54 protein-coding genes, 1 tRNA gene and 1 pseudogene (2 of these 56 cut by a window edge) are annotated in these 57,296 nt (G+C 56.9%); 23 read left to right on the top strand and 33 right to left on the bottom strand.

From position 1 onward, the window contains the following. Positions 1-71 carry the final stretch of a S1 family peptidase gene (locus D4A39_RS12935; RefSeq protein WP_158586940.1) on the top strand. Its footprint begins 1,588 nt before the window's first position, so the window shows 71 of its 1,659 coding nt (coding positions 1,589-1,659); its start codon lies beyond the left edge, outside the window; it ends in the stop codon at positions 69-71. Between the two features lie 42 nt (positions 72-113). Next, entirely contained in the window at positions 114-2,069 is a 1,956-nt protein-coding gene (locus D4A39_RS12940) for an acyltransferase family protein (protein ID WP_022984043.1), read from the top strand. A 78-nt stretch (positions 2,070-2,147) separates the two neighbouring features. Here D4A39_RS12940 and D4A39_RS12945 read toward each other — a convergent pair whose 3' ends face one another. The 6 genes from D4A39_RS12945 to D4A39_RS12960 all read right to left on the bottom strand — a co-directional run bounded on the left by D4A39_RS12945 (position 2,148) and on the right by D4A39_RS12960 (position 5,881). Then, a complete protein-coding gene (locus tag D4A39_RS12945; protein ID WP_233552482.1) occupies positions 2,148-3,158 on the bottom strand; it encodes an LLM class flavin-dependent oxidoreductase in 1,011 nt (336 codons plus the stop codon). A gap of 316 nt (positions 3,159-3,474) precedes the next feature. Beyond that, positions 3,475-3,654 (bottom strand): hypothetical protein, encoded by a 180-nt coding sequence (locus D4A39_RS17660; RefSeq protein WP_147393919.1) that lies wholly within the window; start codon positions 3,652-3,654, stop codon positions 3,475-3,477. A gap of 50 nt (positions 3,655-3,704) precedes the next feature. Next, positions 3,705-4,010 (bottom strand): hypothetical protein, encoded by a 306-nt coding sequence (locus D4A39_RS12950; protein ID WP_022984045.1) that lies wholly within the window; start codon positions 4,008-4,010, stop codon positions 3,705-3,707. 18 nt (positions 4,011-4,028) lie between these two features. Next, positions 4,029-4,502: a hypothetical protein gene (locus D4A39_RS17665; RefSeq protein ID WP_147393920.1), complete on the bottom strand. Its 474-nt coding sequence runs from the start codon at positions 4,500-4,502 to the stop codon at positions 4,029-4,031. A gap of 372 nt (positions 4,503-4,874) precedes the next feature. After that, a complete protein-coding gene (locus D4A39_RS12955; RefSeq protein WP_031225852.1) occupies positions 4,875-5,192 on the bottom strand; it encodes a hypothetical protein in 318 nt (105 codons plus the stop codon). Positions 5,193-5,278: 86 nt separating this feature from the next. After that, positions 5,279-5,881, bottom strand: coding sequence for a hypothetical protein (locus tag D4A39_RS12960; protein ID WP_233552483.1), 603 nt, complete (start codon positions 5,879-5,881; stop codon positions 5,279-5,281). A 422-nt stretch (positions 5,882-6,303) separates the two neighbouring features. Between D4A39_RS12960 and D4A39_RS12965 the strand changes: the two are divergent. Continuing rightward, a pseudogene (locus D4A39_RS12965) lies at positions 6,304-6,420 on the top strand (IS3 family transposase); the annotation flags it as partial. Positions 6,421-6,466: 46 nt separating this feature from the next. Here D4A39_RS12965 and D4A39_RS17670 read toward each other — a convergent pair. From D4A39_RS17670 to D4A39_RS12985, 5 genes are all read right to left on the bottom strand, one after another. After that, positions 6,467-6,751 (bottom strand): hypothetical protein, encoded by a 285-nt coding sequence (locus D4A39_RS17670; protein ID WP_147393921.1) that lies wholly within the window; start codon positions 6,749-6,751, stop codon positions 6,467-6,469. A 117-nt stretch (positions 6,752-6,868) separates the two neighbouring features. Next, on the bottom strand, positions 6,869-7,708 hold the full coding sequence (locus tag D4A39_RS12970) for a transposase (RefSeq protein WP_119918300.1): 840 nt from the start codon (positions 7,706-7,708) through the stop codon (positions 6,869-6,871). 142 nt (positions 7,709-7,850) lie between these two features. Next, the gene (locus D4A39_RS12975) at positions 7,851-8,330 is read right to left on the bottom strand and encodes a hypothetical protein (protein ID WP_119918302.1); all 480 of its coding nucleotides are present in this window, start codon (positions 8,328-8,330) and stop codon (positions 7,851-7,853) included. Then, entirely contained in the window at positions 8,323-15,177 is a 6,855-nt protein-coding gene (locus D4A39_RS12980) for a two-partner secretion domain-containing protein (protein ID WP_158586941.1), read from the bottom strand. The genes D4A39_RS12975 and D4A39_RS12980 overlap by 8 nt, the downstream gene beginning before the upstream one ends. Beyond that, entirely contained in the window at positions 15,164-16,855 is a 1,692-nt protein-coding gene (locus tag D4A39_RS12985; protein ID WP_119918306.1) for a ShlB/FhaC/HecB family hemolysin secretion/activation protein, read from the bottom strand. The genes D4A39_RS12980 and D4A39_RS12985 overlap by 14 nt, the downstream gene beginning before the upstream one ends. A 220-nt stretch (positions 16,856-17,075) precedes the next feature. Here D4A39_RS12985 and D4A39_RS12990 point away from each other — a divergent pair, with 220 nt between their 5' ends. Both D4A39_RS12990 and D4A39_RS12995 read left to right on the top strand, forming a co-directional pair. Beyond that, positions 17,076-18,128, top strand: coding sequence for a tetratricopeptide repeat protein (locus D4A39_RS12990; protein WP_119918309.1), 1,053 nt, complete (start codon positions 17,076-17,078; stop codon positions 18,126-18,128). 2 nt (positions 18,129-18,130) lie between these two features. Then, positions 18,131-18,940 carry a putative RNA methyltransferase gene (locus tag D4A39_RS12995; protein WP_022984136.1) on the top strand — a complete coding sequence of 270 codons (810 nt, stop codon included), beginning with the start codon at positions 18,131-18,133 and terminating at the stop codon, positions 18,938-18,940. 175 nt (positions 18,941-19,115) lie between these two features. On the opposite strand, the gene D4A39_RS13000 is transcribed toward D4A39_RS12995, so the two are convergent. Next, positions 19,116-20,735 carry an FAD-dependent monooxygenase gene (locus D4A39_RS13000; RefSeq protein ID WP_119918312.1) on the bottom strand — a complete coding sequence of 540 codons (1,620 nt, stop codon included), beginning with the start codon at positions 20,733-20,735 and terminating at the stop codon, positions 19,116-19,118. 94 nt (positions 20,736-20,829) lie between these two features. On the opposite strand from D4A39_RS13000, the gene dinB reads away from it, so the two are divergent. Further along, on the top strand, positions 20,830-21,933 hold the full coding sequence (dinB, locus tag D4A39_RS13005; protein WP_022986295.1) for a DNA polymerase IV: 1,104 nt from the start codon (positions 20,830-20,832) through the stop codon (positions 21,931-21,933). A 145-nt stretch (positions 21,934-22,078) separates the two neighbouring features. On the opposite strand, the gene D4A39_RS13010 is transcribed toward dinB, so the two are convergent. Next, complete coding sequence (locus D4A39_RS13010) at positions 22,079-22,294, bottom strand: hypothetical protein (protein ID WP_022986294.1); 216 nt, start codon at positions 22,292-22,294, stop codon at positions 22,079-22,081. 307 nt (positions 22,295-22,601) lie between these two features. Here D4A39_RS13010 and ppnN point away from each other — a divergent pair, with 307 nt between their 5' ends. After that, on the top strand, positions 22,602-23,969 hold the full coding sequence (ppnN, locus tag D4A39_RS13015) for a nucleotide 5'-monophosphate nucleosidase PpnN (RefSeq protein WP_119918314.1): 1,368 nt from the start codon (positions 22,602-22,604) through the stop codon (positions 23,967-23,969). Positions 23,970-24,182: 213 nt separating this feature from the next. Here ppnN and D4A39_RS13020 read toward each other — a convergent pair whose 3' ends face one another. Next, on the bottom strand, positions 24,183-24,953 hold the full coding sequence (locus D4A39_RS13020; protein ID WP_022986292.1) for a 3-hydroxyacyl-CoA dehydrogenase: 771 nt from the start codon (positions 24,951-24,953) through the stop codon (positions 24,183-24,185). 269 nt (positions 24,954-25,222) lie between these two features. On the opposite strand from D4A39_RS13020, the gene egtB reads away from it, so the two are divergent. From egtB to D4A39_RS13035, 3 genes are all read left to right on the top strand, one after another. Beyond that, positions 25,223-26,467: an ergothioneine biosynthesis protein EgtB gene (gene egtB / locus D4A39_RS13025; protein WP_233552484.1), complete on the top strand. Its 1,245-nt coding sequence runs from the start codon at positions 25,223-25,225 to the stop codon at positions 26,465-26,467. Next, positions 26,464-27,483 (top strand): L-histidine N(alpha)-methyltransferase, encoded by a 1,020-nt coding sequence (egtD, locus tag D4A39_RS13030; RefSeq protein ID WP_022986290.1) that lies wholly within the window; start codon positions 26,464-26,466, stop codon positions 27,481-27,483. The genes egtB and egtD overlap by 4 nt, the downstream gene beginning before the upstream one ends. Positions 27,484-27,635: 152 nt before the next feature. Next, complete coding sequence (locus D4A39_RS13035) at positions 27,636-28,160, top strand: acyl-CoA thioesterase (protein ID WP_022986289.1); 525 nt, start codon at positions 27,636-27,638, stop codon at positions 28,158-28,160. Between the two features lie 106 nt (positions 28,161-28,266). Here the strand turns inward: D4A39_RS13035 and D4A39_RS13040 are convergent, their stop codons facing one another. Next, positions 28,267-28,860, bottom strand: a complete 594-nt coding sequence (locus tag D4A39_RS13040; RefSeq protein WP_022986288.1) for a DUF2846 domain-containing protein — start codon at positions 28,858-28,860, stop codon at positions 28,267-28,269. A 202-nt stretch (positions 28,861-29,062) separates the two neighbouring features. Here D4A39_RS13040 and D4A39_RS13045 point away from each other — a divergent pair, with 202 nt between their 5' ends. The 5 genes from D4A39_RS13045 to D4A39_RS13065 all read left to right on the top strand — a co-directional run bounded on the left by D4A39_RS13045 (position 29,063) and on the right by D4A39_RS13065 (position 33,656). Further along, complete coding sequence (locus D4A39_RS13045) at positions 29,063-29,563, top strand: DUF1289 domain-containing protein (RefSeq protein ID WP_022986287.1); 501 nt, start codon at positions 29,063-29,065, stop codon at positions 29,561-29,563. 247 nt (positions 29,564-29,810) lie between these two features. Beyond that, positions 29,811-30,452 (top strand): TetR/AcrR family transcriptional regulator, encoded by a 642-nt coding sequence (locus tag D4A39_RS13050; protein WP_022986286.1) that lies wholly within the window; start codon positions 29,811-29,813, stop codon positions 30,450-30,452. Then, on the top strand, positions 30,449-31,222 hold the full coding sequence (locus tag D4A39_RS13055; RefSeq protein WP_119918318.1) for an SDR family NAD(P)-dependent oxidoreductase: 774 nt from the start codon (positions 30,449-30,451) through the stop codon (positions 31,220-31,222). Before D4A39_RS13050 ends, D4A39_RS13055 begins: the two co-directional genes overlap by 4 nt. Before the next feature lie 11 nt (positions 31,223-31,233). After that, the gene (locus D4A39_RS13060; protein ID WP_022986284.1) at positions 31,234-32,718 is read left to right on the top strand and encodes a flavin-containing monooxygenase; all 1,485 of its coding nucleotides are present in this window, start codon (positions 31,234-31,236) and stop codon (positions 32,716-32,718) included. A 2-nt stretch (positions 32,719-32,720) separates the two neighbouring features. Further along, the gene (locus D4A39_RS13065) at positions 32,721-33,656 is read left to right on the top strand and encodes a patatin-like phospholipase family protein (RefSeq protein ID WP_102792131.1); all 936 of its coding nucleotides are present in this window, start codon (positions 32,721-32,723) and stop codon (positions 33,654-33,656) included. A gap of 9 nt (positions 33,657-33,665) precedes the next feature. Here the strand turns inward: D4A39_RS13065 and D4A39_RS13070 are convergent, their stop codons facing one another. From D4A39_RS13070 to D4A39_RS13095, 6 genes are all read right to left on the bottom strand, one after another. Next, positions 33,666-33,866: a hypothetical protein gene (locus tag D4A39_RS13070; RefSeq protein WP_022986282.1), complete on the bottom strand. Its 201-nt coding sequence runs from the start codon at positions 33,864-33,866 to the stop codon at positions 33,666-33,668. 155 nt (positions 33,867-34,021) lie between these two features. Further along, positions 34,022-34,106: transfer RNA gene (locus tag D4A39_RS13075), tRNA-Leu, on the bottom strand. Positions 34,107-34,175: 69 nt separating this feature from the next. Next, positions 34,176-34,850 (bottom strand): hypothetical protein, encoded by a 675-nt coding sequence (locus tag D4A39_RS13080; protein ID WP_147393924.1) that lies wholly within the window; start codon positions 34,848-34,850, stop codon positions 34,176-34,178. Positions 34,851-34,928: 78 nt separating this feature from the next. Then, positions 34,929-35,798: a hypothetical protein gene (locus D4A39_RS13085; protein ID WP_022986280.1), complete on the bottom strand. Its 870-nt coding sequence runs from the start codon at positions 35,796-35,798 to the stop codon at positions 34,929-34,931. Between the two features lie 103 nt (positions 35,799-35,901). After that, positions 35,902-36,429 carry a hypothetical protein gene (locus D4A39_RS13090; protein ID WP_119918320.1) on the bottom strand — a complete coding sequence of 176 codons (528 nt, stop codon included), beginning with the start codon at positions 36,427-36,429 and terminating at the stop codon, positions 35,902-35,904. A gap of 215 nt (positions 36,430-36,644) precedes the next feature. Further along, positions 36,645-37,232 (bottom strand): superoxide dismutase, encoded by a 588-nt coding sequence (locus D4A39_RS13095; protein WP_022986278.1) that lies wholly within the window; start codon positions 37,230-37,232, stop codon positions 36,645-36,647. 341 nt (positions 37,233-37,573) lie between these two features. Between D4A39_RS13095 and D4A39_RS13100 the strand changes: the two genes are divergently transcribed. From D4A39_RS13100 to D4A39_RS13115, 4 genes are all read left to right on the top strand, one after another. Then, positions 37,574-38,755, top strand: coding sequence for an acetyl-CoA C-acyltransferase (locus tag D4A39_RS13100; protein WP_022986277.1), 1,182 nt, complete (start codon positions 37,574-37,576; stop codon positions 38,753-38,755). Positions 38,756-38,980: 225 nt separating this feature from the next. Beyond that, positions 38,981-40,789: a beta-ketoacyl synthase gene (locus D4A39_RS13105; RefSeq protein WP_119918322.1), complete on the top strand. Its 1,809-nt coding sequence runs from the start codon at positions 38,981-38,983 to the stop codon at positions 40,787-40,789. A 164-nt stretch (positions 40,790-40,953) separates the two neighbouring features. Then, a complete protein-coding gene (locus tag D4A39_RS13110; protein WP_119918325.1) occupies positions 40,954-42,372 on the top strand; it encodes a phospholipase D family protein in 1,419 nt (472 codons plus the stop codon). A gap of 81 nt (positions 42,373-42,453) precedes the next feature. Next, positions 42,454-43,629, top strand: a complete 1,176-nt coding sequence (locus tag D4A39_RS13115; RefSeq protein WP_022986274.1) for a magnesium transporter — start codon at positions 42,454-42,456, stop codon at positions 43,627-43,629. 8 nt (positions 43,630-43,637) lie between these two features. Here D4A39_RS13115 and D4A39_RS13120 read toward each other — a convergent pair whose 3' ends face one another. From D4A39_RS13120 to D4A39_RS13135, 4 genes are all read right to left on the bottom strand, one after another. Then, positions 43,638-43,943 (bottom strand): hypothetical protein, encoded by a 306-nt coding sequence (locus tag D4A39_RS13120; RefSeq protein ID WP_022986273.1) that lies wholly within the window; start codon positions 43,941-43,943, stop codon positions 43,638-43,640. After that, positions 43,940-44,341: an MmcQ/YjbR family DNA-binding protein gene (locus D4A39_RS13125; protein WP_031226859.1), complete on the bottom strand. Its 402-nt coding sequence runs from the start codon at positions 44,339-44,341 to the stop codon at positions 43,940-43,942. The genes D4A39_RS13120 and D4A39_RS13125 overlap by 4 nt, the downstream gene beginning before the upstream one ends. A gap of 112 nt (positions 44,342-44,453) precedes the next feature. Next, positions 44,454-46,034, bottom strand: a complete 1,581-nt coding sequence (gene prfC, locus D4A39_RS13130) for a peptide chain release factor 3 (RefSeq protein WP_102792121.1) — start codon at positions 46,032-46,034, stop codon at positions 44,454-44,456. Positions 46,035-46,103: 69 nt separating this feature from the next. After that, positions 46,104-46,439 carry a DUF2834 domain-containing protein gene (locus tag D4A39_RS13135; protein ID WP_022986270.1) on the bottom strand — a complete coding sequence of 112 codons (336 nt, stop codon included), beginning with the start codon at positions 46,437-46,439 and terminating at the stop codon, positions 46,104-46,106. 154 nt (positions 46,440-46,593) lie between these two features. Between D4A39_RS13135 and D4A39_RS13140 the strand changes: the two genes are divergently transcribed. Further along, positions 46,594-47,010, top strand: coding sequence for a hypothetical protein (locus D4A39_RS13140; protein WP_022986269.1), 417 nt, complete (start codon positions 46,594-46,596; stop codon positions 47,008-47,010). An 82-nt stretch (positions 47,011-47,092) separates the two neighbouring features. On the opposite strand, the gene rimI is transcribed toward D4A39_RS13140, so the two are convergent. The 8 genes from rimI to D4A39_RS13180 all read right to left on the bottom strand — a co-directional run bounded on the left by rimI (position 47,093) and on the right by D4A39_RS13180 (position 55,457). Then, entirely contained in the window at positions 47,093-47,578 is a 486-nt protein-coding gene (gene rimI / locus D4A39_RS13145) for a ribosomal protein S18-alanine N-acetyltransferase (RefSeq protein WP_022986268.1), read from the bottom strand. Further along, entirely contained in the window at positions 47,565-48,311 is a 747-nt protein-coding gene (locus tag D4A39_RS13150; RefSeq protein WP_119918327.1) for a hypothetical protein, read from the bottom strand. Before D4A39_RS13150 ends, rimI begins: the two co-directional genes overlap by 14 nt. A 58-nt stretch (positions 48,312-48,369) precedes the next feature. After that, positions 48,370-49,920, bottom strand: a complete 1,551-nt coding sequence (locus tag D4A39_RS13155) for a 2-isopropylmalate synthase (protein ID WP_022986266.1) — start codon at positions 49,918-49,920, stop codon at positions 48,370-48,372. Positions 49,921-50,017: 97 nt separating this feature from the next. Next, the gene (locus D4A39_RS13160) at positions 50,018-51,766 is read right to left on the bottom strand and encodes a DUF3592 domain-containing protein (protein WP_233552485.1); all 1,749 of its coding nucleotides are present in this window, start codon (positions 51,764-51,766) and stop codon (positions 50,018-50,020) included. Continuing rightward, positions 51,732-52,337, bottom strand: coding sequence for a rhombosortase (gene rrtA, locus D4A39_RS13165; protein WP_035482493.1), 606 nt, complete (start codon positions 52,335-52,337; stop codon positions 51,732-51,734). The genes D4A39_RS13160 and rrtA overlap by 35 nt, the downstream gene beginning before the upstream one ends. Positions 52,338-52,538: 201 nt before the next feature. Continuing rightward, positions 52,539-54,185, bottom strand: a complete 1,647-nt coding sequence (gene groL, locus D4A39_RS13170; protein WP_119918329.1) for a chaperonin GroEL — start codon at positions 54,183-54,185, stop codon at positions 52,539-52,541. Between the two features lie 92 nt (positions 54,186-54,277). After that, positions 54,278-54,568 (bottom strand): co-chaperone GroES, encoded by a 291-nt coding sequence (locus D4A39_RS13175; RefSeq protein ID WP_022986261.1) that lies wholly within the window; start codon positions 54,566-54,568, stop codon positions 54,278-54,280. A 187-nt stretch (positions 54,569-54,755) separates the two neighbouring features. Then, positions 54,756-55,457, bottom strand: coding sequence for a HugZ family pyridoxamine 5'-phosphate oxidase (locus D4A39_RS13180; RefSeq protein WP_022986260.1), 702 nt, complete (start codon positions 55,455-55,457; stop codon positions 54,756-54,758). A gap of 184 nt (positions 55,458-55,641) precedes the next feature. On the opposite strand from D4A39_RS13180, the gene D4A39_RS13185 reads away from it, so the two are divergent. From D4A39_RS13185 to D4A39_RS13195, 3 genes are all read left to right on the top strand, one after another. Further along, complete coding sequence (locus D4A39_RS13185; protein ID WP_022986259.1) at positions 55,642-56,403, top strand: SDR family oxidoreductase; 762 nt, start codon at positions 55,642-55,644, stop codon at positions 56,401-56,403. A gap of 314 nt (positions 56,404-56,717) precedes the next feature. Then, complete coding sequence (locus D4A39_RS13190; protein ID WP_022986258.1) at positions 56,718-57,026, top strand: MGMT family protein; 309 nt, start codon at positions 56,718-56,720, stop codon at positions 57,024-57,026. Positions 57,027-57,099: 73 nt separating this feature from the next. Continuing rightward, positions 57,100-57,296, top strand: partial view of an AmpG family muropeptide MFS transporter gene (locus D4A39_RS13195; protein ID WP_022986257.1) — the start only. The gene runs 1,348 nt beyond the window's last position; 197 of the gene's 1,545 nt are visible here — the first part of the coding sequence; its start codon is at positions 57,100-57,102; the stop codon falls past the right edge of the window.

A 57,296-nucleotide genomic window follows, 5' to 3' on the forward strand; every position in this document is an offset into this window, starting at 1 on the left:
GCCTTCCCGCCACGATCCTGCTGGCGAGCCTGTTGTTGGCAATCCGGCGCCAGTCTTGTCCCACCTGCTAAGCCCCTATATTCTCCCCGCTTTATCTGTCTGTCGGGGACATCATGGTTAACAGCAAACCGGGCTACCGCGCCGACATTGAGGGCTTGCGCGCGCTGGCCGTGATTCTGGTCATTCTCTATCACTTCGAAGTGCCAGGTATCACGGGCGGCTTTATCGGTGTCGACGTCTTCTTTGTCATCTCCGGGTTTGTGATTACCCAGCTGCTGGAACGTGCTTTTGCCAAGGGAACCTTCCGCTTTGCAGACTTTTATGCACGCCGTATTCGCCGGCTCGTTCCCGTCTTTCTGCTGGTCTCCACCGTCACCTTTCTGATGATTTCACCGTTTTACATCGGTGACGCCTATTACATTTTTGCCAAGAGCTGGCTGTCATCACTGATCGGCATCAGCAACCTCTACTATTTCACCGAGCTGACGCAGTATTTCGCCCCAGAAACCCGCTCATTGTCGCTGCTGCATACCTGGTCACTGGCGGTGGAAGAACAGTTCTATCTGATCTGGCCATTAACGCTCTACCTGGCCTACCGTTTTGGCAAAGGCCGCTCGGGTCACTGGCCGTTCCGAATAACCCTGCTGCTAACTTTTGCCCTGTCGGTCTACCTGGCCAGCCGCTGGCCAGCCGCGGCCTACTACCTGCTGCCTGCGCGGCTATTCGAATTCATGCTCGGCACCGGCGTTGCCCTGTTTGCCAACCGGCTACCCCGCTTATCCCGCACGGCAGCGGAGAGCCTGTCCCTGGCAGGACTGGCCATGATCATTGCCACCGCCCTGTTGCTCACCAAACATGATCACTTCCCCGGTTATAATGCCCTGTGGCCTACACTGGGCACCGCCCTTGTGATCTACGCGGGCCTTCATCAACCGGGCACGGTGGCCGGACGACTGCTGAGCCTGCCAGTGATGGTCTTTCTCGGCGGCATTTCGTACTCTCTTTACCTGTGGCACTGGCCGCCAGTCGCACTCATGCATTACCAGTTGGTGGAGCTGACCGCCTGGAATCGCATCGCACTTTTGGCAGGCGTGGTCGTGGTCTCGTGGCTGAGCTACCGCTACGTGGAGAATCGCTATCGACACCGGCCCTGGAGCCTGAAGAAGTCCTTTATGGTGTTTGTGCTTGGCCCGCTTATTGCCATCTGGGCGATTCAGTCCACCATCCGCATTGCCGACGACCTGAGCTTCCGGATCCCTGAAGAACGCCGCGAACTCTATACCATCATCGCCAACAACAACCCCGCAGACCTGTACAAGCGCTGCTTCAAAGGGGACCCGGTGGAGTTCAACACCGGCAACGCCTGCCTTTTCGGGGCTCCCGCAAAGGACGGCAAGCCCAACAGCATGCTGATCGGGGACTCCCACGGTATTGCCCAAATCGGTTTTGTCGAACAACTGATCGAAGGCAAGGGGTATTCCCTGTTGATGGTAACCCGCGCATCCACCCCCTTCCTGCCAACCCCCATCGCCGAAAAGGTACAAGCACGCGACCCCACCCAAGTGGCCCGCAATCACGCGCTGACAGAGTATCTGGAGCAACACCCGCCCATGACGGTGTTTCTTGGCGCATGGTGGAACTCCTATTTGAGAAATGAGGCGTATCAGCAACACTTCCTGCGCACCCTGAACTGGCTAATCGACCAAGGCCATACCGTGGTGATCTTGGAAGATGTCCCCGAACTGCCCTCTTCGTCCTATGCGGAGTGCCTGCTCAAGAACATGGATGACTGCACGATTGATGCGACAGAAGTCGAGCAAAACCTGATCAATTTCTATCGCTTTAAAGAAGCTGCCAGGGCACAGCATCCAGAGATTCTCTGGACCAATCCCCGCAAAGTTCTGTGTGACGAGCAACGCTGCCAGACTGTCCTCAACGGCATTCCACTCTATCGTGACGAAAGCCACCTGAACAACGTAGGCGCAGTTGAGATTGGCAAGGAATACCTGAAACGTTTCGACAATCCGCTACCTGGGATACACGAAACCGAGCCGCAAACGCAACACTGAAGGCGGTCCAGACTGATGCTGTTTGTATTTAACAGGAAGCGACACGGGCACCCTGAAAGTGGACCGGAAAGCCATCCCCTAGCTTCCGCCACTGGCCTGAAACTGCGGCAGTGATGCCAGAATATCCAGCGCATGGCGACGCTTGGCCGGGTCGTAAAGGTCCACCGTGACCATCAGCTCATCCACTTCTACCGTGGCCAGCAGCTGTGCCAACTGCTCCTCAATGGCCGGCGCATCGCCCAGCAGCTGCAGCCCCAGAAAACCTTTCACACCCGCTTCTTCCTGCGGGTGCCAGAGTCCCTCCATTGATGCCACCGGAGCTTTCATCCACAGCGGCTGGCCACGGAACAAGGCGAGAATACGCTGATAACTGGTGGTACTGAGATAACGCGCTTCGGCAGCCGAATCCGCCGGTACTGCCGGCACAGCCAACATGGAATAAGGCTCGGCCAACTGGGCTGACGGCTGAAACTGGTCGCGGTAAATTCTCAAGGCCTCCTGGTACAGGCGCGGCGCAAAGTGGCCGGCAAAGGCATAAGGCAGTCCTTGCTGCGCTGCCAGCTGTGCGCTGAAAAGGCTTGAGCCCAGCAACCAGATCGGCACATTGGTACCCGCTCCAGGAATGGCATTCACCCCCCGAGAGGAATCCAGCGGTCCCAATAAACGCTGCAGCTCGGCAACATCCTGTGGAAACTGCTCCGCCCCCAACCCTTCTCGCCGCAGCGCTCGACTGGTCATGGGGTCCGTCCCCGGCGCCCTGCCCAGCCCCAAATCAATACGCCCAGGATACAAGTGTTCCAGCGTCCCGAATTGCTCAGCGATTACCAGCGGTGGGTGGTTTGGCAACATGACACCACCCGAGCCAATCCGGATCGACGCCGTTTTACCAGCAACATGCCCAATCAGCACCGACGTCGCCGCACTGCTGATCCCTTGCATATTATGGTGTTCGGCGAGCCAGAACCGACGAAAGCCAAGAGACTCCGCATGGCGGGCATACGCCACACTGTTGTCAATGGTCTGACTAACGCTATCGCCTTCACGAACTGACGCCAGCTCTAGCAATGAAAAAGGAATCGTTTTCGACACAGGGCTCCTCCCATTAAGCCAGCATTGGATTGGGTTCGAATCAGAAATTTCAAGGTGGCACCCATTGACGAGTAATCTACAAATGGGCGGAATCATGGCCTCTTATCCCAGCGAGCATGTCGACTTGCATGATCCACCGCAACCGTCCTGTAAAACCTCGCGGAAATGGGACACCTGACCCTCAAGATTCCGAACGCGACAAGAGCTGAAGCCCGATAAAACTCAGGCGGCACGCATAAATTTACGATCAGTGAAAAATCAGAGAATCACTAAGGGTTGCGCAGGTGACGTTCAAATTATTGGGCACCTCCGATTATTAACGATATCGCCGATAATTATTCATTATGATTTTTAAATGCCATCCCCATGCAAAAAACAGGAAAGCCACTACAACCCCTCCCCAAGCAACATCATCAGCAACCAAGGCCTCCCCATTCTTTATATCTACAAACGGCACACCTATGAGAGAAAGAAAAGCCGCAATAAAAAAAACCATGCTTTGACCTATAAAAAGAACAGACCTATCTGAAAACCCTGTAAAACTTTTTATATATGGATCAAAAAAACCGTCAAAATCTCAAGAAAAATAAACACCGAAATAAAAAACATAACATCACCAAAGACCGAGGGTGTCGGGCCTCCCATTTCCCTTTTCGACCTGCGAAGCCACTCTGTCATTATCAGAAAACGCACAACAATAATAAGGAGGCCATGGCAAATTAATGGCTTGACGGACACTACACCATTACCGCGATCGGCGAACACTTTGGCTGCGGACGATCCACCGTCAACCGCGCCGTCAAAGCCTTTCTTTGGAAACGAGAGACCTGGCACCAGCTCACCAATTTTCACCCCCGGTTTTCCGATTCGTTATTTTTGGGAGTTAAACTTTCGCTGCCGAGAACCTAGAACAACAAGAAACGGAAATAAAATTAAGCAGCCACTTATCAAAATAGCCAGCACAACTCTCCCATATGTAACCCCACCCCCATAACTATCAAGCCCCTCAAAATCAAGCCTAAAGGGTTCATTACTGGAAGAACCTCGAAAATATGCTGTCACACTCCTACCGACATAATCATGATTCTCTTTTGGAGTCCTGCAGCTTCCTCTCCTGGCCCCCAGGGTATATTTTCGACCTGAAGCACCAAACAGATCAAAAACATCTGATTTCCCAGTGCTGTAACAACGATAAGATGTAATTACATCGTCGATCACAACAACGCCCTCATCTTCAGAAGAAGGCACATCAAGAAGAATCGCAATAACAATTGCAGAGCAAAAACACACACACGCAAAAGCCTCCCAAGGCTTTGCGTAATAGAAAAGGTTTGTTTTATTCATTACCATCAATCGACAAATTAAAAACCGAGGGTGCCAGGTCTCACATTTCCTTTTTCGACTTTCGAAGACACTTTCTGATTATCAGAAAACGTACAATAACAATAATTGGGTCATCTAAAATTCATGGCTTGACGGACCCTACACTATTACCGCGATCGGCGAACATTTTGGCTGCGGACGATCACCGTAAACAGCGTCGCAAAATCTTTCATAAGAAATGGGGGACCTGACCCTCAAGATTCCGAACGCGACAAGAGCTGAAGCCCGACAAAACTCAGGCGGCACGCATAAATTTTCGATCAGTGAGACATCATAGACAGGCTAAAAAGTGTGCAGGAGATATTCCAATTTTTGGACAGCCCAATTATTTCGTTATTTCTTCGACCTTTTTTTATTTTTTAACCTTTCCTTCCTTTGATGTAAAGCCGCCCCCCAAAAACAGATAACAAATAGAGATACAGAAAAATATAAATACCACAAAGGGTCAACAACCTCACCTTTCCTATTAACCATATCCCCGTCTGTCAAAAAAGGAATCAGGTTCAAAAAAAGCATACCCCCTCCAAATGATATCCATTCTCGAGCTGCCTTTTCTATTAACGGCCTCCGTTTATAAACAAAATAATTAATAAAAGTCATAGCAACAATACATACTATAAATGATATAAAAACAGAAAAAGCGTAAATCATTCTTCACTCTCATGATTTCTTTCTAAACTATCTAACACAACCTGTGCGCACCGAAGTTCTCAGGGGGCACGCATAAATTCAAACAATCATAACCAACGCTTGCATCCCACCAAGCGCTGCCCCCAAACCCATTTTCGCCCCATCGTTTCCGCAAACGCTTTCATTTTATCAAGCGCCCCAACAGCAACAGGCTGGTGGGATATCGCTCCTCGCTTTTCATCCCGTACCGCCCGACCCATGCTATCCACTAATTCCAGATAATCCATCAATCTGAATCGGCATACACTTTCTTCTTCATCTGCTTCAATCGTGTGGGCACCAACCAGCGGCATAAGAGACGGTTTCTTTCTAGCCCCAGCTGCGTGATGGAGCGCCTGCGAGCGCTGCTGGATGGAGGTGTAGTCCGACTCTTCCGGGTTGGCCGCCATCTCGGCCTGGACGGGGTTTAAGTCCACATAGGCCATGCACTGAAGTAGCGCTTTTTCATCCAGCAGGGCCTGACACTTGTAACGGCTTTCCCAAAATCGGCCTTTGCAACAATCTTCTTCGTTGGCGCGGCGTGCAAGGTATTCATTCAGGCACTTCATGAACCAGCCCAGGTCATAGAGGCGCTCTCGCCATTGAGCAACAATTTCGCGTGCTTTCAGCGCTTCTGCTTCATCCAGCTTCCCTGCCAACCACCGTTTCACGATCAGCGGTCCGCTGAAAGCTGCATCCAGCGCGCTGCCACCTCTTCCTCTGTCCACGAAAGCGCCCTCTTTTGGCTGATGCGAAGCACAAGGTGGTAGTGATTCGACATCACCGCATAAGCACACAGATCAATGGCAAAGACCTCCACAAGAACTGACAGCCGATCCACCACCCACTGACGGCGGTGTTCATAATCCTGTCCGGAGTAGAGGTCCTTGCCACACAGAAAGGCGCGACGTACACAGCGGCAGATGCAGTGATAGCACGAAGTAGAATCCAGGGATACCTAGGCGTAGCGTGCTCGGGTCATGGGTTGCCTCCTTGCTTATCCATGACCCAACAATACTGACCAAAAGAAAAGATAAATATCAGCTATCGGCCGCGCACCTTGTAGGAGATCTACCAATTTGAGGGTGTCCCCGACTTTTTTGATTATATCGAAATGTTCTATAACAACCGGCGACGCCATGACTTTAATGAAAAGCTGTCACCGCTAGAGTATGAAACGCGTCACCAAGGACGGCTGATACGTGTCTAGTGAACTGGTGGCGATTCAGATAGGCCATCAAGTTTTTTTGTCATTATTATCTCTTTTCAAAATAGACAGAAACCCATAGAAATACAATAAAAACAAGACCCGTGACAAACAATGAATCACTTAATTCTATTGGCTGACCAGACCGTGTGGAAACTCCCCCTCCATCAATAATAAAAGGAAAAAAATTAAACACCATCACACCACACCCCAAAGATAGAAATGTAGCTCCTTTTTCACCATAGCCTTTTTTTTCTTTAAAAAAACCATACAAACAACCAAATACTATTACGAACACGAGCGCTGTCGCCCCAAAAGCAGCTGTTTGTTTCATTGCCCACAAACCTCTGATTATAAAAATAGAACAAATCGTTCAACATTGCCCCAGCAGCCTGCCCAGCCTGAATAAAGGAGTCGGGGCCAAGTCTATATTTTATACCACCCCACTTTCCTATCCAGTCTTGGCCTGCCGGACTATCTTCGCCACTGTTGTAAAGTGAAGACCATAATAGCTGCCAATATCCTGGTAGCTATAGCCTCCACTTGCATACGCGGCAATAATCGCAGCGTTTCGGTCTGGGTGACTCCGAACAATCGCTTCAAGCGAGGGCGGCGGCGGCCTGCGTTGTGCACGCGGCACATTGACGTCTTCTGTTCCATCAGCATGCGAAAGGCTTTTTGCAACAAAATCCTCATCACCCAGAAAAACCTGCGATTTGAGGTTAATCCAGATCGACTCTCCCCCTATTCCCTGAAACACAAATTCGCGGTATCGCCTTATCGCCACAGCACGCTTCCGGCCAAAAGCAGCAAGCAGGCCATCCGTTTCCAGCCAGGGAGGGCTGGGCTGTTTGCCAACCATTGCCAAATAGCTGCTCCAGGGCCACTCTCCTGGCTCTTTCACCATCCCCGCCCGCACCGGGTTTAATACAACGTACCGGCCCAGCTCCAGCAGATAACTATCACCATCGACAAGAATCGCTTTATAACGCCCCTGAAAGAGATGCCCCACCCGTCCATGACGCCGGTTACTATACTGCGTGTAAACACCATTCAGTTGCCGCATTCCTTTGGAAAGGTTGCCATCCGGTGTTTCGATTACAAGGTGGTAATGATTTCCCATCAAACACCAGGCGTGACAAACCCAGTTAAAATCCGACGCAACATCGCCAAGCAACGCCAGAAAACGCTCCCTGTCTTCCTCATCCTCATAGATCGCCTCGCGCCGATCCCCACGGGACGTCACATGATAAAGCGCTCCTGAAAATTCAATACGGATTGGTCTAGACATCACCAAACCCTAGATCAAGAAAAGTCTAAAGTATAGACCTGACCCCAATATTCCCTTCGCCGATGATTCCGATGATTGTGTCTGTCCCCGATGATTGTGCCCCCGATGATTGCGTCTGACCTCCGTGACCAATGACCAATTACTATTGCGTTTTTTGTTCCCTTTCCTTTTTTTGACGCGCAACCAAAAAAACGAAAAATGGAAAAAAAATCAAACTAGCTGCAATCAAAGTCACCATTATAACGAGATTATAAGTAACCCCCCCCTCGTACCCTTCAATACCATCTATATCAAGCTGAATGGGAATTTCGTCACCACCATCCACAAAATAGGCTGTTACATTTTTCCCCACAAAATCAAACTTATCCTTGGAATTGCGGCAATCACCTTTTCGCGCCCCCACACTATATTTTCTTCCGGAAGCCCCTATAAATTTCACATAATCCGATTTTCCGCCACTAAAGCAGCGATAAGACACAATCACATCATCAACTGAATAAACATTCTCATCAGATACAGAGGGAACACTAATAACCATCCAGAGCACCAGGCTAAGGAAAGCCACAATACAAATAAAAATCTCCCAAGGCTTAGCATAGTATAAAACATTAGACTCATTCATCATCGCCACCCTTTACACTCAACCTTCCGCTAGTTAATTCCGAGAACAATCCAACCCCACCGGAGGAGACCCCAACAACCTCAGAAATTAAGTCATTATTTTTATAATCCAATAAGCGATGGGGGGAGGAAAAAAGGGAGAGAGCATCGGTAGCATAGTCTAAAACGACCCCTGGCTTCGAATCACCAAAAACAAAGTTTGAACCAATAGCGTATAAACTCGATCTATTTAAAGCCGGATTAGAAGGAGACAAAACAGCTTTATAATAATCATTGACTCCATCAAGGGCGACTGGAGCCGTCACCCAACAAGAAGAAATTGCATACGCACAAGATGAGACCCCTGTAACGACCTGTCCATAACTACTGGCCGCAGCTACAGCGCCTGGAACCCCGTTTCTGGCTAACCCTACCCCTGTAGAACCAACACCCCCAGCCATAATTAAACCAGAACTAACATGAAAGGTTTTCAGAATCCCACCACCGAGTATTGATGTGAAAAAAATTTGGTTCACCTCGGATTGCTTATCAGCAAAATAATGGTTCGCCTTTTCCCAAGTACCCTGATAATTATAATAAGCCCCAGCCCCAGAACCCTCTAGGGCCCAAGCATTTTGCGGATCTGTCAGAACACGTCTTACCAGATTTTGATCATCCAACCCACCTTCATAAAGCCCCATACCGGAATAATAAAGCTCATCCATATAAGCCGAAGGATTAAAGTAATCCGCCGCAGAGGCTTCAAATGCCATCGTAGTCTGACCATCTGTGCTCACCAAACGAAGATCTGATTCGGCAGAAATACGATAAAGGAAGTTTGCTGCTAGAGAATTGTTTTTGATATTCGTATCATATTCATGATCTACTTCTTGCAGAGCCTCCATTACCAGTTCAGCAAGGGCATCTTCACGGGTAATACTTGGATCCTGCTTCAGCCTTTCTTCATAATAATCGTCCAGATTATCCTTAATCAGCTTCAACTCTTCCCTGTGCAACTGACGATTATAAGTATCCGCCTGCTTGGCAATCCAGGCCCCATCATTCACATCACCATCAACAAGCAAAGCACCGGAAAGACCTGCCAGCTGGGCTCCAGCCAGCCTCCAAGGCTCGTAATTCGCCGTCCCTCCCACTGATGAAGCAAAGCCATCAAGCGGAGAAGAAAGCAGTTGATTCAAACCGGCCCCAGCCGCTCCACTGGCAAAATCACCGCTCGTAACCTGAGTAACCGCCCCACCTACCAAAGCATGCATGGTTGCTCTACCCATTCCGCCTTCCACAAAAAGGTTATAACCGAAGGTATCTTGGTTAAGACCTGCATCGCTGGTTAAATGATCCGCCCAAGTGCCAACTTGATTGAACGCTAAAGCCGACAACACATTATTGCCCTGACTCTCAAGATTGGCGTTTAACGAATCAGTAAAGCTGGTACCAAAAACGCTGCTGCTCACACCCGCACTCACTCCAGCCTGCGCAGCATTATGCAGAGTGAACCCTGCCGCCCCATCAAGCGTTCCAAGATCAAAGCCTTTGGTTATGTTGTTCACTGTATCACTGGTTACAGCCTGACCATTTTCACCCACAGTTGAGGCTTTGCCAAAATCCCATTTATTAAATAGACCATCAATACCCACCATCAGACCTGCGGTCAAACCTGAGACGAGCAATCCCTGATAGGTTTCTGAGTGGTCCAGACTACCCAGTGCAGCCCCAATATCACCTTGATTGTTAATGAGAGCAGAGGTTCCTGTCACAGACGCACTGGTAACCATCGCACCAGCAACTGCCGATGTTACGGTCGCCGTAGTTGTTCCAGCCGTCGTCACCGTACCCGCAATAGCTCCACCAGCCCCCATCGTCAACGCCGTCACCACAATCGCCACCACCAACGCACTGGCCGCCCCCATGCTCTGGCTCTCGTACTCCCAGCTGTCGTGCATTTCCTGCACACGCTGCCAATCCACCTCACCGTTCGCATCGGCTTCCTTCAACCACGCGGGGTCCGGGTTATTAGCCACCATGCCATCGATCAACTGGCTCACGGAATGTTGATCAATGTCTTTCAGATCAATCGTCATGCCTTCAGCGGCATCAATCGCCAGATTGCCGGCAGCCACGATTTCTGATTGGAGGACGGTCTCATCAACGCGACCTTCACCCGCCATCTTGTTCCAGGCCAGATCGCCCTGGCTTCGCTCGTGGGTTTCACGGTAAAGGTCTTTTACGGACTCAAAGGTGATATGCCCACCACTGACGATGCTGATATCGCCCCCGCTTTGCAGACGGGCAGCCTGGTAGCGTTGATTTCCTTCACTATTGACGGAAAGGTTGCCCCCCGCTTCCAGAGTGGTGCCTACATTCGTCACATTCTGGATTTCGTCTTTCTTGTGACTTTTGGCTCCGAAGTCTCCGTCCTTGCTGCTTTCGTAAAGGTGATACTGAGAATTCTGCGCTGCGAGCAAGGCAATATCTCCGGCTGCTGCCAATGACATATCGCCACCCGCCTGAAGATAAGAGGCAATGGCAATCAGGTCGCCACCCGCATCCAGCTCCATGTCGCCACCAGCAGATAGCGTACTCTGCACCTGATTGACTGTATGATTGGTGATCTGTTTTTCTTCTTCGCTATCTTCGTAGTGGTAGTTTTCGTAGTCTTCATTGGCTGCGGCACGAATGAGAATATCCCCATGAATCGCCGACAGGCCGATATTGTTCCCGGCGGAGACATTCGAGGCGGTAATCCCGATACTGTTGCCCGCCGTCGCCATCACATTCATGGTTGCCTGAATGCTGCTGGCCAGCTGGTGCACCTGGCTATGCTGGTAATCACCCGCGGCATGCTGCCCATCAAATCCTTCTCTCACTGCCAGGCTTTCTATCAGGATATTGCCGCCCGACTGCATGCCAACATTCTCAGCACGAATATGGCTACCGGTGACCCGAATATTCTCACCAGCGCTGGCCGTCACATTGCCTGTTGCCTCGACCAGGCTGGCTTCACCATACTCAGTCCGCCAGTACTGGTCGCCTTCACGGGTCTCCTGAACAAATTCAGCATCGACTTCATTGATAATGCTGCCCTGACTTTGCAGCACCACGTCGCGGCCCTGGATGGAGGCACTCTGGTTCTTGATATCGCCCTCGCTGTCGACCAGCATCAAGCCACCTGACTGCAGAGCACCCTGGTGGTTCACCACCCCTTGCTCTCCCGCCTGGAGCGTCATGTTCTGACGCGCCGCAATAGCACCACTATTGCCAATGCCGTCGGCCTCGAGATGCACATTGTTTCCAGAAATAACCGAGCCTTCGCGGGTCAGATCTGCGCTCCCCGGAGCAAGATACAATACCGGCACCAGCACACGGTAACCGGCGACCTCCTGCTCCTCCATCCACACAATGTCATGCTGAAGCGCATTAACCTGTTCAGGTTTCAGGCTGATGCCAACCGACAATTCGAGGGATTCCGCTGACGCGATTGCATTTTCCATCAGCCAGCTGAATTGGTCTTGATCACTATCGAAGTCAGGATCCAGGAAACGGGTACCCGTTGCTGCGATCACGGCATCGCGGATCAGGCGGGTTTCGTAATAACTGTCACCTAACCGTTTTGTGGTTACGTTGGGGGTTAAACCCAGCCGGTCGATGAGGTAGGAGGATCCCAAAAAGCCATCAAGACTGGCAAAGAGCGGATTGGTCTCAATGAGGTAGGGGTGATTGGGATCACCATTGATGAAAAACAGGCTATTGTGTCGGTCCAGAAGCTCAAGGGTTCTATCCGTGATGGTGCTAATAACACGCGCAATGTCACTGCCACCCCAGTCGACATATTCCTCCGGTGCGTCATCGCTGTCCCCGGTATTTTCACCCCCTTCACTCGGGTCTTCAGGCTCCTCCTTCACATATTCATCTTCATCAAACTCGAAACCTTCATCGTCCCGTGTTCGCTCAGCATTTTCGATTTTGTCTTTCAGGCTGCCCGTGACGTTCCCACCCGCGGCGATAACACTGTAAATGACCGTCGGATTGCCGTCTTCATCCAGCAAATCAACCGTTCTTTCTACATAGTTAGTATATTGGCTGGGCCTCCAACCCGGGTCAGGGTTGTGTTTATAGTTATGCCAATGTTTCCAACCCCAGCGAACATTAAAGTGACGCTGAAGCCTGAAGCTTTCGTTTAGCAGCGTGTCACCCTGAAGGTGGATATCCCCTACAGAAGCCAGTGTGCTGAAACGGTTATCAATGGTATCGCCATAAATAACCAGATCCTTTCCAGATGAAATAAGGGATGGGTTGCGATCATATTCACTATCGATTACGTCATCATAGCGGTCTGGACCGAATTGATAGTACTTAACGTAATTATTGTCACAAGACTCACCGCCGGAGCGCCAATCCCCTCTGTTTCGTCCACAAGTAGACTGCCAAACATTCAACGTGCCTATATGGCCAGCCATTCTAGCCTTCACTTTTCCTAGAAGCTGGCTGTATTTTTGCGGATCTATCCCCTTAATAATTTGTGTTACTCTGCTGATGATCCACATCGTTTCGGCTAATGGATTTTTAGCGCCACCGACATTAATTGGGGAAGACTCGCTGTATCCTGAATATTCGTAGTATCCCGGCAACCTGGGGTTGCCGGCGATATATTCTTTGTTACCGACCAACACTTTCCTGATTTCGTCAACGTCATTGACGGTCAGCCCAGCCCCGAAAGACGAATTAAGGTAATCGGTATAGTTGGATAGCCAAAAATCAACGAATCTAAATCTTTCATCGGCGGCAGACGAATACAAGGGTAGAGAGTAAACCTTGGGATCAAAAACAAAGGCCCAATCGTCCTTGCTCATTTCGGCATTATCAGCCATGAGCCGGATAATATCGTTCAAGGGATCATCATCCTGAAGGGCTAGCCAGTTGGCCTCCATCAAGTCTTCCGCGGTAACGTTGTCATCCTTTGAAAGATGAATTTCACGGCTATTATCCAGGTGCCGGGTAAAAATGGTGATATCGCCATCCCGGGTCACGATTTCGCCTTGATCATTTTTCACCAGATTATTCTTGGCAGCATCAAGGGCATCCTGATTTTCTTCTTCTGTCATACCCTCGGTCATCTCCGGATAACCGGCACCGATGTAGATACTTCCTAGTGCCTGAATGCTGGATGAGGTGTTCACCAATGCATCCGAAACGAGTAACTCCATGTTGCCCCCGGAACCGATCAACGCTCCGGATTCATTACTTAACCTCTCTGCATCAATATCCAGAAATTGCTCACTGCCCAGTACGCCATCCCCATTAATCGCCTCTACCGCTCTCTGATTAATAACATCCTGGGCAGAAACACTGAGGCGCTCCTTGCCAACAATGTTTCCCGCATTGTCGACTCTGTTTGTGGCTGCGATATGGAGCATATTTTGGGCTCTGAGGACAGCCCCGCTTTCATTGGAGATACTGCTGCCACTGACGGCAAGATCTTGTTCTGCGGTGACCAGCCCACGGTTTTCAATTTGGCCGGCAACGCTATTCAGGACAGCACTTTCGCCAGCGACAATCTCGCCAGCGTTTAACACCTGCGTTTCAGCTGTCACCCCCAGATTCTGGCCCGCTCTCACCGTGCCGGTATTGACAACGTCCTCAGTGGATACCGAAATGGCATGATCAGCCAGCAAGTCGCCGTGATTTTCCAGCTTTCCCTCAAGCTCAATACTCACGTTCTTGCCTGCAACCTCTCCGAGGTTATTCAGGTTTGCGCCAGTGAGAGAGAGGGAATCCGTAGCATACAAAGCCGACCCTTCATTAACGCGAACCTCCGCAGACACCACATCAACAAACTTCGCACTGACTTGCTCTGATTCGACAGTCAATGATTCACTCGCGAACCGCATGCTTTCGCCAGCCACAGTACGACCTTGCAACTGAATCGCTTCGTGACTCGCAACCTGCATATTCCCTTTGGCACTGGCATCAGAGAAAGTCACCCTCCCTTCTGCCGACAACAGCAGGTTGCCACTCTGCGCCGCCACCGGTGCATCCAGTCTCACACCGACCCCGTCTTCATTGGCAATCAACCGAATCCGGTTGGCGTACATGCCCCCCAGGGCAGTGGAATCAATGGCGAAGGCAGGCTTATTGCCATCGGACGTCATATTGGACGTGGTCAATGTCGAGTGATCCACAGTCTGCTGACCGGTGACCACATTCAATTCATTGGCATGCAGCTCCCCGGCCACCTGGACTGAACGGGCAATCAGGTCGAATCGGTCGGTGTTGGACCCGTTCAGGCCGCTTTCACCAATCAGAATCTGGCCTCCCTGCACATCAAACCCTTGCAGGTAGCCCTCTTCGACAATGGACTCACCGGTGGTAAGGGTGGCGTGGCGGGTGTTGATAAAGCCGCAACCGTTACAGGTGATGCCGTTGGGGTTGGCCACGATGACATCGGCCCGCTTGCCCCCCACCTCAATGTAGCCGTTCAAATTGGACGGGTTGCTGCCAATGACTTCATTGAGAATCAGGCTTGCCGAACCGTTGTGCAGGTTCGGGTTCCCTTCGATATAGCCCCCCAGCTGGGTTTGCGTCAGTTGCTGACTGTTGTTGAGGATGACCCCTTTGGGGCCAACATTCAGGTCGTTATAAAAATTCTGCGACAGGCCACTGCCATTGGGGTTCTGGATATTCACCACCGGCACCCCATTGGCCGCCTGATCCAATGTCGGCCGCCCCTGGGTGCTGTGTGTGGGAGTGATCGGCTCTGCCGCCAGCAACATGGGCTGCCAGATCAGCAACAGTGACAAGCCATAAACAAGTCCCCGGCGAAAAACTGAAGCTGGGCGATCAGAGCTCGGCATAGAGTGATGCATGAAGCGTGTACTCACTGTCTGTCATTTCCGTTGAATGCTGTTCCATGGGCCAGGACACTTCCGTGGTCAGGCGCAGGCGACGAAACCCCAGGCGAAGCCCTATCGTCGAGGAATCAATACGGGCAAACCCCGTTTCATTGTGATTGCCGGGGACAACCCCCGAGTCATAGGCAACATAGGGCGTGAACGACACCGGCCCGGTAATGGGCGGGTAGACATCCAGCTGCACGGCGCCAGCCATGGCCGAGTTGCCATTGAGTGAGATATCCCGATACCCCCTCACCGCCGCGCTAGAGGCGACGGAGAACCGTTCGGACGGAAACAGTACATCGTCGCTGTACTGACCATTTAGCCGAACGGATAAGGCGCTATATAACGGTTTTATGAAACGGTTGGCTGTAAGAAATGTCTGATAGCGCGTGTGCGAGATGTCGGCAATTGACACATCCCCCGGCAAACGGGTCGCGGGGCCAGCGCCTCTGCCCTGCTCCACAGTGAAGGTACCTGCCAGCTGGGTATGCCCCCACAGATACTTGCCATTGGCGCGGCCACCCCAGGCACGCAGGTGATAGCTACTGACACGAATAACGGCGTCTTCCAGCAGATTTTCCGTGTCTGAATAGGCGCCCAGCAGGGAAAGAGAGAAGCGGGCGCGATTGCTGCGATACAGGGTGCGGGTCAGCTCCAACCGGGAGGTGTCCGTCGCTCCGGAGGAGGCGAAATCCTGGAAAACGCCGTCGATGGTGTTCTTGTACTCCTGGCGGTTGTAGCTCATCGCCAGATTCCAGTAGCCATAACTGATGTCGTAGCTCAGCCCGGCCCCCCAGGCCTGGTCAGAAAACTCGGTATCCAGATCCGTATTCAGTGACAGCGAGAGACGGTCAGGGACACCCGTCACATTGCCCCAGTCAAACCCGGCCTGAGCAGTACCGTGAGTACTATCACCGTAGTGCTCTTCGTCAATCACCAGGGTGCCGCGATAACGGCGTGGCCACTGCGCCTGCCCGAGAATCACCGTTCCGCCCTGTTCTTCACCCGGGGCAAGATCCATCTTGGCATCGAGATGGGGCAAGCGGGCCAGCGATTCCACGGCATGCTCAAGATCACGCAGGTTAAGTAAATCACCGGCCCGGGCAGGGACCGCCCACTCCAACAGGCGGGTCGACATGCCCACCGCGTCAAACCCTTCTACACGCCCCGGCACCACCAGCAGCACCAAACTGCCGCTGGCCACATCCTGTTCGGGAATCAGCACTCGACTGGTGATGAAGCCACGATCGATAAGGGTGTTGGAGAGTACCGCCTGAAGCGTGCGGATATCCTGCAGGGTCATGCAGCTTCCCTGAGGCTGCTGTGCGGTTTCAACCAACCCGGCGCCAAACGGGGAGGCCTCACCGTCCAGCGTTTTCAGGGTAATGGTATCGATAGAAAAGCAGCGCCCCGGATCAGCAGGGGCATCCGGCAGGGGGATTTGCATGGGGGAGTCTTCTCCCGGCACCTGCATGTCGTCCAGTTGCTGCTGTTGCCGCTGGCGTTCCTGCTCTTGAAGACGGTCGAACATACGCTGCTGCGCCGTCGGCGCAGCATATGCCAACGCCACCCCCATAGACACGAGCAGGCAGGCAGCACGGATGCCGCCCCTGAATAATGACGCTTCCCCCAACATGGCTTTCCTTGCCTTAACTGATCACAATGTGGCGCCATCCAGTACGCAATCATTGCTACTGCTGTCGTGGCCCACTAAAGCCGCGCATTCTACACTTATGGCTAGTTAGCTGTGACCAGGGAAGGTTTTTGGCGTGAAACAGATCACATTCGCTATTGTAGCGTGGCTTTTATTCCCCCCCCTTTCTTCATATGCCTTCGCGGCGTCACCGGCGCAGGCAATGGATGTGCTGAGCCGGGCAGACAGCCGGGAAGCCCAGTTCAGGCAGGCAATCCGTGACAGCACGCGCCTCCCCACTGCAGAAAAACTGGTGCTCCTGAACCAGCTTCGTTTGCGCCTGGCCGCCGTGCAAATGAAAGGGGGACGTATGAATCAGGCACGCGAGACGCTCCGTGAAGTCGACACCGCCAGCCCCGCGGCCCCACAAGCCAGCTTGCTTATGGCAGAAAGTTATCGGCTAAGTGGCCAGCCCAATGCCGCACGTGACTGGTTTTTACGCGCCGCACACCATTACCCCTACCGGCCAGTTACATTGGAGGGGTTAATCAGCGCCGCCCACGATGAGCAGAAACAGAACCCGGGAGTCGCCGCGGCCCTGTACAGCGAAATTGATAAGCAGAGCCGCTATGCCCTCGGCCAGCTGGATCAGCTCCAACACGCAGGCAGAGTGGATCCTATGGACATTATTTTCCCCTCCCGGCTCGATGATGCCGTTCGCAAAACAGTGCTGCGACGCGCCTTGCGCCATCCGCAACACAACTTGCTGGAACAAACCGGGCAACTAAGGGAATCCGTGTCGGCCATGCTGACATTGCAACAACGTCATAAAACCCTGAACCGGGAGCTGAACGCACTGGTACAACAGCTGGCAGATTACCAGCAACAGCGCATCGCGCTTCAACAACAGTGGGAACGCGGGCAACAACAGGCCACGGCGTTAACTGAACAGCTTATCCCCAATGATTTCAGTAACGAACAAATGGCCATCCGCCAGACGCTGACCCGTTTACGCAACCAGCTGACCCGCCAACAATCCCGACTGGCCTTTATTGAACAAAGTCAGCAAACGCTGCCAGCCATTACCCGAAAACTCGAAATGCAACTACAGAACCTCAACGATACCGCACGCTCGCAACTCCAGAGCAGCCTCGCAGCGGTGACCCAAGTGTTGGACGAAACTCTTGCGCAATACCGAACAATATTGATCCATATGCTGGCGGAGTCACAATTGCAGCGCTCCGAATTACTGCTCTTGTCACAAGGGAGGCACTAATCATGCCTGAACTCAAATGTCCCAGCTGCGAGCAGCCCCTGCAGCTCAATGGCAACGCCTGGCTCTGCACCAATGGTCACCGCTTTGACCGTGCCCGGCGCGGTTATACCAACCTGCTACTGGCCCAGCATCGGCGCTCGCGTTCACCGGGAGATGACAAGGCCATGGTGCGGGCACGCACGGAGTTTCTTCAGCTGGGCCGCTACCAACCACTCGCGGACGCCCTGTTGAAAGACCTCCCCTCACAGCCAGACGGAGACTGGCTGGACCTGGGGTGCGGTGAGGGCTGGTATACCGAGCAGTTTGCTCGCCAGCTGGGAAGCGCTCAGGGCGCCGGCGTGGACATTTCAAAATTTGCCGTAGACAGCGCCGCGAAACGCGACAAAACACTAACCTGGCTGGTCGCCAGCGGGGCGCGACTACCCCTGTTTGATGCCAGCCTGTCGCGAGTGATCGTGCTATTCACCCGTTTGTTCACCGATGATATCGCACGGGTACTCCGCCCCGGTGGCGAACTGATTGTCGCCGGCACCGGAGCGTCCCATCTGATGCCGTTACGCGAAGCTTTGTACGAAGACGTGCGTCAATCCGGCTTTGACGCAAGCAAATTCCTTGATGACCGTTTCTGTGCCATTGATGAAAAAGTTATTCAGTTCGACTGGCAACCACAGAGCGAGCAAGAGCTGCATAATCTGTTGACCATGACCCCTCACCACTGGCGTGCCAAACCGTCTGCCAAAGCGGAGATTGGCAAACTGACAGGCGCCACCATGAATGCGCATTTTGTGATTCAGCGTTTCAGAAAACAGTGAACAGTGAACAGTGAACAGTGAACAGTGAAGGAAGGCTGCCCGACCGACATAGCCTGTCAAGCTGTATTAGGTTTTTTCGTTTTGTTTAAAAGCATGAGGCCGCGTCAAAATTCTGGGCGCGGCCTCATGCCTTTCAGATCACATAACGCGTAACCGCGCCGCTGTTAACTGTTCACTATTCACTGTTAACTCTCTGCAGCACCGCATCCAGATACCCCAACAAGTGATCCGCATTACCCACCGGCGCGCGGTACCCCAGATGCCCGTCAGGGCGCATCAGCCACAAACGTGGTCCCTCGCCAAAGGCTGCCGCAAATTCCCCCTCGTGATCCTGCCAGATACGGGTGGTACCTTCCTGGGGAATCTGTTCTTCATGGGTATGCCGCGAGGCAATGACGGTCAGGTGGGCACGCTCACGGTAATCCTGGCCCAACCGGTCGCTGAAGGCATACAGCACCAGCTTTTCGTTGTGCTCGGGGTTCGCGCTCAGTTGCAACAGCAAATGGTGCACCGGCTTTTTCAGCAGATCATGGAGCTGATGCAGGTGCCCAGTGCGCACAGAACGCATGGCCGCATCTGGCAAACGGTCGCCGGGTAACGGGCCCTGATGACGCCAGCCCAGCTCTGCTTCAGGGCCACTGGTGACCATGGGTGAGTTGCGGTAGTGCACATCCAACTGGCTGGCCGTACGCAGCAAGCGGGTGGCAATCCCCGGGCGGCTGCCTGCCATTTTCAGCAGGGAATCACGGCTGCGTCGCAGCAGGGGCAACTTGACCAGCGAAGCACGCGACAGCATGTCCACGCCGTACAGCATCTTTTCGGCCACCGGGCGACGCTCTTGTTCATAGCTGTCTAACAGTCGTCCATCCCCGTAGCCCTTCAGGTAATAGCCCAGCTTCCATCCCAGATTGAAGGCATCGGCAATACCCGTATTCATGCCCTGCGCCCCCAACGGGCTCTGCACATGTGCAGCATCACCGACCAGGAAAGCACGGTTTCGGCGGTAGTTCTGGGCCAGGCGACGTTGTACGGTGAACTGGCTCAACCAGTGTGCCGTACCCAGTGCTGGCACCTCACCGAGAATCGAGCCCAGACGCTCTTCAAAGGGGTCAAGGGTCACGGGCTCCCCGGGTTCCTCATCCGTTGCCATGATCAAACGCCAGCCATTGGGCAACGGCAGCGCCACCAATAGCCCTGCTTCCTGCAGAAAGCCGTGGGAACTGTCTTCACGCCATGGGGCCTTCCAGGGCACATCTGCCAACAGGAAATGCTCCTTGTAATCCACCCCTTTATAGCCAATCCCCAGTTGCTCGCGCACGGTAGAACCCACGCCATCAGCTCCCACCAGTATGGCGCTCTCAACAGTGCTCACCTGAGCCCCCTGGCGGATGCGCGCAGTCACACGACTCCCGTCCTGGGTGAAATCCAGTAACTCCACCCCACGCAGCATCTCGCCACCCAGCGCCTTGTAGCGCTGAATCAAGGTCTCTTCCACCTGACTCTGTGGACAACTCAATACCCAGGGAAAGGGAGCCTTCAGGGTGGTCAGGTCAAGATCGAACAGGAAGCCCTTGTCGCCGTAAACCGACACGCCCTTGAGCAATCTGGAGGCCTTGCGGATCGGAGCCAGCACATCCAGTGCCGAAAAAATTTCCAGGGTGCGGGCGTGCAGACCCAACGCCCGGGAATACGGGGAAGGCGTCTCCAGTCGGTCGAGTATCAGACAGTCGATCCCCTGCCGGCGCAGGCTGACCCCCAACGTCAGGCCACTGGGGCCAGCCCCGACAATCAACACCCGGGGCGTACGGTGAATGGTGGTGGCGATGTTACACTCTCCTTATGCAGCTTTCCGACGTCAGACGACTGGCGCCCTACGCCAGAGTTTTACCATGAGTCACCCGCCGCGCAAGATCATTCATGTAGACTGCGACTGCTTTTATGCCGCCGTGGAAGTCCGCGACGATCGTACCTTACTCGGCCGCCCCGTGGCGGTGGGGGGTGATCCGCACCGCCGAGGCGTTATTGCAACGTGCAATTATCCTGCCCGCCAGTTCGGGGTTCATTCGGCGATGGCATCATCCCAGGCCTTGCGACTCTGCCCGGATCTGGTGATTGTGCCGCCCAACTTCGATAAATATCGCAAGGTATCAACACAAATCCATGACATTTTTAAGCGCTATACCTCACTGATTGAGCCCTTGTCGCTGGACGAAGCCTATCTGGATGTCACCGCCAGTGAGCAGTATGACAATAGTGCCACCCGCATTGCCGATGCCATTCGCCGCGAGGTGCGCCAGCAAATCGGTATCACGGTGTCAGCCGGGGTTGCCCCCAACAAGTTTCTCGCCAAGGTGGCCAGCGACTGGCGCAAACCCGACGGGCTGTTTGTGATACCGCCGGATCAGGTGGAACGCTTTGTGGCCGAATTGCCGGTCAAAAAAATTTCCGGTGTGGGGCGAGTGACGGCCGAGCGAATGACCAGCCTGAATCTGCACACCTGTGGAGACCTGCAAGGATTGAGCCGGCTGACGCTGGCGCAGCACTTCGGCAGCTTCGGCGAGCGCCTGTACCACCTGAGCCGGGGGGAGGATAACCGCCCGGTGCAAACCGGCCGACGCCGTAAATCGGTCTCTGTCGAGCGCACGTATGACAAGGACCAACCCACGCTGAACGACTGGCTGCGTGAGCTCGACGGGTTACTGGAGAAACTCAAAGCACGCTTTGAGCGGCTGGATCAGAACTACCTGATCAGCGGCCTGACCGCAAAAGTGAAATACCAGGATTTTGTCAGTCTGAGTTGCGACAAGGCGGGCACCGATCTGGATCCTGCCCATTTTGAGGCACTGCTTCAACAGCTCTGGGAGCGCCGCCAGGGCCCGGCACGCTTGTTAGGCATTGGCGCCAGGCTACGCGACCTGAAAGCCCCGCAACAACCCGACCTGTTTCCCGAAGAATGGGACAAGGCGCTACGGCAGCGGCGAGGGAAGAGCTGAATAGCAATAGAAAGTTCAAAGTTTAAACGCGCATCAGGCCTGAAGGTTTTGCGCTTTCCTTGCCGCGCTCAGCGGTATGGCTGCGGACACAGTCGTCCAGAAAGGCAAAACCCGGCTCGCGTCTTTTCAACTTTCAACTTTAAACTCAATGAACCGAGTGTCCGACCCGCTCCAGCAATTCCGGGGGCATCATACCGTCCATCAACTCGCGACCGCGCTGTTTGACAGGCTCCATCTGGGCATCCAGATAGGCATCAAGGGTAGCCACACAGTGGGCACAACGATCCATGGTGGACGCATCTGGGTGATCCGCCACCGCCTTTACTGCTTGTTCAAGCTCATTGAGATACTTGAGCAACATGGTTTGCTCCGGTTAAACATGTTCGGTCGGGGCCTGAGGCCTCGAAACCCGCCAAGACTAGTCACAGGACAAGTCATATTTATGACAATGCGCCACCTGCGTCCTGCCATTACCGCCATGCACTCAGCATGCCAGCCCGTTGTCATGGTGTGTTCATTAAGACGCTCTCGGCATGTCAGGCGTTCCGGGGGGAAATGTAAAAATGCACGGGGTCACCCACACCTTTTGCCGACATAATCTCACGCCGCGCTGCCCCCAATTTGCGTTACTCTATCCCTTTGAAAGGACTTGCGAGGACACCCCGCCCATGACCGACACCCTGTCGACCATCGTTGCCCCGGAAGGCAGCCTGGAAGTACTCAGCCAGCACGAAGTCGAACGCCTGCGCGATACCTCCGGGCGTGGCCTGCATGAACTGCTGCGCCGCTGCGCCCTGGCGGTACTCAACTGTGGCACCCCCACCGACGACAGTCGCGAGGTGCTGGAAACCTACCGGAATTTCGACATCGAGGTGATTCAGGAAGATCGCGGGTTACGCCTGAAACTGGATAACGCCCCTGCCGGCGCCTTTGTCGATGGCCGCATGATCCGCGGTATCCGCGAGCATCTGTCAGCCGTGCTGCGTGACATTGTCTACGTGGCCAACGAGATTCAGAATAACGACGGCTTCGATCTCAATAGCAGCCACGGGATCACCAATGCGGTGTTTCACATCCTTCGCAATGCGGGGGTTCTGCGTGCCGGCGCCTCCCCCAATATGGTGGTGTGCTGGGGGGGGCACAGCATTTCCCGCGAGGAATACGACTACAGCAAGAGTGTGGGTTACCAGCTGGGCCTGCGCCACAAGGATATCTGCACCGGTTGTGGCCCCGGGGCCATGAAGGGCCCAATGAAAGGGGCGCATGTGGCCCATGCCAAGCAGCGGTTCAAAGGAGGCCGCTATCTGGGGATTTCCGAGCCGGGCATTATCGCCGCGGAAGCCCCCAACCCCATCGTCAATGAACTGGTGATCATGCCAGATATTGAAAAACGGCTTGAGGCCTTCCTGCGTGTCGGCCATGGCATCATTGTCTTTCCGGGGGGGGTCGGCACCACCGAGGAAATTCTCTACCTGCTGGGCGTGCTGCTGCACCCGGACAATATCGACATGCCCTTGCCGGTAGTCTTTACCGGGCCCGCCAGCAGCGCCGACTATTTTCGCCAGGTGGACGCCTTTATTCGTACTACCCTGGGTGAGCAGGCGGCACAGCGTTACGAGATCATCATCGATGACCCGGAAGCGGTCGCGAAAACCCTGTGCCATGGCATCGACAAGCTGACCCTGTTCCGCCGTGACAATGACGATGCCTTTTACTTTAACTGGCGACTGACTATCCCGCTGGATTTCCAGTCCCCGTTCGAGCCGAGCCATGCCGCCATGGCCGCCCTGAACCTGAGCCCCGACCAGCCGGTGCACACACTTGCCGCCAACCTGAGACGAGCCTTTTCTGGCATCGTGGCAGGCAATGTGAAAGAACAGGGCATCCATGCCATCGAACAACACGGCCCCTACAAGCTGCACGCCCCGGGCGAACTGATGACTCACCTTGATGAACTGCTAAAAGCCTTTGTCGTTCAGCAGCGCATGAAGTTGCCGGGCAGCCATTACGAGCCGTGCTATGCGTTAGAGGGCTGAAAGGCAGCTTCGAGCGGTGAGGATAACCCTGCCTGTCGGAGCGTCGCTGGCGGCGCGAAGGGGTGAGCGGAAAAAATAGCCGACGCACCTACAGCATGGGGAGTGCTGCAAACCATTCCCTCAAATCTGCGATAAAAACCCAAAAAGCCCCGGAAGTCCGGGGCTTTTTGGGTTTCAGCTAGTAGCTGGCCGCTAATCGATCACCGCGACTATTTAACGCGGCTGCATGCGGATACCGCCATCCAGGCGAATGGTTTCGCCATTCAGGAACTTGTTCTCGATCATGTGGCATACCAGCTGACCAAACTCTTCCGGGTTACCCAAACGCTTGGGGAACTGGGTCATTTCGATCAGCGGCATTTTCACCTTGTCCGGTGCCGCGTTCATCAGCGGGGTATTGAAGATCCCCGGGGCGATGGTGTTGCAACGGATGCCCAGCGGTGCCAGATCACGGGCGATCGGCAGGGTCATGCCAACAACCGCACCCTTGGTGGCGGAGTAGGCTACCTGGCCAACCTGACCATCGAAGGCCGCAACGGAAGCGGTGTTCACTACCAGGCCACGCTCGTTGTCTTCACCCGGCTCGTTCTCTGCCATGGCGGCAGCGGCCAGACGGGTCACATTGAAGGTACCGATCAGGTTGATCTGCACAACCTTGCTGAACACACCCAGATCATGAGGCTTGTTTTCGCGGCCAACGGTCTTCATGGCAGAGCCCACACCCGCACAGTTCACTGCCACGTGGATGGCACCAAACTTCTCTACGGTGGCCGCCACCGCCGCCTGCACAGAGGCCTCATCAGTCACGTCGGTCTTCACAAACGCCGCGTTGTCACCCAGTTCAGCGACAACCGCCAGACCCTGCTCTTCGTTCAGGTCCAGAATCATCACCTTACCGCCTTTGGCTGTGATGGCTTGCGCTGTCGCGTGACCCAGGCCAGATGCGCCACCAGTAATAACGGCAACAATATCGGTAATATTCATATGCTCTCCTTACGGTATGGGGCCATAAGGAACCTCTGAATAACGCCTGGCATGCTCACGTGTGCTGATGCGTGAAGCGCTTGTATCTTGTCTCCACGGTTAGGGAGGCCCTTTCCTGGAGGCAAGGCGTTATTGAGTGGTTCCTCACTATGCCCGGAGTATACCGAGCCGGGATAACCGTCTCATTGTTGCTTTCGCTCAAACCGTCAGTGCATTAAGGTGATATTGCGTCAATGCAGTCTCACGGACACGGCACGGGAGGGAGAACCTTGCCAGATACCGCACGACAGGACGTCAGCCACACGCTGGCCAGTGAATACTGGCGCATCCGCCGCTTCAGCGAGCAGTTGTGCGAACCGCTTTGCCCCGAAGAAATGGGGTTGCAAGCCTGCCCGGACGTGAGCCCGCCCCGCTGGCATCTGGCTCATACCACCTGGTTCTTCGAAACCTTCCTGCTGAAACCCGAATTGCCTGGCTACCGGGTTCGCCACCCCCGCTACGAATACCTTTTCAACAGCTACTACAACGGTATTGGTGAGCAATTCCCGCGGCCACAGCGGCACCTGCTGTCACGCCCAGACGGTGAGGAAGTCCAGCAGTGGCGTCAGCAGGTTGACACCGCCATGGTGCAGCTTATCGAGCAACGCCCCGATCTGACGGCGCTGGTCACGCTGGGGCTGAATCACGAGCAACAGCACCAGGAGCTGTTGCTCACCGACATCAAATACAGTCTGTCTTTCAATCCGCTGGCGCCATCGCTGGGACAACCTCTGCCTCCCGGCCGGCCCGTCGGAAACCTCACTTTTCAGCCACTCTCAGGCGGACTGGTGGACATCGGCAATCCCGAGGGCTCCCACTTTGCCTTTGATAACGAAGGCCCGCGTCACCCGGTCTGGCTGGCCCCCTTCGCACTGGCAAACCGGCCCGTGACACAGGGTGAATACCGGGCCTTTGTCGACGATGGAGGCTATCAGCGAGCCGAGTTGTGGCTATCCGACGGATGGGCCTGGATTCAGCAACAGGGCATCAAGGGTCCGCTGTACTGGCATTCAGGTCATCGCGACCACTTTACCCTTGCCGGCCTGCAACCCCTCCACGACAGCCAGATCATGGCCCACGTGAATTACTACGAAGCCGATGCCTATGCCCGCTGGGCGGGCAAGCGCCTGCCCACCGAGCAGGAATGGGAGCTGGCCGCCAGCCAGACACAACCGGCCCGGGGCTTTGTGGACAACGGCCTGTATCAGCCCGGCCGTGCCCTCGACACGCCGCTGGCACATCTGTTTGGTGACGTCTGGGAGTGGACCGCCAGTGCCTATCTGCCCTACCCCGGTTTTCGGCCAGCCAGCGGAGCAGTCGGGGAATACAACGGCAAATTCATGTGCAACCAGATGGTGCTACGAGGCGGCTCCTGTGCCACCAGCCGGGACCATATCCGCGCCAGTTACCGTAATTTCTTTTACCCACACCACCGCTGGCAGTTCAGCGGCATCCGCCTGGCAGAAACTCTATGATCCAAGTCGCTACCGCCTCCCCGTTCACGTCCCCTGACTCGCCACTGGGCCCCCATCGCCAGTTACGCCGCAACCTCAATTTCTACGACCTGCAGCCCCCGGCCACCAACATGCTCAGCGAAGTGACCCGTTCACTGACTGCCGCACAGCCCAGCCTGCACCCCAAATTTTTCTACGATAGCGAAGGCTCCCGCCTGTTCGATGCCATTACCCGCACCCCGGAGTACTACCCCACCCGAACCGAATCGGCGATCCTTGATAGCCATGCCGAGGACATCCGGCAACATCTTGGGAGATGTCATACCATTGCCGAACCGGGCGCCGGCAGCTGCGAAAAGGTCCGTCTGCTGCTGGAGCGCTGGGCTCCAGAACAGTACATGCCGCTGGAAATTTCCCGTGCCTGTCTGCTGGAAGCCAGCCAGCGACTGGCCGCTGAGTTCCCCGGGGTAAACATCAGCGCGGTATGCGCGGATTACTGCCAGGCGCTAGCGCTGCCGCAAAACGGGCAACAACCGGGGCGGGTGGTGTTTTTTCCCGGCTCCACCATCGGTAACTTTGATCCGACTGAACGGGCGGCCTTTCTGCGTGGCCTGCACCACTTGGCAGGCCCGGGGGGAGCACTACTGATCGGGGCGGACCTGCAAAAGGACACCGAACGCCTTAACGCCGCCTACAACGACAGCCAGGGACTCACCGCCGCCTTCAACCTGAATGCGCTACACCACCTGAACCGTGAACTGGACTGCCACTTCGACGTATCGCAAATGCGACATCTTGCCTTCTATAACCCCCAACTGAATCGCATCGAGATGCATCTGGAGTGCCTTGCCGACCAACAGTTGCTGCTGGGGCAGCACACGTGCTGCCTGCCCGCAGGCACCCGCATCCATACCGAGAGCTCCTATAAATTTACCGTCGAGGGGTTCTCGAAAGAGCTGTGCGACGCGGGTTTCCAGCCCCTTGGCTGCTGGACAGACCCGGATAAGCTATTCAGCCTTCACCTCGCAGCCACCTGATAGACTGTAAAACTCAGTGCACCTGACCAAGTGTGTAGTGTGAACCCGGTCTGGTACCGTTATACTGAACCGCGTTTTTGTGCGCCCCTGATCGACTGAAACGCCATAAAACCATAATTCCGGCGTGGGGCAATCTGGCTGAGGGAACCTGGATGCTTGAACTGATCAGCGCGGCCCGTCGTCGTAAACGGCCGCCCACACACCAGTTGTTCGATGTCGTCACCCTGGAATTCCGGGTGGGCCTGCTGGACATCGATCTGAACATGCATCTGAACAATGCCAAATATCTCAAGTTCATGGACCGCAGCCGCCTTGAACACGCGGTAGTGACCGGATTGCTCAATCGCATGGTCGATGCCCGCTGTAATGCGGTAGTGGCGAATACCGAAATCGCCTACATTCGCGAGTTACGCCCCTATCAGCAGTTTCAGCTACACACCCGCATTCTGGGCTGGGATGACAAATACGTTTACTACGACCAGCGTTTCGAATCCCTGCGTAAATTGCACACCCACGCATTGCTGCGAGTCGCGAACGTCTACGGTGGCAAATCCGTCAGCCCGCAGACCGTGCAGGAAATGACCGGCATGAACCTGCAGTCCCCGGCGCTGCCTGAGTATGTGGAGCAATGGAAACGTTTGTTGCAGTCGAAAAAACGGCTCACTGAGGCAGACTAGCCAGGGCCGTCATCCAGGATCGCCGTTACCGGCCCGAAATAATAAAGCCCCGGACTCCCGGGGCTTTATTATTTGGGCACGCAAAACTCACCGCGATGGGTGACGGTCAATCCACGGAATAGGTATAGAACGGCGCCCAACGCGGGGCCTTGGTGTCCTTGCCTGCATAGTAGACACCCGCCTCATCCAGCCGCAGATCGGCAATTTCCCGCATGGCAATGGCCTTTGGCACCTGCTGTAACGGGCCCGCTTGCTGATAGTCTTCGGGGTTGGCGACAATTTCTTCCATATCCAGTGGTTTCAATTCCGAATAGCGGAAGTAATAATCCTGGCCACCCTCGATCTTGAGATCCATCTCGAAGACCATCTTCAGATACAGCACGCTGAGGGGGCGGCGGGCGTAGAAGTCATGGTTACCCGCAGGTAGCTCCAGCCAGGTGTAAGCTCCGGCCTTTAGACCAAACAGCTGGGTGGCGTCGAGAAAGAAGACCGGAGCCTGTACTTCTTCATAGCCCCAACGGGTCACCGGGCGGTAGATGTAGACCATCGCATTACGCGGGTCGAGCGTATCGATGGGTTCGAAGGTTTTCCCCTCTGGCGCATCAAGAAACGCACCGGGCGTGGACGGAAACCCCATCCCCATACCAGAACAGCCAGACAACGCCCAGCTCAAGGCCGCCAGCAGCACAACCAGTCGCATTATTATTCTCCGTCGAACCGTATCCGGGGTGTCCGGTCGGCCCTGTTTATTATTGCCTGCACGATAATCCCCTGCGGGACCGGCTAACTATGGCCGATTTGCCCGCCCTGCTCAAGACAGGGCGACCCGGGGTATGCGCAAAATCTGCACGAACGGATCACTGGCCACTCCCCAGCAACGGGAATTCTGGTAGGCTTTCTCCATGGCAGTAAATCGTATTCGTACCCCCTGTATTGGCGTCTGTTCCACCGTCTTTGGTGATACGGTTTGCCGTGGCTGCCGTCGCTTCAGCCACGAAGTGGTGAACTGGAATGCCTACACAGACGAGCAGAAGACCATCGTCTGGAAGCGTCTGGATCTACTGCTCACCCAAGTGGTGGATAACTACTTTATCGTGCACAACGCCACCCTGCTGGCCGAACAAATGGATTTCCAGAATCTGCGTTACCAGCCCCAACTATCCCCCCAGGGCTGGATCCCGGAGCTGCTCAAGGCCGCTGGCCGCCAGACCATCCCCTACGACCGCTTCGGGCTTCAGCCTCTGGCCAGCGCCAAAGACATTCCCCCCCGCCAGCTCTACGAGCAAATCAGCCTTGAGTGTCATGCCTTGTCCCAGGCCCACTACGACCGCTCCTATGCACGCCCGGTCCGTTTGGTCGCCGAACTCACCGAGCACGCGGCCCGGGAGAAGGGGCTAATCTAGGGAGCCTTTGAATGCCCCCTTGCATGCTCAGCGTGGCTGACAGGACGTGCTCGCACTCATAGGGCCCCTTTATTGGTTCATCGCGGGCACGGCGCCCCCCGATGACCCATCACCAACCCGCGTTGCCGCTTGTCGCTGGAAGCTTGCCCCGCATTTGTCCCAATCTGACTCTTTACCCCCCTAAACAACACCATTGATCAATGGCACATTTACGGAATGAACATTCATTTCTGAATGAGAGGCCACCATGACAGCTGTAGCCACCGCCACACCGGCAAGTCGCCGGGAAGCCCAGAAACGGGACACCATCCTGCGCGCGGCGCTCAAGGTTTTTGCCGAGTCAGGCCTGCACGGCACCCCTGTTCCCCCGATTGCGGCAGAAGCCGGGGTCGGGGTCGGGACGCTGTACCGCTATTTCGACAGTAAGGAAGCACTAATCAACGCGGTATTCTGCGATGCCAAACAGCGCCTGCAGGATCACCTGCTTAGCGACCTGGACCTGCTTAACCCCAGCCGCGCCCTGTTCGATACGCTCTGGGCCCGCCTTACCACCTTTGCCCGGCAAGACCCCGAGAGCTTCCAGTTTCTGGAAATGCAGGATCACCACAGCTACCTGACCCCCCATAGTCGCAGCCAGGAACAGGCGCTGCTGATCCCGCTTGGCATGATGGTCATCGTCGGGCAGCGCAACGGTCTACTGGGTGAGCACCTGAAGCCGGACCTGGCCATCGCCCTGTTCTGGGGAGCCTTCGTCGGCGTCTTCAAGGCAGAGCGGCTCAACTACCTCACTCTGGATGACGACGACCTGAAGCGGGCACGGGATGCCTGCTGGTTCGCCATCGCCAACCACAACACCCCCGACAACCAGCACAGAGACGCAGCCCAATGAACCCAACCCATATTCTGATCACCGGTGGTGCTGGCGCCATTGGCGCGCAACTGGCCGCCCGTTTTCGCCAACAGCACCCTGATGCCAGCCTGACCCTGGTGGACCTGAACCCGGACGCACTGGAGCCCGTCGCCCGTCAGCATGATGCCTGTGCCGAAATCTGTGATTTGACGGATATCGACGCCTTGGCTGAGTGGTGGCAGTCGCTGGTAGACCGTCGCGGGCCGGTGGATGTGCTGGTCAATTGCGCAGGCATCATGGACATCATGACGCTCACTGGCACTGGCTGGGAGCGGGGCAAACGCCTGATCGACATCAACTTTACCGCCCCCATGCGGCTCATGGATCTGGCCTTGCCCCACATGATCGAGTACCGCCATGGCTGCGTGATCAACGTGTCCAGTATGGCCGGGCGCGTACCCATTCGCGGTTGCAGCTATTACGGCGGGGCCAAGGCGGGCATCGGTCTGGCATCGGAAATCGCCCGCCTGGATCTGAAAAAACAGGGCGTCAATGTGGTCACCGTCTACCCCGGCCCGATCTATTCCGGGCTGGAAAGCCATGCCCGCAGTCAGGTGAAACGGGGGCCGGTATCGCGCTTTATTCCTACCGGCAAACCGGACGTGCTTGCCGATCGCATCTACCGTGCGTTTCGCACCGGGGGCGCACGGGTGATTTACCCGGACATCTACAGCCTGGCCAAGCAGGTGGCCAACCTGAACCTCACCAACAAAGCCATGGACTTCTTCAGTCCACAGCCTAACCAATAAACGGAATGACCATGACTCAACATGCCAACACACCCGTTCACGATGTGCTGATTGTCGGTGCCGGCATCAGCGGTATCGGCCTTGCCATCAAGCTACAGGAAGCCGGAATCACCAACGTGGTCATTCTGGAAAAAGCCGCCGATCTTGGCGGTACCTGGCGCGACAATACTTACCCCGGGTGCGCCTGCGATGTGCCGTCCGCGCTTTATTCCTACTCCTTCGCCCAGAAACCGGACTGGACCCGAGCCTTTGCCGGCCAGGCCGAAATTCTTGATTATGTCCGTGACACTGCCCAGCGTTACGGCGTGCCTTCCTACATCCGTTTCAACCAAGGGGTGGAGCGGGCGCAGTGGCGTGAGGAGCGCAACCTGTGGGAGGTCCAAACCGCCGATACCCTGTACCTGGCGCGCACTGTGGTGGCCTGCTCCGGGTATCTGCACGAACCGGTGATCCCGGACATCCCGGGCCTCGACTCCTTTACCGGCAAGCTGTTCCATTCCTCACGCTGGGATCACCAGCACGATCTGACGGGGGAGCGCGTCGCCGTAATTGGTACCGGCGCTTCCGCGATCCAGTTTGTGCCGGAGATTCAGCCCAAGGTGCAACAACTCACCCTGTTCCAGCGTACGCCGCAATGGGTGCTCCCCAAACCGGATCACAGCATTCCCAAAGTGGAGGAGAACTTCTTCCGCCTCCCCTTCACCCTCAATGCCTGGCGCAAGATGCTCTATGGGGGCTTTGAAACATTCGGCATCGGTTTCCGGCGCCCGGCCATGCTTCGCCAGATCCAGAAGCTGGGCCTCGCCCATCTCAAGGTCGCGATCAAAGACCCTGAACTGCGCGCCAAACTCACCCCCGACTACACGCTGGGATGCAAGCGGGTCCTGCTCAGCAACAACTACTATCCCGCCCTGAACCAGCCCAACGTGGATGTCTTTCACACCGGACTGAAAGAAGTGCGGGGCAATACCCTGGTTGGCCACGACGGCAGCGAATGCGAAGTCGACACCATCATTCTGGGCACCGGATTCTTCGTTACCGAGCCGCCCATCGCCGACCACATTTTCAACGATGCCGGCGACTCTCTCAGTGACATGTGGCGGGACGGCATGCAGGCCTATCGCGGCACCACCATTGCCGGTTTACCCAACGCCTTCATGGTACTGGGCCCCAATCTGGGCATCGGCCACAACTCGGCCTTTATCGTTATCGAAGCGCAAATTCGCTATATCGTCAGCAGCCTCACCACCATGCGCGAGAAGCAACTGGCACGTATCGAGGTGAAAGAAGAGGTTCAACAACGCTATAACCTGAAGGTACAAAAGGATCTGCAAGGCACCGTCTGGAACACCGGTGGCTGCTCCAGTTACTACCTGGACAAGAACGGATTCAACAGTGTCGGCTTCCCCTGGAGCACCCTGGAAATGCAACGGCTGCTCAACCACTTTGATGCCGACAGCTACCATCAGCAACCCGCCACCGAACAGGTATTTTGATCATGGCCAACCCGACCTCCCCTCGCCGCGCTCTGGTGATCGGCTGCGGCGGTGTTGCCGGCGGCGCCTGGAGCATTGCCGCCCTACATCAACTGGAACAACAACTGGGCTGGGACTGCCGTGACGCAGACATTCTTATCGGCACCTCCGCCGGAGCCGTCATTGCCTCCCTGCTAGGCAGCGGCATCAGCGTCGATCAGCTGCTGGCCTGTCAGCAAGGGACCAGCGATACATGCCACTGGAATCACGACACCGATACCGGAGGCGCCCTGCCGCCCCTGCCCGGCGCCCGCCTGACCGGCAAACAACTGATCCGCAAAGGGCTGCGGGGTGAAGTATCCGCCCTAACCGCCCTGTGTGGCCTGATGCCCGCCGGTCAATTCGACATGCAGGCCTTCCGCAAGCTGGTCAACGGTGCGGCCAATGGCAACCCCTGGGTCAGCCACCCCGCCACCTGGATCATGGCCGTGGATACCACCAGCGGCCGGCGCATTCCGTTCGGTAAAGGCGGCGCCCCCAGCGTACGTATCGACGATGCCGTATGCGCCTCCTATGGGGTGCCTTGCTGGTGCCCACCGGTCACCGTGGATGGCCGTACCTACATTGACGGCGGCGTCGCTTCCCCCACCTCCGCCGATATGCTGGTAGACGCTGCCGTGGAGGAGGTCGTCATCCTCGCCCCCATGGCGTCCCGCCAACCCGACAAGCCGTGGCACCCGTTCGAGCGTATCGAACGACGGGTGCGGCGTTACATGACAAGCATTGTGGACCGGGAAGTGGCCGCACTGGAAAAAGCGGGTAAGCGGGTGATCCGGATCGAACCCCAGGCAGAAGACCTGAAAGCGTTTGGTTACAACATGATGGACCCTAGCCGCCGCAAACAGGTGCTGGCCACCGCCATAGCCAGCACGCCGGCCACCGTGCGAGCCGCGCTTTAGCGTCGCCAGCTACAGTTGCTCAACGGCATCACTGAGCGAGCGCTGGATTTGCTCCAGCGCTCCCCGTGCCAGCTGTCCTTCTGAATGGGCCATAACGCCTAGCACAATTGCCCCGACAGCCATCGCAACCAGACTAAACAGCAGCCACTTTTCCTTCTCGATCTTGCGAACCTTGTGTGGCTCTCGGTCGTTATTGTTCGAGTCACGCATATCACCTCCACCAGACCTCTGGTTCTACGCCTGCCAAGGGCGGATTTCAAACCCGCCATGGAAACGCTCCATCACAGACGGCTCAAGGGAGGCCGGGAAGGCACCCGAAAACGAAAAAGGCCGTAACAGCAAGCTGCTACGGCCTTTTTCTGAGATGGTGCGCCAGGAGGGAGTTGAACCCCCACACCTCTCGGCACCAGAACCTAAATCTGGCGTGTCTACCAATTCCACCACTGGCGCAATGGGCGGCTATTCTAACAGGGCAAAGCGCAATTGCCAGAGGGCCCAGCGAAAAACTTCCGCCGTGCACTAGCCTCCCTGAAGGATGCGGTAGAGTGCCTGCAGGTCCTTGTCGATCTTGTTAACCTTGGCCGACAGGGCCGACACTTGCTGACTATCCAGGCTGGGCGTAGCCACCTGCTGAACAACCGGTGCGTCTTGACTCTGGCGATTGGCCAGTGCCGTCAAACGGCCAGAAAGGGCACCAAGACTTTTATCCATCCCGTCCAGGCGCTTGGCCAAGGCTGCATTTTCTTCACTCTGGTTTCCCATCTTCGCCAGCGAAACCGTCATTGCTCGCACCTTGCTGTTCAGCTCACGGAAATCTTCACGGAGCCGGGCAAGATCTGAAACGCCAACGCTGCTCCCCTTTTCAGCGCTTGGAGACTGAGGGGGAGCAACCGATGCCGTTTGTGCGGAAGCAAGCTGGTAAAACTCCTGACGAAGGTCGCTCAGCTCCTGACGTGTGTCCTGGTTGATGAACCACTGGGTCACCGCAACCGTCGCAGCAGCAAGCGCCAGGGCAAGGGAAAACCAAACCACTCCTGAGCGGCCGCTATCCGATACCCTGACAGGTGTGTTTTTCTTGTGCACTCCGAGAGGAATCGGGGCGTTATCACTCGCCGGCGCAGGAACAGGAACAGCCAATACATCCTGATTGAGTCCCTGTAACCTGCGCTCTTTCGTTTCTGGCAGTCTGGCCATGGCCACATGCCCTTTCTTGTGTTTTTTTATTGGGAAAGGGACACAACGCAACCCTCTCCCTCCCCCCTGGAAGGCGTTTTAACGGCCTTCCAGCTTGTCCAAGCGACTATTCACCTGCAAGCGGTACGCATCGAACGCTGCTACCGCAGCCTCGGTATCATCTACTCTGGCGTCCAGTGCCGTGAGGCTACCTTGCGCCTTTTCCAACTTGGCCAGTGCGGTCTTCACGTTTTGCTGCTGTCGCTCGAGCTGCCCAATATTTTCGACCAGTACATCCAGCTGAGTCTGCATCTGGCTGATCTGGGTCTGCCATTGCTGACTGCTCTTATTGACCGCGGACACTGCACTCTCTACCTGCTTTTTCAGCGTGGCAGCCTCCTGATTCAGGCCCTTGATCTTGCCATCGACCCCTGCCTGGGCTTTCTTCACCGACTCCACCGAGCTCCCCAACGCGGAAAGCTTTTTGCCCTGCTCGGCGATGTCCGCCTTGTTGCGCTTGTTGCTGAGGTCCCAGAGCTTGCGAATTTCTGTTCGGTTATCTTCCAGCGCCTTGCTATGTGCCCTCACCAGGTCCTGCAATTTCCCGGAGGACTGATTAAGGCTCTCATCCGTCGCGGAAAGACGCGACTGCAGGTTACCGAGTTGCTCACTGGACTCTGTCAGCCGATTGTCCAACTGGGCCTGAAGCACACCCACCTGCCGGTGAAACCATACTGCAAGCACCGCAATCAGCACGACCAGAACCAGACAAGCTGCCATCCAACCGCCCCCACCGGTCGGTGCTGGCTTTTGAGGGGCAGGCTTGGCTTTCGCTTTCCCCGAACCATTCCCCCTATCGGCGGGCTTGCCCGTTGAGGGCGCCGCTGCGACGGGCTTGCCCGGGCGTACCGGTTCATCAACGGAAATATCGTCCAGATCACCCAGATTGACTTCACGATCTCGTGTCATGCCTGATGCCTTGTATCCTAATCATCCAACGCCCCAGGGGCGCAATCATACTTCACAGACAACGCCTATACTGTCGACGCTGTCGCTCGGGAAACCACGATTCTTACTCCCCACGCTTCTCGAACAGAGGCTGGTCTGTCGCGTAGTAGATAGCCTCGCCAATTTCATGCTTGCCATCTTCATTCTCAAGCAGTGGGATAAAGATCACCCAGGGACGCACTTCACGGTGATCGACTTCTGCCCAGACGCCAACCACCTTTTCGCCCTCATCGTTTTCGATTTCATGAAGGCGATAGATCGACATCATGTTCACTTCCGGCTGCTCATTGCCAATCTGACGCAACTTCATGAACAACCCCTTGGCCCAGTCTTCCGGGTCCGGGGCCTCTTCTTTTGCACCGGAATACCCCACTACCTGCAAATTGCCATCAACACTGATCAGGCCGAAAGGGTACATGCCGCCCGACTTGGCGATGGCCTCCAGAGCCTGTCGAATACCCGCCTGAGCCAGAGCATCCATGTCTTTCTGGGCATCGCTTTTCTCGGTCGCGGGCGGAGTGGAATCATCGGCACTCCAGACCGGGGAAACGCTCATTACGGCGAACAGGAAAATGGCTGTCAAAAAACGCATATCGCACCTTTGTTGTTGTACTGGCCGCCTTACCAGAAAGTCCCGATCAGGGATTACGGCATGCGTAATCAGGGACTCTCAGCGGCTGCGGAGTGCTGGTGACGCTATCAGAGTTACCCAACCGTCGCCAGACAGATACAAAAAGGACCGCAAAGCGGCCCTTTTAGTTTCCTGAGCGGTGCCCGAAGGAAGAACACCGTTTATCTCAGTCCAACTTATGCAGCGAAGTTTTCCGCGGCAAAGTCCCAGTTGATCAGGTTCCAGATGGATTCCAGGTACTTGGGACGGGCATTGCGGTAATCCACGTAGTAGGCGTGCTCCCACACGTCCACGGTGAACAGCGGGGTCTGGCCCTTGCCGTGCGCAATGGGGGTGTCGGCGTCGTCAGTGTTGACGATTTCCAGGCTGCCATCGCTGTTCTTCACCAGCCAGGTCCAGCCGGAGCCGAAGTTGCCGGTCGCCTTGGCATTGAACTGGCTTTTGAACTCGTCAAAAGAACCGAATGCCTTGTCGATCGCAGCACCCAGATCGCCAGCGGGAGCGCCACCGCCGTTCGGGCTCAGGCTGTTCCAGTAAAAAGTGTGGTTCCATACCTGGGCAGCCTGGTTAAACAGACCGCCTTGCGCGCTCTTGATGATGTCTTCCAGGGATTTGCCTTCGTTGTCGGTACCGGCAACCATTTCGTTGAGCTTGGTCACGTAAGCGTTGTGGTGCTTGCCGTGGTGAAACTCGAGAGTCTCGGCAGAGATATGCGGTTCCAGTGCGTTCTTCTCGAACGGCAGCGGCGGTAGTTCAAAAGCCATAGTCATTTCCCCTGACGGTGTTTCCCGGCCGCGCACACGGCCGGGGTGGAATTCTCCGCTGACAACGCATCGCTGCAGTCAGCGGCTGATAAATCCTGTCTCCATGGATTCTGCGTCAATCCATGGAGACAGGATCATAACAAGCTACGGGCCACTATCTCCAGCGTAAACCCTGTAATTACAGGGTTTTACCCTTGCTGCAAAAGAGTATGAATCTCATCTGCAACTGGCTGTGACCGGCAGGTCCTTGTGACATGGGGCGCCCCTTCCTTGTTTCAAGTACAATGCGCCCCAATTTTCACGATACCTATCACGCCAGTGAACTTTGGCAGGAGAAAAGCATGTCTGATGATGCAATCGTCATTGTAAATGGTGCCCGTACCGCCATGGGTGGTTTCCAGGGCTCCCTGTCTGCAGTCAGCGCCCCTGAACTGGGTGCCGCCTCTATCCGTGAAGCCGTGGCTCGTGCCGGCCTGAAACCGGAAGACGTGCAGGAAGTGATCATGGGCTGTGTGCTGCCTGCCGGCCTCAAGCAAGGCCCCGCCCGTCAGGCCATGCGTCAGGCTGGCCTGCCCGATAATGTCGGCGCCACCACCATCAACAAGCTGTGTGGCTCTGGCATGAAAGCCACCATGTTCGCCTACGACTCCATCAAGGCTGGCACCAACGACATCGTTGTCTCCGGTGGCATGGAATCCATGACCAATGCCCCCTACGTGCTGGACAAGGCTCGCAGCGGCATGCGCATGGGACACGGTCAGGTCTATGACCACATGTTCCTGGACGGTCTGGAAGATGCCGAAACCGGCCGACTGATGGGCTCCTTCGCCCAGGAAGTGGCAGACAAGCGCAGCATCTCCCGCGAAGACATGGACAACTACGCCATCGAGTCCCTGAAACGCGCCCAGGCCGCCATCGATAACGGCTGGTTCAAGGACGAGATCGTTCCGGTCACCGTGAAAACCCGCAAGGGTGAAGTGGTGGTGGATACCGATGAACAACCCGGCAACGCCAACATCGAAAAGATCCCGACCCTGCGTCCGGCCTTCGCCAAAGACGGCACGGTAACCGCAGCCAACGCCAGCTCCATCTCCGATGGTGCATCAGCACTGGTGCTGGCACGCGAGTCTGTGGCCAACGACCGTGGCCTGCAGCCACTGGCCCGCATCCTCGCCCATGCCACCAACAGCAAGCACCCCAGCGAATTCACCATTGCCCCTATCGGGGCCACCGAAGCGGTCATGAAGAAAGCGGGCTGGAGCGTGGACGACGTGGATCTGTTCGAGATCAACGAAGCCTTCGCCATGGTTGCCATGATGCCGATGATCGACCTGGGCATTCCCCATGAAAAGGTAAACATCCACGGTGGCGCCTGCGCTTTGGGCCACCCGGTGGGTTCTACCGGTTCACGCATTATCCTTACCCTGATTCACGCGCTGAAACGCACTGGCGGCAAACGCGGTGTGGCCAGCCTGTGCATCGGTGGCGGTGAAGCCACCGCCGTGGCCATTGAGCTGGTGTAACACTGCCACCGGCCATACAAAACGGGGCCTTGCTGGCCCCGTTTTTTGTTGCTCAGTTTCTTCCCCGGTTCCACTCTCCCACCTCGAAACATCCGCTTTCACTTTAAAACTCTGTTGCACTTTAAAGGCCAAATTGGCCACCCGGCGTATACGCAAAGCCCCCTTTCACCTGTACCCTGACCGGCTAGTCACCATTTTGGGCTTGGTACAGTCCCCGGGAGCCTCATGTCCGCATTACCCGTTATTACCGCCATGGGCGGCATCAATGCCGCAGGTCGCAGCGCGCTGCATTTTGGTTACCAGCGCCTGGTCATCGACGCCCTCGCGGAATCGGCCCGACAGGAGACCCTGACCAGCTTGGCTCGCCTGACCGGACAGACCCCGGACGCCCAACTTGCCAACACCCTGATTCGTGCTCTGCCCGCAGAGCACCGCCTTCATGCCGCCATCAGCGGCACCAGCGACATTCCCGTTACCCTGGAAATGCGCAACATGGATCTGCCTGACCCGCTACCCGCAGGCTGGCAGGTCACCCCTATCGACAAGCGTCGCAGCAAGGTCACCCTGCCTGCGGGACTGAACCTGAATGTGCCCCACGATGCCCCCCGCCGGGTCAGCGCCGCGGGTCAGCTCCCTGATGGCTTCGATCCCGGTGCCCTGTATGCGTCACGCAGCCACCCCCGAGCCCTGCAAATGGCGATCTTCGGGATCAGCGACGCGCTGGGGGATCTGGGGATGGACTGGGCCGCCGTGGCCAGCAAGGTTCGGCCGGACCAGATCGCGGTATACGCCAGCAACGCCATGTCGCAAATGGACGACTATGGATTGGGTGGCGTGATGCGTTTCCCTCCCAATGGCCACCGCATTACCTCCAAACAGGTGCCATTGGGGCTGGGAGAGATGACCGCCGATTTCCTCAATGCCTATGTGCTGCATTCGGTGGGCACCACCGGCGGCATGCTCGGAGCCTGTGCCACCTTCCTCTACAATCTGGAAAAAGGGGTACAGGCCATTCGCAGCGGCAAGTGCCGGGTGGCCATCGTGGGCACCAGCGAAGCCCCGCTGGTGGCAGAAATCATGGAAGGCTACCGTGCCATGGGCGCGCTGGCAGAAGACCAGGATCTGGCCGCACTGGATGGCGCCAGCCAGGCGGATGTGCGTCGTGCCTGCCGCCCGTTCTCCGCCAACTGCGGTTTTACCATGGCCGAGTCCGCCCAGTTCACTGTACTGATGGACGATACCCTCGCTCTGGAACTCGGCGCAGATATTCTTGGCGCAGTGCCGGATGTGTTTATCCACGCTGACGGGGCCAAGAAATCCATCTCCGCTCCCGGTGTGGGCAATTACCTGACCATGGGCAAGGCCGCCGCCCTCACCCGCCAACTGATCGGCGAGCGGGGCCTGCAGCAACACAGTTTTGTGCATGCCCACGGCACCGGCACCCCGCAGAACCGGGTAACAGAGTCGGTCATTCTGGATCGTACTGCGGCCGCCTTCGGTATCGAAAACTGGCCCATTGTCGGCATCAAATCCTATGTGGGGCACTCGCTGGGCAGCGCCGGGGGCGACCAGCTGGCGGCGACACTGGGCAGCTTCGCCCACGGCATCCTCCCGGGTATTCGTACCATCGATCATATCGCCGACGACGTGCACCGCCAGCACCTGAACTTCTGTCTGGAGCATCAGCAGCAGGATGACCTGCAGGCCAGTCTGATCAATTCCAAGGGGTTTGGTGGCAACAACGCCACCGCCGTGGCCCTGTCTGGCTCGGTCACCGAAGCCATGCTCCGTCAGCGCCATGGCAACAAGGCCATGAGCGCCTGGCAAAGCGCCAGAGACACCACCCTGGCCAGCAAGGCGGCTTACCGTCACCATTGCCTGACAGAAGCCCCCGCCCCCGTGTACAAGTTCAACGAGGGCGTCATGGGGGATGAACAGGTCAGCCTCACACGTGACGCCGTACAACTGGCCGGCGGTGATGCCATGGCCTTTGATGACGATGCCGGGCTAAGGGAGTTTCAGCTGGACCGCTGAGGCTCTGCAGAACAAGGGAGCCTCTGAATAACGCCTCGCATGCTCAGCCTTTCAGGCTGGAGCGCACATCTGCTGCACACTCCAGGCCGCGCTGAGTACGCAAGGAGTGATTCAGAGGGTCCCAAGATCTTGCTGCCAACCCCGCACCGCCCTAAAGTGCCGGCATGACAAAAATCAAACTCGCGCTGCTGGCGCTGATCGCGGTCATTGCCGCCACCGCCCTCTGGCACCGGTATAAGCCGCTACCCGGCGGGCTGACCCTGCATGATGGGCCCCTGCCGGCCCATAACCTTGCCTTGCTGGTCGACGACACCTGGGAAACGCCTGACGGACAGCGCGGCATGCGCCAGGCCATTTTTGACGACATCTTCCGTCTGATCGACCAGGCACAACGGCTGGTGCTCGTGGACATGTTCCTGTTCAACGATTTCAAAGGCGCCGACGACGACAATCACCGCGCCCTGTCCCGGGAACTCACTGACGCGTTACTGGCCAAGCGTGAGCAACAAGTGCCAGTGGTTCTGATCACCGACCCCCTCAATACCCTTTACGGCGGACTGCGCAGCACGTCTCTGGAACAACTGAAACACGCCGGGGTGACCGTTGTGATGACCCCGCTGCCAGCACTGCGTGATTCCAACCCGGGCTGGTCTGGTTTGTGGCGCCTGTGCTGTCAGTGGCTTGGCAATGATATCGATGGGGGATGGCTTCCCAACCCCATGGGGGATGGCAAGGTAACCCTGCGCAGCTATCTGGCCCTTCCCAACTTCAAGGCCAACCACCGCAAAACCCTGGTTGTCGACGAAGGCAGCGACTGGACCGCGCTGGTCACCAGCGCCAATCCCCACGATGGCAGCAGCGCGCACAGCAACATCGCCCTGCGCTTCAGTGGCTCCTCTGTAGGCGCCGTGGCACACAGCGAATGGAAAATTGCCGAACTGGCGGGCATTACCCTTCCTCCCCGGCCCGCCATTCAGCCCACACCAGCGATTGATCACAACACCACGCTGGAGGTCCTCACCGAGGCGGCCATCCGCGACGCCTTGCTGGACACTATCGCCCGCAGCAAAGACGGTGACGCGCTGGAAGTGTCTGTCTTTTATCTGTCCCACCGTCCGCTGATTGAGGCCCTCAAAGATGCGCACCAACGCGGCGTCCAGGTACGGGTATTGCTTGACCCAAACAAGGATGCCTTTGGTCGTGAAAAGAACGGCATCCCGAATCGCCCCGTGGGGGCCGAGTTGCACGAAGCTGGAATCCCGCTGCGCTGGTGCAATACCCAAGGCGAACAGTGCCATACCAAGATGTTGATGTGGCGCAACGCGGAGCACGCAGAGCTGATCCTTGGCTCGGCCAACTTCACCCGCCGCAATCTGGATAACCTGAATCTGGAAACCAGCGTCAGACTCACCGCCCCTGTCACACACTCAGTCATGGTCAAGGCGACGGATACCTTTGCCCGACGCTGGGAAAACCGTCGCGGTGAAACGCACAGTACCGACTATGCGACCTATGCGGATGAGCGTCTTTGGACATACTGGCTCTACCGGGTCATGGAATTCACCGGTATCAGTAGTTTCTAGGGAGCCTCTGAAAAACAGGCACCCCTTGCCGGAAAGGCATACACTGGAATGACCAGATCAGGTTGCGACAGGGAGTCCGACATGACGGTTCCAGATCCAGACACGCTTGCAGCAACCCTTCGCGAGACCAGTGATGAGCAAGGCGCACAGCTCCTGGCCCGACTGGAAAGCGACGACATTCAGGCCGTTCTCGGCCAACTTCCCGCAGAGAAGGCCGCCTCCGTGGCGGCCCACCTCCTCGACAATCAGCCCCGCCGCATTCGCGATACCCATGCCGCCATTTCCGGGGTCGAGAAAAGCATCAGCGAGCTGATGACCCCGGCCCCCGCCATCCTGCCCCCCGAGAGCACTGCCGCAGAAGCATTGGCGTTTCTGGTGAAAACCAAGGACATCGCCGACATCACCTACATTTACGTGACAGACAACCAAACGCTGGTCGGGGTGGTCGTGATGCGGGATCTGATTCTCGCCAAGCCTGCCCAGACCCTGGCAGACATCATGATCGCTGAACCGTTCGCCTTTGCGCTGGACACGCCGATCCGGGACGCCATTTCCGAAGTGCTCAGCCGCCACTATCCGTGCTATCCGGTGGTGGATGCTGACGGCACGCTGATCGGCATTGTCAGAAGCTGGAAACTCTACGAACGTATCGCCGCCGAGATCAGCGGCCAGGCAGGCGCTCAGGTTGGTGTGGCGAGAGAAGAGCAGATCAATACCCCGATACTCTCCGCCTTTCGCATGCGTCATCCCTGGTTGCAGGTCAATCTGTTAACGGCCTTTGCCGCGGCGTTTGTGGTCGGGCTGTTCGAAGACACCATCACCCGTATTGTCGCGTTGGCCGTGTTCCTGCCGGTACTGGCAGGCCAGAGTGGCAACACCGGATGCCAGGCCATGGCCATCACATTGCGAGGGCTCACTCTCGGTAAGTTACGCGACTACCCGGTACACCGGTTATTGCGAAAGGAAATCCTGCTCGGCGCACTCAACGGCGTGCTTTCCGGGGCGGTCGCCGGCATTGCCATGACACTCTACGCACTGGCCACTGGCGCCACGCAACCGGTGATGCTGGGGGTTGTCATTATCGTGGCCATGACGGGGGCCTGTATCGGTAGTGGCTTGTTCGGGGTGCTGGTCCCCTTGACGCTGAAACGCTTCGGCGCAGACCCGGCCACCGCCAGCAGCATCTTCCTGACCACCTTCACCGACATCCTCGGTATGGGGCTGATGTTGCTGCTCGCCACCACCCTGATCAACTGACACTGAGACTATTCGGAAACCGCCTCGTTTTTTGGGGGCCTCTGCTGGAACCAATACAACCCACTGACCGCGCCATTCACAAGCCAGGCGGCAGCGATCAGGCCACCCGTCATCGGCCAGTGCCACGCCAGCGGGAGGCGCTCGGTACCGGGAATCGCGAGCAGGAACATCGCGGTTTCCATGGCGGCCAGCAATAGCGGGGCGATGATGCGCGCCAGATAATGCAACTCGATACCCAGCCAGCGCAGCATGGCGGCGGCCATCGTCAGCCCCAGCCAGATCACAATCAGTCCACCAATGATGACCGCCATCATGCGTCCTCTCCATTCTGCACGCCATACAAGGCGTCGCGGCCATGCCGTACTTCCATGCCTTCCCGGACCTTTTTGGTCAGGCCTTTCACCACCAGCGCATAGGAGTGATCTATCATTCTTTCGATCTCGCCCACCGGGATAGAACCGTCCAGCCTGACGGTGTTCCAGTGCTTCTTGTTCATGTGATAACCCGGCAACACCGCTGCAAAAATATCACGCAGTGCCAGCGCCTGGTCCGGGTCGCACTTGAGGTTCATGCGCCCTTCTCCCTGCTCTTCACCCAGGGTGGCAAACATCTTGCCCCGCACCTTCATCACCGCCACATCAGGCCCGAAAGGATAGTCTTCCATCGCTTCGGGCTTGCCGAGGAGATATTGGCGAGCGGTATCAACGTCCATGTCCACCTCGTTCAATGCAGGTTCCATTGCCCGACCCGTAGTAAAACGGCCATGTTTAGCAGGGTCAGGTTCTTCGGTTTTCGCTGTTAACTGTTAACTGTTAACTGCCTTCTCAGATTTCCCGCGTCTCACGGAACAAGATATCCGGATGCCGCTCTTGCGCCAGCTGCAGGTTGACCCGGGTCGGGGCCAGATAGGTCAGGTGGCCGGCACCGTCACGGGCCAGATTATCATGGGCCTTGCGTTCAAACGCAGCCATCTCTCGCTCACTGTCCGCTTCCACCCAACGGGCGGTGGCCACACTCACCGGCTCATAGCGACAGTCAACACCGTACTCCCCTTTCAGACGGGCGGCGACCACATCAAACTGCAGTGTTCCCACCGCTCCCAGAATCACGTCGTTATTGCGCAGCGGGAAGAACACCTGGGTCGCGCCTTCTTCGGCCAGCTGGGTAAGCCCCTTATGCAGCTGCTTGCTTTTGAGCGGATCATTGAGCACCACGCGCTGAAACAGCTCCGGTGCGAAGTGGGGAATCCCGGTGAAGTTCAGATCTTCGCCTTCAGTGAAGGTGTCGCCAATCTGGATCGTGCCGTGGTTATGCAGGCCAATGATGTCACCGGAAAACGCCTCTTCCACATTGTCACGCTCGCCCGCCAGAAAGGTCAGCGCATCGGCAATACGTACATCTTTACCCGTGCGCACCTGCTTGAGCTTGATGCCCTTTTTGTACTTGCCGGAACAGATGCGCATAAAGGCCACCCGGTCTCGGTGCTTGGGGTCCATGTTCGCCTGAATCTTGAACACGAAACCGGTCATTTTCTCTTCGGCAGCCTCTACCGTCCGGGAGGTCGCATCCCGGGGCTGGGGCGGCGGCGCCCATTCCACCAGGCCATCGAGCATATGGTCGACACCGAAGTTACCCAGTGCAGTACCAAAAAAGACCGGTGTCAGTTTGCCTGCCAGGAAGCGTTCCAGATCGAATTCGTGGCTGGCGCCCTGCACCAGCTCAAGGGTATCGCGCAGCTCTTCGGCGTAATCAGCGCCTACTGCAGCATCCAGCTCGGGATTGTTCAGTCCCTGGATCTCGCGCACGTCCTGCACGGTGTGGCCCTGCCCGGTTTTGTACAACACCGTGGTGTCGCGCAGCAGGTTGTAGACCCCCTTGAAACTTTTGCCCATGCCGATGGGCCAGGTGATCGGCGCGCACTCGATATTGAGCACGTCCTCGATTTCATCCAGCACCTCGATACCGTCACGGACATCCCGGTCGAGCTTGTTGATAAAGGTAAGAATCGGCGTATCCCGCAAACGACAGACTTCCATCAGTTTGACGGTTCGCTCTTCTACCCCCTTGGCGGCATCGATCACCATCAAGGCGGAATCCACGGCGGTAAGGGTTCGGTAGGTATCTTCCGAGAAGTCGGCGTGCCCGGGGGTATCCAGCAGGTTGACGGTGGCGCCCTTGTAAGGGAACTGCATGACCGAGGTCGTCACGGAAATGCCCCGCTCCTTCTCCATCTCCATCCAGTCAGAGGTGGCGTGCTTGCCGGACTTCTTGCCCTTCACGGTACCTGCGCTCTGGATCAGGTTTCCGTACAGCAGCAGTTTTTCGGTAATGGTGGTCTTACCGGCGTCCGGGTGCGAAATGATCGCGAAGGTGCGGCGCTTGGCCACCTGGTCTTGCAGGCTCATGAAGCGGGTCTCTGACTGGCAATTTCGAGGGCGCGAGTATAGCAGCCTTGCGCCCCTGTCGCAGCGCGATCAGACGATGCCTGAGCCTTTCAGCTGACGCTGGCGCATCAGCAGGTACAGCGCGAAACCCACCGCCACACCGGGCACGATCCCCAGTACAAGGGCCAGCCAGCCCCCGCGAATCTGGTAGCGCTGGCGCTCAAACAGCACCCAGATGGCCAGAATCACCCAGCAAAGGATCACATCCGTGGCATAGCCAGCCGCAAAGGGATTCACGAAGCCGGCAGCAAAAGCCCCAATGATATCCGGGTTCTCCAGCAAGGGCGGGCCCGCCAGCACCAGAAGTGCGCCACAAAAGATCAGGGCCACCATGATCAACAGGCGGCGAAAAAGCGTTTCAGACACGCGTATTCTCCCTTGGATCCATCCAGTCAGTGCTGCCATGGTTGGCAATTTGTGACAGCCTGTCCAGCTTTTACGCTTTTCCGGTGCTACCGGATTGGGACTCCTCGCAGGCAGTGCTAGAGTGAGACTTTCATTTTGCTGATGGACCCCTGCCATGAACCTTGTTGCCCGACTTTCCTGCCTGCTTTCCCTGGCGTTGCTGCTCGCTGCCTGCAGCCAGACTCCAGACACCGGCGAAGCCCGCAAGGTACTGGAAGCAGAACTGGAAAACGCCCACCTTGCCGAGCTGCTGGAGATTGCCTCGCTGGAAAAGCACAACGGCTACGAAGATGGCAACGGCCTCTACACCATTGAGGTGAGCTACGAACTGGAAGCTCGGGAGAGTCTCTCGGACTATGCCAACCAGGTGAAAGCTGACGAAAGCCTGTCAGGCATGGACCGCTTCGCCATGATCATGGCACTCAGCGCCCTGCGGGTGGAGTATGGCAATTTTCAGGCAGGCGATACCTTTGAGGAAAAACGTGTACTGACCTTCCGGGAAACCGAAAAGGGCTGGAAAGTGGTGGAATAAAGACAACGGCGAGTTTCGAGTTTCGAAAACCAAATGCCACGGGTATTGCTTTTCGCCACTCGTTACTCGTCTCTTGCAACTGTCATTTATGCCCGCCTCCCAGCAGACATTGCATCAACACCGCATGCTCATGACCATCCCCCTTGCGGTAGTAGTTCTTGCGGATCCCCGTTATCTCGAAACCCAGCGAACGATACAGCGCCTGGGCGCTGACGTTGCTTTCGCGCACCTCCAGGTACATCACCGTCATGGCATCACTGCAGGCAGCATCCATAGCCTGTACCAGCAACCGCCGGGCAATGCCGCGCCGTAGCCAACGCGGGGCAACCACGATGTTGAGTACATGGGTTTCATCGAGAATACGCGACAGGATCAGAAACGCGACCAGCTCATCGCCGATCGTCACGACCTGACACAAATAGTTGGCATTATCCAGGCAGTCCCGGAAGTGGCTGCGGCTCCAGGGGGTAAGCTGGCTGGCCTCTTCAATGGCCAGCACCGCGTCCAGGTCGTCCCGTTCCATGGCGCGGATGACCTCCGGCCCGAGGGGAAGCTCAGGTGCCGTCAAATCCGTGTTCCTGCATCGCTTGCCAGCTGGCTTTCTTGTGCGTGGCGGGATCTTCCAGCATTTCGCTGAGCGAACTCACTACCAGAGCCTTGCGCCCACCCAGATCAAAAGCCTGGTAGCGCGGTTGCGAAAACAGCGCCTGATTGAGCGACTCGGGTAACAGCATCAGCACACGACTCCCCCCTGCTTGCGCCGAAAGCCCGGCAATAAAAGCCGCCAGCGCCTGGGCCGCTTCATCCGCCTGCATGGGCTGATCGGTCAGCGGGCAGTAAAAACGACGGGGACGGCCGGGGCGCCCCTGGAACAGGGCCAGTAAACTGGCCATCAAGGGAGCCTCAAACCGTCCGAGCCCGGGCGCCTGACTATCTTCCTGGGCACACAGCAACCAGGTGTCTGTGCCCTGATGGGCTTCCAGCGTGAACGTGAGCCCCTTGCCGTGAACAGGGACCGGTTTCTGGGGCGCAGGGGCGTCAGCGGTTGCCGCCACCGCTTTCGGTTTGGGGGCCTCTTGAAGGGAATCCTTCAAGGACACCGCAGGCGTCGGGGGCTGGTGCGCAGGGGCCGGGTCCACCGGATCAGACGATGCCGGCGTTGCCGCAGGGGGCGCAGAATCTTCGGTCTCGTCTTCCCACTCCAGCCACGGACTCGGCGCGGCGCCGGGTAGTGGCGCACGGGCCACCCAAGGCGTCAGCCCCAGGGCCTGCAAGTAACTTTGCCGGTAAGCTTCATTCATGGGGCGATTCCTCGGTGCTGACACCGTTGACGCACCCCCACTATCACGCCAGGGACATTCATACGCCGTCCGCGGCTTGAGGGTGAGCACGCTCGAGACCCGCGGCAAAATGATTCAGGGCATTCAGGTAGGCCTTGGCGGACGCGGTGATGATATCGGTGTCGGCACCATGACCGTTCACGATACGCCCTCCTTTTTCAAGACGCACGGTCACCTCACCCTGGCTGTCGGTTCCGGCGGTGATGGCGTTGACCGAGTACAGCTGCAGGGTACTGTGGCTTTGCGCCATGGATTCGATGGCCTTGAAGGCCGCGTCTACGGGGCCAGCTCCAGTGGCCGTGGCCATGGTTTCCTGGCCGGCGATGTTCAGCACTACACGTGCTTCCGGAGTTTCACCGGTACGCGCCGTCGCCTCCAGCAGCACCAGCTTGTAATGCTCTTCTTCTGCTGCCTTTTTGGTATCGCTGACCAATGCCTGCAGGTCCTCGTCGAAGACTTCGTGTTTCTTGTCTGCGAGATCCTTGAAACGCTGGAAGGCTTCGTTCATGGCCGCTTCGGAGGCAAAGCTGATACCCAGCTCGTCCAGGCGCGCCCGGAACGCGGCACGGCCGGAATGCTTGCCCAGCACCATGCGGTTGGTGTGCCAACCCACGTCCTCAGCCGACATGATTTCGTAGGTTTCGCGGTGTTTGAGTACGCCATCCTGGTGAATACCCGATTCATGGGCAAAGGCATTGGCGCCAACGATGGCCTTGTTGGGCTGCACCGGAAAACCGGTAATCTGGGACACCATTTTGGAGGTCGGCACGATCTCGCGGGCATTGATACCCGTGTCCACGTTGAACAGATCCTGACGGGTGCGCACCGCCATCACAATCTCTTCCAGAGAGGCGTTGCCCGCCCGCTCCCCGAGGCCGTTGATGGTGCATTCCACCTGACGCGCACCGGCCTGGACCGCAGCCAGGGAATTGGCTACCGCCAGCCCCAGGTCGTTGTGACAATGCACAGAGAAAATTGCCTTGTCCGCATTCGGAATACGGGTGAGCAACTGCGCAATGGTGTCACCAAACTGTTCCGGAATCGCGTAACCCACGGTGTCCGGGATATTGATGGTGCGGGCCCCGGCGTCAATCACTGCTTCGATGATACGGCACAGAAAATCGATTTCCGAACGGCCGGCATCCTCACAGGAGAATTCCACATCGGCCATATGGTTGCGCGCATGTTTCACCGCGGCTACCGCATGTTCAATGACCTGATCCGGCGCCAACCGCAGCTTGTGCTGCATGTGGATCGGGCTGGTGGCAATGAAAGTATGAATCCGCCCGGACTCGGCCCCGGCCAGCGCTTCGGCTGCGCGGTCGATGTCGGCTTCCTTGGCCCGCGCCAGGGAGCAGATAGTGGACTCGCGAATGGTATCGGCAATGGCCTTGACCGAATGAAAGTCACCCTGACTGGCAATCGCGAAACCGGCCTCGATGACATCCACCTTCATGCGTTCCAGCGCTTTGGCAATGCGCAGCTTTTCGTCCTGGTCCATGGTAGCACCAGGGCTCTGCTCTCCGTCACGGAGGGTAGTATCAAACACGATCAGGCGATCTTTGCTCATGGTGGTCTCTCGCACAATAAAGGTCGGCCACGCGGAAGCGTTGCAACTTGCTGCTGGCCCAAGCCAGGCGTCTGTGGCGTCAGTAATGGTGTTTAGTCTACACCAGTCGCAGGGCTCTCAACACGGCTTCGCGCAGGGCCTCCGCAACCTCGCGCCCCTTGATACCCTCAGCCAACCGCAGGGTCTTGCCGTCTACCTGGGCCTGCAGACTCAGATACTCCGTCTTGCGTCCTTCGCTGGTGCTGCTCATGCCGGCATGAAGGCTGATCTGCTCTGCCCGGAGCAACCGTCCCTCTCGGCGATAGAGGGGCAGGCCCAGCCAGCGACGAACGATTTTCACCTCACTGCCCCGGACCCACACCTGGAGGCTGCGCCCCAGCGTAAAGAGCGTGCTAAACACAATCAGATAGCCGATCAGCGCAAATATGCCCCCCATAAAGTAAAGCATGATCCCCTCCGACGCCGCCGCCACGAGCAGGCCAGTGCCCACACCGGCAAAAATGCCGCCAAAGACCAGCAAACCCAGCTTCATGGGGAGATGGCGCCAGGCCCGACTTTCCAGATACAAACCCTGCCCGGTCTGTTCCACCCGAATCTGCTCATTGGCAGACTGCAGTGCCTGTAATTCGCGGTCCCGTTCGTCAGCGTCCACATGGGCTTCCGGCAACTGGTAACGGCTGGAACTACTGCCCGCCGCTACCGGTATTTCCCAGCTACGTTTGAGCTCGCGCCCCTCCACATCCCCTTCAATGGCCACTCGCCAGCGAATCCAGTCCTGCCTGCCGGTCACACTGCGCTCGCGATCACGGGTCACTGGTTGATCGGCAGGCACATCAAAACAGAACTGAATATCAGTGCCGTGCTGGGCAGGCCGACACCAGGCCCGCTGACGGGTCTGCCAAAGCACGTCCTCACGGGTCTTGCGATCCTTGCCCGAACCGCTGTAGTAACAACGCACGCAACTCAGCCAGATGGTCAACGCTGCCTGGTCGGGAAGGGCACGCCCCAGATGCACTTGCCCGCCAACCTGACCACCAGCGTGGCCCGGCTCGGGGTCCAGCACCAGAGGCGTTGGCCCGAAGTGACGGAAGTTCTGGCGCATTTTCCAACCGGCCAACGCAATCCCGCCCCCCACCATGGGGAACAACAACACCAGCACAATGGCATAATCCCCGCGGCTGACCTCTTTCCAGATTTGCAGGTACGCAGGGGAAGGCAACAGGATGAAAATGGCGCCGAAGCCGATCATCAGCCAATGACCGGATTTTTCCCGGCTGCCATAGCGGCCAGTGGCCTGAGTCTGTGCTTTTTCTTTCACGCCACGACGCATCAAAAAAATGATACCGCCACCGACCAGCGCAAAAACGCCGCCAAACGTCAGACCGAACAGCAGCGAGCTCCAGCGAAAGGAGCGATCCAGGTAGGCCTGTGCCGGATCAGACGGATTCACCCAGGCCATTACCGTACGATTGCGCGAGCGGGCATGATTAAGCTGGCCCGATAGGGTTTGCCAATAATCATCGAAGTTGTCGTAGCCACTGTACTGGCTGATCCTGGTACTGGTGTAAGTACGCCCCAGATAACGATAGCGGTAGGATCCGCTCACTGAATAGGTCGTAGAGCCGTCAGAGCGACTGGTGAGCAGCTCACTGCTTAACACCGTAGCAGGCACCCGTTCCCAGAACCCTGATTGCAGGTAGCGAACCCCGGGCAACACCGCCACATAAACCATCACTGCCAGCCCGGCGAAAAGGAAAATCCCGCCGAACAGATAGCCCCCTATTCCCCCCCGTTGGGACGTCTGACTACTATCACTGTCGTTGTTGTTCTTTTTGTCTGGCAACACACGCTTTTCCCCATAGCAGCCCCCACAACATCAGACCGGACACGGCCCCATAGAGATGGGCATTGACATACACACTGCCATCAATCCAGTTGTGCAGATAATTGATGTCATAGCCCGGGTTATGCTCGCTGAACAAACGCCCGGCAATGATCAACAGAACCAAAGAATGCAACCACGGATTGCCCCGCCAGCCCAGCAACAGGCACAGCACCAACAAGCCGTGAAGAATACCGGACAAGCCGACGTAATAACGCAGCTGGCTATCCAGGCCATACAGAGCCAAACCTGCCACAAGGCTGCAGAACCCCAGCCAGCTCCAGAAACGCCAGCGGTCCAGCAAGTCCGCAAAAAACACACCGCACAAGAGCAACCCGGCCAGATTCAACAGCAAGTGCCAGACATTCAAGTGCACCAGATGGCAGGTCACAATCCGCCACACCTGGCCCTGCTCTATCGCAGCACGATCAAATTCCAGCCAGGGGTTCGCCCACTCATGCCCCACACCCAGCACCGCCAGCACCGCCATAAAGGCGACGAATTGGGGACGAAGTTTTGTGTCTCTGGGTTGCATGGGGAGTCCGGCAAAACGTGAAGGGACATTAAGCCACAAGCGACAAGCGACTCGCTACAACACGAGCCTTGATCGTTGCCACACGGCAGACGTTCCAGCCGCGCCACCAACGATCGCTTCGCGCCTGTGAGCTGCCCTTAAAAGCAAAAGCCCCGCACGAAGCGGGGCCTTTGTTTTTAAGGGGTCGAATGACCGGCTGATTTACATCATGCCGCCCATGCCGCCCATACCACCCATGCCGCCCATATCCGGGGCGCCGGCCCCGGCGTTTTCTTCCGGCTTGTCAGCCACCATGGCTTCGGTGGTGATCATCAGGCCAGCGATGGAAGCCGCTGCCTGCAGCGCGGTACGGGTTACCTTGGCGGGATCCAGGATACCCATTTCCAACATGTCACCGTACTCGCCGGTGGCGGCATTGTAGCCATAGTTGCCAGAACCGTTGCGCACTTCCTGAACGATCACGGATGCTTCCGCACCGGCGTTGAAAGCGATTTGACGCAGCGGCGCTTGCAGGGCTCGAATCGCAATGGCGATACCGGCATTCTGCTCTTCGTTTTCACCCTCGATGTCACCCATGTTGGCCAGAGCGCGCACCAGAGCCACACCACCGCCGGGTACCACACCTTCTTCCACCGCAGCACGGGTCGCGTGCAGGGCGTCGTCAACGCGGGCTTTCTTCTCTTTCATTTCCACTTCGGTGGCAGCACCGATCTTGATCACGGCAACACCGCCGGCCAGCTTGGCCACGCGCTCTTGCAGTTTTTCCTTGTCGTAATCAGAGGAAGAGTTTTCCACTTCGCGACGGATCTGCTCAACGCGGGCATCGATGTCCGCCTGCTGACCTGCGCCATCAACAATGGTGGTGTTTTCCTTGTCGATGTTCACTTTCTTGGCAGTACCCAGGTCTTCAAGGGAAACGTTTTCCAGGCTCAGACCCACTTCTTCGCTGATCACGGTGCCACCGGTCAGGATAGCGATATCCTGCAGCATGGCCTTGCGACGATCACCGAAGCCCGGCGCCTTCACCGCCGCACACTTGATGATGCCACGCATGTTGTTCACTACCAGGGTCGCCAGCGCTTCGCCTTCGATATCTTCGGCGATGATCATCAGTGGCTTGCCCTGCTTGGCCACGTTTTCGAGAACCGGCAGCAGTTCGCGAATGTTGGAGATTTTCTTGTCAACCAACAGGATGTACGGGGACTCCAGTTCAACCTGCATTTTTTCCTGGTTGTTGATGAAGTAAGGGCTCAGGTAGCCGCGATCGAACTGCATACCTTCTACCACTTCCAGTTCGTTTTGCAGGGACTGGCCTTCTTCAACGGTGATCACACCTTCCTGACCTACTTTTTCCATGGCCTGGGCAATGATTTCGCCTACAGACTTGTCCGAGTTGGCAGAAATGGTGCCGACCTGCTCGATGCTCTTGGTGCTGTCACAGGGAGTGGACAGCTTCTTCAGCTCACCGACAACCGCGTCTACCGCCTTGTCGATACCACGCTTGAGGTCCATCGGGTTCATGCCTGCGGCAACAGACTTGAGGCCTTCGTTGACGATGGCCTGGGCCAGTACGGTGGCAGTGGTGGTACCGTCGCCGGCTTCGTCGTTCGCCTTGGACGCCACTTCCTTCACCATCTGGGCACCCATGTTTTCGAACTTGTCTTCCAGCTCGATTTCCTTGGCCACGGACACACCATCTTTGGTGATGGTGGGCGCGCCGAAGGATTTTTCCAGCACCACGTTACGACCTTTCGGGCCGAGGGTAACTTTTACAGCGTCAGCCAGAATGTTGACCCCTTTGGCCATACGGGCACGGGCGTCATCACGAAACAGTACTTCTTTAGCCATTGTTCTTTACCTCTGCGAAATCTTTTCCATCCCCGATAACGGGGGACTGTAGTGTTCTTGATCCTGTGGTACCGGGCATCAGCGCCCAGCCCTTAGCCTTCGATGACGGCCAGAATCTCGGATTCGCTCATGATCAGCAGCTCTTCGCCTTCCACCTTCACGGTGTTACCGGCGTACTGACCGAAGATCACCTTGTCACCCTTCTTCACGTCCAGCGGACGTACGTCACCGTTGTCGGCGATCTTGCCATTACCGGCGGCGATCACCTCACCACGGGACGGCTTCTCGGTGGCAGAACCGGGCAGCACAATACCGCCAGCGGACTTGGTTTCTTCTTCTTCACGGCGAACCAGCACGCGATCATGCAAAGGACGGATGTTCATTTTCCTTAAACTCCCAGTTTAGTTCTGATGACATCCAAGCCAACGACAGGGCCGGCTTGGCAGTCCGAATTAGCACTCTAACGAGTCGAGTGCCAATCATAGTAATGATGACAGTACAGTCAACAGGAAACAGGCGCTTGCTGCTGACTGTCTGCAGGGCAGAGGAATGGGGGTTGGGGGTCGGCTTTCAAGGGCGCGCGAGGAAAAAATCTTCCGGTCGTGTACGCGCCAGCATCACCAGGGTTTCACGGACCTGCCCGGCATCCTCCGCCCGGGCAGGAAAGGGTAGGCGGCGCAGGCGCTCCTGATGCCACAGCCAGGCCCCCCAGGGATCAATGGCCAACATCCTTGCGCCCTCTCCCGGCTGGCCCAACAGGCTGAGATAATGATCCACGGCGTCGCTGTGATCATCATTCATATGCCCGACCATGGCCTGCTCCCGGGCCAGGTCCCAGCCCCATGGCTGGGCAACCGCATCGCAATTGAGCCACTCGGCACGTGCAAAGCCCGGGATCCAGCGTGCTTTTTCCGGACGCAAGGCATAGAAGCGAAAGTCCAGCGCCAGGTAGTCGCGGGCATGGGGGAAAATCTGCAAGTAGCGCTCCCCCTGCTCTGCCGGGATCAGCACCAACTCCCCCGTGACAGATAACCGCGTCGCCGCCTGCCAGTCACTATGTTGCTGCTCGACCCACATCAGCGAAACGGCCGCGTTCTGGCGAATATTGGCGGTATGCTCCGCCAAGTCACTGAGCAGCACAATCAAGCGTCCTTCCTGGTCCGGCACCGTATTGACCGCCGTGCTTAGCGGATGCAGCCCGGCATCCACCGTGGCCAGTGCCGCATGGCTATGCTGATACATGAACGACTGGGCGTCGGCTTCCAATTGCATGCTTTCCTCTCCTTGTCTCGGCTGCCGCACCACCTTCCTGGCGTGCTGTTTTGATAATAGCAGCGATTGGCAGCCCTGCCGCTTTCCCGGTTTTCCAGCCCCACTGAGCAATCCGGTCATTGGTCTTGCCCGAGGCCACTCCCATAATCGCCCTCAACGTGAACCGACAGTCTAAGGAATCACCATGGATCTGAACCAGAAAGTCATTGTTGTCACCGGTGCCGGCCGCGGTCTGGGCCGTGGTATTGCCAGCTACTTCGCCAGCAAGGGCGCCCGCATCGCCTGTGTGGACCTGAACCAGGAAGACCTGGACGCCACCGTGGCAGCCTGTGAAGCCGCTGGCGGCGAAGCCCGTGCCTACATTGCCAACGTGGCAAAGGAAGAAGAAGTTGAAACCCTGTTCAACAACGTGGGTAATGACTTTGGTGCCCTGCACGGTCTGGTCAACAACGCGGGCATCACCCGTGACGGTCTGCTGGTGAAGTACAAGGACGGCGAAGTGGTTGGCAAGATGAGCCTGCAACAGTGGCAGGCCGTGATCGACGTCAACCTGACGGGTGTTTTCCTGTGTGGTCGTGAAGCCGCAGCCAAAATGCTGGAACTGGGTACCGAGGAAGGCGTGATCGTGAACATCTCCTCGCTGGCCCGACACGGCAGCTTCGGCCAGAGCAACTACTCTGCCGCCAAATCCGCCGTTGCAGCCATGGCTGAAGTCTGGGCAAAAGAACTGGCCCGCTACAACATCCGTACCGGTGCCGTTGCCCCGGGCACCATCAACACTGACATGCTGGCCGCCATGAAGCCGGAAGCCCGTGATCGTCTGGTACAAGCGGTCCCCCTGCGTCGCCTGGGTGAAGCCGAGCATATTGCCCGCTCCGTGGCCTTCATCTTCGAAACCGACTACTTCACCGGTCGCTGCATCGATATGGACGGCGGGCTGCGTTAAGCCGCTGGCACGCGTCACGCAGGCAACACGCTAAAAGCCGCGTTCTGAAAGGAGCGCGGCTTTTTTGGGTTGATCGCGGGTTTCAGCGAAAAGCCCGATTTAATCCTCCCCCCTTTCCGTAGGAGCGTCGCTCGCGGCGCGATTCCAAGACCAGGATCAAAACCTGTCTCACCACAGAGATCACAGAGCGCAGCGAAGGAACGCCCGAAGGGTGAGCGGAGCGAATAACCGACGCTCCAGCCCCTCCCCGCTAATACGCAATGAACCGTATGTTTTCTCTTGCAGCTTGCTGCTTGTGGCTTGAAGCTTTCCCCATGAACAATGAATTCCGAGACGCCGTCTACCAGATTGTCGCCGCCATCCCGGCCGGCCGGGTCAGCAGTTATGGCGCTGTGGCCAGACAGGCCGGCTTTCCCCGCCATGCCCGCTTTGTTGGGCGATTGATGAGCCAATTGCCCAGCGACTCGCGCCTGCCCTGGCACCGGGTACTGCGCGGTGATGGCCGCATTGCCCTGGCCGGCACACCTGCAGGGGAGAGACAGATCCAGCGCTTGCTGGACGAGAAAGTGGCAGTAACGGGCGGCAAGGTCCCCAATCGCTTTTTTGTCACCTGGAACGATTGAACCCGCATCGCTCCCCGCTGACAAAGTGTCTATGATGATCCCTTCGCCCACTGGAAGAGCCCGTTAATCTGACATGCCATCACAAGCCTCCAGCTGGCAGGATTCCCTGAAAGCCTTCCTGCATCCCCGTGTTGTCACCATGTTCTTCTACGGGTTCTCGGCAGGAATTCCCTTACTGCTGATCTTTTCGTCCCTGTCGTTATGGCTGCGCGAAGCCGGTGTGGATCGCTCCACCGTGACGTACTTCAGCTGGGCCGCGCTTGCCTACTC

This window comes from Alcanivorax profundi (assembly GCF_003597125.1).
GTDB classification, from domain to species: Bacteria; Pseudomonadota; Gammaproteobacteria; order Pseudomonadales; family Alcanivoracaceae; genus Alcanivorax; species Alcanivorax profundi.

What these genes read in the sequence shown, in the direction of transcription:
- D4A39_RS12940 (WP_022984043.1), top strand. Translation starts at nt 114, where the DNA reads ATGGTTAACAGCAAACCGGGCTACCGCGCCGACATTGAGGGCTTGCGC.
- D4A39_RS17660 (WP_147393919.1), bottom strand. Translation starts at nt 3,654, where the DNA reads ATGGTTTTTTTTATTGCGGCTTTTCTTTCTCTCATAGGTGTGCCGTTT.
- D4A39_RS17665 (WP_147393920.1), bottom strand. Translation starts at nt 4,502, where the DNA reads ATGAATAAAACAAACCTTTTCTATTACGCAAAGCCTTGGGAGGCTTTT.
- D4A39_RS12955 (WP_031225852.1), bottom strand. Translation starts at nt 5,192, where the DNA reads ATGATTTACGCTTTTTCTGTTTTTATATCATTTATAGTATGTATTGTT.
- D4A39_RS17670 (WP_147393921.1), bottom strand. Translation starts at nt 6,751, where the DNA reads ATGAAACAAACAGCTGCTTTTGGGGCGACAGCGCTCGTGTTCGTAATA.
- D4A39_RS12970 (WP_119918300.1), bottom strand. Translation starts at nt 7,708, where the DNA reads ATGTCTAGACCAATCCGTATTGAATTTTCAGGAGCGCTTTATCATGTG.
- D4A39_RS12975 (WP_119918302.1), bottom strand. Translation starts at nt 8,330, where the DNA reads ATGAATGAGTCTAATGTTTTATACTATGCTAAGCCTTGGGAGATTTTT.
- D4A39_RS12980 (WP_158586941.1), bottom strand. Translation starts at nt 15,177, where the DNA reads ATGCCGAGCTCTGATCGCCCAGCTTCAGTTTTTCGCCGGGGACTTGTT.
- D4A39_RS12985 (WP_119918306.1), bottom strand. Translation starts at nt 16,855, where the DNA reads ATGTTGGGGGAAGCGTCATTATTCAGGGGCGGCATCCGTGCTGCCTGC.
- D4A39_RS12990 (WP_119918309.1), top strand. Translation starts at nt 17,076, where the DNA reads ATGGATGTGCTGAGCCGGGCAGACAGCCGGGAAGCCCAGTTCAGGCAG.
- D4A39_RS12995 (WP_022984136.1), top strand. Translation starts at nt 18,131, where the DNA reads ATGCCTGAACTCAAATGTCCCAGCTGCGAGCAGCCCCTGCAGCTCAAT.
- dinB (WP_022986295.1), top strand. Translation starts at nt 20,830, where the DNA reads ATGAGTCACCCGCCGCGCAAGATCATTCATGTAGACTGCGACTGCTTT.
- D4A39_RS13010 (WP_022986294.1), bottom strand. Translation starts at nt 22,294, where the DNA reads ATGTTGCTCAAGTATCTCAATGAGCTTGAACAAGCAGTAAAGGCGGTG.
- ppnN (WP_119918314.1), top strand. Translation starts at nt 22,602, where the DNA reads ATGACCGACACCCTGTCGACCATCGTTGCCCCGGAAGGCAGCCTGGAA.
- D4A39_RS13020 (WP_022986292.1), bottom strand. Translation starts at nt 24,953, where the DNA reads ATGAATATTACCGATATTGTTGCCGTTATTACTGGTGGCGCATCTGGC.
- egtD (WP_022986290.1), top strand. Translation starts at nt 26,464, where the DNA reads ATGATCCAAGTCGCTACCGCCTCCCCGTTCACGTCCCCTGACTCGCCA.
- D4A39_RS13035 (WP_022986289.1), top strand. Translation starts at nt 27,636, where the DNA reads ATGCTTGAACTGATCAGCGCGGCCCGTCGTCGTAAACGGCCGCCCACA.
- D4A39_RS13040 (WP_022986288.1), bottom strand. Translation starts at nt 28,860, where the DNA reads ATGCGACTGGTTGTGCTGCTGGCGGCCTTGAGCTGGGCGTTGTCTGGC.
- D4A39_RS13045 (WP_022986287.1), top strand. Translation starts at nt 29,063, where the DNA reads ATGGCAGTAAATCGTATTCGTACCCCCTGTATTGGCGTCTGTTCCACC.
- D4A39_RS13050 (WP_022986286.1), top strand. Translation starts at nt 29,811, where the DNA reads ATGACAGCTGTAGCCACCGCCACACCGGCAAGTCGCCGGGAAGCCCAG.
- D4A39_RS13055 (WP_119918318.1), top strand. Translation starts at nt 30,449, where the DNA reads ATGAACCCAACCCATATTCTGATCACCGGTGGTGCTGGCGCCATTGGC.
- D4A39_RS13060 (WP_022986284.1), top strand. Translation starts at nt 31,234, where the DNA reads ATGACTCAACATGCCAACACACCCGTTCACGATGTGCTGATTGTCGGT.
- D4A39_RS13065 (WP_102792131.1), top strand. Translation starts at nt 32,721, where the DNA reads ATGGCCAACCCGACCTCCCCTCGCCGCGCTCTGGTGATCGGCTGCGGC.
- D4A39_RS13070 (WP_022986282.1), bottom strand. Translation starts at nt 33,866, where the DNA reads ATGCGTGACTCGAACAATAACGACCGAGAGCCACACAAGGTTCGCAAG.
- D4A39_RS13080 (WP_147393924.1), bottom strand. Translation starts at nt 34,850, where the DNA reads ATGGCCAGACTGCCAGAAACGAAAGAGCGCAGGTTACAGGGACTCAAT.
- D4A39_RS13085 (WP_022986280.1), bottom strand. Translation starts at nt 35,798, where the DNA reads ATGACACGAGATCGTGAAGTCAATCTGGGTGATCTGGACGATATTTCC.
- D4A39_RS13090 (WP_119918320.1), bottom strand. Translation starts at nt 36,429, where the DNA reads ATGCGTTTTTTGACAGCCATTTTCCTGTTCGCCGTAATGAGCGTTTCC.
- D4A39_RS13095 (WP_022986278.1), bottom strand. Translation starts at nt 37,232, where the DNA reads ATGGCTTTTGAACTACCGCCGCTGCCGTTCGAGAAGAACGCACTGGAA.
- D4A39_RS13100 (WP_022986277.1), top strand. Translation starts at nt 37,574, where the DNA reads ATGTCTGATGATGCAATCGTCATTGTAAATGGTGCCCGTACCGCCATG.
- D4A39_RS13105 (WP_119918322.1), top strand. Translation starts at nt 38,981, where the DNA reads ATGTCCGCATTACCCGTTATTACCGCCATGGGCGGCATCAATGCCGCA.
- D4A39_RS13110 (WP_119918325.1), top strand. Translation starts at nt 40,954, where the DNA reads ATGACAAAAATCAAACTCGCGCTGCTGGCGCTGATCGCGGTCATTGCC.
- D4A39_RS13115 (WP_022986274.1), top strand. Translation starts at nt 42,454, where the DNA reads ATGACGGTTCCAGATCCAGACACGCTTGCAGCAACCCTTCGCGAGACC.
- D4A39_RS13120 (WP_022986273.1), bottom strand. Translation starts at nt 43,943, where the DNA reads ATGATGGCGGTCATCATTGGTGGACTGATTGTGATCTGGCTGGGGCTG.
- D4A39_RS13125 (WP_031226859.1), bottom strand. Translation starts at nt 44,341, where the DNA reads ATGGACGTTGATACCGCTCGCCAATATCTCCTCGGCAAGCCCGAAGCG.
- prfC (WP_102792121.1), bottom strand. Translation starts at nt 46,034, where the DNA reads ATGAGCCTGCAAGACCAGGTGGCCAAGCGCCGCACCTTCGCGATCATT.
- D4A39_RS13140 (WP_022986269.1), top strand. Translation starts at nt 46,594, where the DNA reads ATGAACCTTGTTGCCCGACTTTCCTGCCTGCTTTCCCTGGCGTTGCTG.
- D4A39_RS13150 (WP_119918327.1), bottom strand. Translation starts at nt 48,311, where the DNA reads ATGAATGAAGCTTACCGGCAAAGTTACTTGCAGGCCCTGGGGCTGACG.
- D4A39_RS13155 (WP_022986266.1), bottom strand. Translation starts at nt 49,920, where the DNA reads ATGAGCAAAGATCGCCTGATCGTGTTTGATACTACCCTCCGTGACGGA.
- rrtA (WP_035482493.1), bottom strand. Translation starts at nt 52,337, where the DNA reads ATGCAACCCAGAGACACAAAACTTCGTCCCCAATTCGTCGCCTTTATG.
- groL (WP_119918329.1), bottom strand. Translation starts at nt 54,185, where the DNA reads ATGGCTAAAGAAGTACTGTTTCGTGATGACGCCCGTGCCCGTATGGCC.
- D4A39_RS13175 (WP_022986261.1), bottom strand. Translation starts at nt 54,568, where the DNA reads ATGAACATCCGTCCTTTGCATGATCGCGTGCTGGTTCGCCGTGAAGAA.
- D4A39_RS13180 (WP_022986260.1), bottom strand. Translation starts at nt 55,457, where the DNA reads ATGCAATTGGAAGCCGACGCCCAGTCGTTCATGTATCAGCATAGCCAT.
- D4A39_RS13185 (WP_022986259.1), top strand. Translation starts at nt 55,642, where the DNA reads ATGGATCTGAACCAGAAAGTCATTGTTGTCACCGGTGCCGGCCGCGGT.
- D4A39_RS13190 (WP_022986258.1), top strand. Translation starts at nt 56,718, where the DNA reads ATGAACAATGAATTCCGAGACGCCGTCTACCAGATTGTCGCCGCCATC.